Source organism: Anaerobacillus alkalilacustris (assembly GCF_001866005.1).
GTDB lineage: Bacteria > Bacillota > Bacilli > Bacillales > Anaerobacillaceae > Anaerobacillus > Anaerobacillus alkalilacustris.
On sequence record NZ_MLQR01000033.1, the window covers coordinates 1 to 57,671 of the forward strand.

45 protein-coding genes (1 of these 45 running past the window's edge) are annotated in these 57,671 nt (G+C 34.7%); 7 read left to right on the top strand and 38 right to left on the bottom strand.

What is annotated here, in order from left to right; genetic code table 11:
• Nucleotides 1-111: 111 nt before the first annotated feature.
• From tnpA to xylA, 3 genes are all read right to left on the bottom strand, one after another.
• Nucleotides 112-543 (bottom strand): IS200/IS605 family transposase, encoded by a 432-nt coding sequence (gene tnpA, locus BKP37_RS14290; protein WP_071310300.1) that lies wholly within the window; start codon nucleotides 541-543, stop codon nucleotides 112-114.
• A 196-nt stretch (nucleotides 544-739) separates the two neighbouring features.
• Nucleotides 740-2,242, bottom strand: a complete 1,503-nt coding sequence (xylB, locus tag BKP37_RS14295) for a xylulokinase (RefSeq protein WP_071310301.1) — start codon at nucleotides 2,240-2,242, stop codon at nucleotides 740-742.
• Nucleotides 2,243-2,336: 94 nt separating this feature from the next.
• A complete protein-coding gene (gene xylA, locus BKP37_RS14300) occupies nucleotides 2,337-3,668 on the bottom strand; it encodes a xylose isomerase (protein WP_071310302.1) in 1,332 nt (443 codons plus the stop codon).
• Between the two features lie 381 nt (nucleotides 3,669-4,049).
• On the opposite strand from xylA, the gene BKP37_RS14305 reads away from it, so the two are divergent.
• On the top strand, nucleotides 4,050-5,219 hold the full coding sequence (locus BKP37_RS14305) for an ROK family transcriptional regulator (protein ID WP_071310303.1): 1,170 nt from the start codon (nucleotides 4,050-4,052) through the stop codon (nucleotides 5,217-5,219).
• A gap of 960 nt (nucleotides 5,220-6,179) precedes the next feature.
• Here the strand turns inward: BKP37_RS14305 and BKP37_RS14310 are convergent.
• The 31 genes from BKP37_RS14310 to allB all read right to left on the bottom strand — a co-directional run bounded on the left by BKP37_RS14310 (nucleotide 6,180) and on the right by allB (nucleotide 45,804).
• The gene (locus tag BKP37_RS14310; RefSeq protein WP_071310304.1) at nucleotides 6,180-7,079 is read right to left on the bottom strand and encodes a patatin-like phospholipase family protein; all 900 of its coding nucleotides are present in this window, start codon (nucleotides 7,077-7,079) and stop codon (nucleotides 6,180-6,182) included.
• A gap of 141 nt (nucleotides 7,080-7,220) precedes the next feature.
• Nucleotides 7,221-9,410, bottom strand: a complete 2,190-nt coding sequence (locus BKP37_RS14315; RefSeq protein ID WP_071310305.1) for an alpha-galactosidase — start codon at nucleotides 9,408-9,410, stop codon at nucleotides 7,221-7,223.
• 17 nt (nucleotides 9,411-9,427) lie between these two features.
• Nucleotides 9,428-10,249 (bottom strand): carbohydrate ABC transporter permease, encoded by an 822-nt coding sequence (locus tag BKP37_RS14320; protein ID WP_071310306.1) that lies wholly within the window; start codon nucleotides 10,247-10,249, stop codon nucleotides 9,428-9,430.
• Nucleotides 10,249-11,118 (bottom strand): carbohydrate ABC transporter permease, encoded by an 870-nt coding sequence (locus tag BKP37_RS14325; protein WP_071310307.1) that lies wholly within the window; start codon nucleotides 11,116-11,118, stop codon nucleotides 10,249-10,251. The genes BKP37_RS14320 and BKP37_RS14325 overlap by 1 nt, the downstream gene beginning before the upstream one ends.
• Before the next feature lie 187 nt (nucleotides 11,119-11,305).
• A complete protein-coding gene (locus BKP37_RS14330; RefSeq protein ID WP_071310308.1) occupies nucleotides 11,306-12,553 on the bottom strand; it encodes an ABC transporter substrate-binding protein in 1,248 nt (415 codons plus the stop codon).
• 111 nt (nucleotides 12,554-12,664) lie between these two features.
• A complete protein-coding gene (locus BKP37_RS14335; RefSeq protein WP_071310309.1) occupies nucleotides 12,665-13,708 on the bottom strand; it encodes a LacI family DNA-binding transcriptional regulator in 1,044 nt (347 codons plus the stop codon).
• 367 nt (nucleotides 13,709-14,075) lie between these two features.
• Nucleotides 14,076-15,110: a LacI family DNA-binding transcriptional regulator gene (locus BKP37_RS14340; protein WP_071310310.1), complete on the bottom strand. Its 1,035-nt coding sequence runs from the start codon at nucleotides 15,108-15,110 to the stop codon at nucleotides 14,076-14,078.
• Between the two features lie 196 nt (nucleotides 15,111-15,306).
• Nucleotides 15,307-16,098: an endonuclease/exonuclease/phosphatase family protein gene (locus BKP37_RS14345; RefSeq protein WP_071310311.1), complete on the bottom strand. Its 792-nt coding sequence runs from the start codon at nucleotides 16,096-16,098 to the stop codon at nucleotides 15,307-15,309.
• A gap of 5 nt (nucleotides 16,099-16,103) precedes the next feature.
• Nucleotides 16,104-17,744: a PTS transporter subunit IIBC gene (locus BKP37_RS14350; RefSeq protein ID WP_071310312.1), complete on the bottom strand. Its 1,641-nt coding sequence runs from the start codon at nucleotides 17,742-17,744 to the stop codon at nucleotides 16,104-16,106.
• A gap of 208 nt (nucleotides 17,745-17,952) precedes the next feature.
• Nucleotides 17,953-19,614 (bottom strand): glycoside hydrolase family 13 protein, encoded by a 1,662-nt coding sequence (locus BKP37_RS14355; RefSeq protein WP_071310313.1) that lies wholly within the window; start codon nucleotides 19,612-19,614, stop codon nucleotides 17,953-17,955.
• Nucleotides 19,615-19,903: 289 nt separating this feature from the next.
• Nucleotides 19,904-21,091, bottom strand: coding sequence for a hypothetical protein (locus tag BKP37_RS14360; protein ID WP_139193141.1), 1,188 nt, complete (start codon nucleotides 21,089-21,091; stop codon nucleotides 19,904-19,906).
• Between the two features lie 395 nt (nucleotides 21,092-21,486).
• Complete coding sequence (gene fsa, locus BKP37_RS14365; RefSeq protein WP_071310315.1) at nucleotides 21,487-22,152, bottom strand: fructose-6-phosphate aldolase; 666 nt, start codon at nucleotides 22,150-22,152, stop codon at nucleotides 21,487-21,489.
• A gap of 686 nt (nucleotides 22,153-22,838) precedes the next feature.
• Nucleotides 22,839-23,738 carry an ROK family protein gene (locus BKP37_RS14370; RefSeq protein WP_071310316.1) on the bottom strand — a complete coding sequence of 300 codons (900 nt, stop codon included), beginning with the start codon at nucleotides 23,736-23,738 and terminating at the stop codon, nucleotides 22,839-22,841.
• Nucleotides 23,739-24,317: 579 nt separating this feature from the next.
• Nucleotides 24,318-25,478: a mannitol-1-phosphate 5-dehydrogenase gene (locus BKP37_RS14375; RefSeq protein ID WP_071310317.1), complete on the bottom strand. Its 1,161-nt coding sequence runs from the start codon at nucleotides 25,476-25,478 to the stop codon at nucleotides 24,318-24,320.
• Nucleotides 25,479-25,916 carry a PTS mannitol transporter subunit IIA gene (locus BKP37_RS14380; protein WP_071310318.1) on the bottom strand — a complete coding sequence of 146 codons (438 nt, stop codon included), beginning with the start codon at nucleotides 25,914-25,916 and terminating at the stop codon, nucleotides 25,479-25,481.
• Nucleotides 25,917-25,918: 2 nt separating this feature from the next.
• A complete protein-coding gene (locus tag BKP37_RS14385; protein WP_342707799.1) occupies nucleotides 25,919-28,087 on the bottom strand; it encodes a BglG family transcription antiterminator in 2,169 nt (722 codons plus the stop codon).
• A 180-nt stretch (nucleotides 28,088-28,267) separates the two neighbouring features.
• Nucleotides 28,268-29,692 carry a PTS mannitol transporter subunit IIBC gene (locus BKP37_RS14390; protein ID WP_071310320.1) on the bottom strand — a complete coding sequence of 475 codons (1,425 nt, stop codon included), beginning with the start codon at nucleotides 29,690-29,692 and terminating at the stop codon, nucleotides 28,268-28,270.
• Nucleotides 29,693-29,927: 235 nt separating this feature from the next.
• Entirely contained in the window at nucleotides 29,928-30,458 is a 531-nt protein-coding gene (locus BKP37_RS14395; RefSeq protein WP_071310321.1) for a chromate transporter, read from the bottom strand.
• Nucleotides 30,455-31,033, bottom strand: a complete 579-nt coding sequence (locus tag BKP37_RS14400; protein WP_071310322.1) for a chromate transporter — start codon at nucleotides 31,031-31,033, stop codon at nucleotides 30,455-30,457. The genes BKP37_RS14395 and BKP37_RS14400 overlap by 4 nt, the downstream gene beginning before the upstream one ends.
• Nucleotides 31,034-31,136: 103 nt before the next feature.
• On the bottom strand, nucleotides 31,137-32,789 hold the full coding sequence (ggt, locus tag BKP37_RS14405; RefSeq protein WP_071310323.1) for a gamma-glutamyltransferase: 1,653 nt from the start codon (nucleotides 32,787-32,789) through the stop codon (nucleotides 31,137-31,139).
• 67 nt (nucleotides 32,790-32,856) lie between these two features.
• Entirely contained in the window at nucleotides 32,857-33,723 is an 867-nt protein-coding gene (locus tag BKP37_RS14410) for a fumarylacetoacetate hydrolase family protein (protein WP_071310324.1), read from the bottom strand.
• Nucleotides 33,724-33,734: 11 nt separating this feature from the next.
• A complete protein-coding gene (locus BKP37_RS14415) occupies nucleotides 33,735-34,922 on the bottom strand; it encodes an amidase (protein WP_071310325.1) in 1,188 nt (395 codons plus the stop codon).
• Between the two features lie 49 nt (nucleotides 34,923-34,971).
• Nucleotides 34,972-36,222 carry a pyridoxal-phosphate-dependent aminotransferase family protein gene (locus tag BKP37_RS14420; protein ID WP_071310326.1) on the bottom strand — a complete coding sequence of 417 codons (1,251 nt, stop codon included), beginning with the start codon at nucleotides 36,220-36,222 and terminating at the stop codon, nucleotides 34,972-34,974.
• Between the two features lie 16 nt (nucleotides 36,223-36,238).
• On the bottom strand, nucleotides 36,239-37,483 hold the full coding sequence (locus BKP37_RS14425) for a Zn-dependent hydrolase (RefSeq protein WP_084034742.1): 1,245 nt from the start codon (nucleotides 37,481-37,483) through the stop codon (nucleotides 36,239-36,241).
• A 465-nt stretch (nucleotides 37,484-37,948) separates the two neighbouring features.
• Complete coding sequence (locus tag BKP37_RS14430; protein ID WP_139193142.1) at nucleotides 37,949-39,037, bottom strand: ABC transporter substrate-binding protein; 1,089 nt, start codon at nucleotides 39,035-39,037, stop codon at nucleotides 37,949-37,951.
• 19 nt (nucleotides 39,038-39,056) lie between these two features.
• Nucleotides 39,057-39,932, bottom strand: coding sequence for an ABC transporter permease (locus tag BKP37_RS14435; protein ID WP_071310327.1), 876 nt, complete (start codon nucleotides 39,930-39,932; stop codon nucleotides 39,057-39,059).
• Complete coding sequence (locus BKP37_RS14440) at nucleotides 39,910-40,662, bottom strand: ABC transporter ATP-binding protein (RefSeq protein WP_071310328.1); 753 nt, start codon at nucleotides 40,660-40,662, stop codon at nucleotides 39,910-39,912. Before BKP37_RS14440 ends, BKP37_RS14435 begins: the two co-directional genes overlap by 23 nt.
• Before the next feature lie 625 nt (nucleotides 40,663-41,287).
• The gene (locus BKP37_RS14445) at nucleotides 41,288-42,559 is read right to left on the bottom strand and encodes a TRAP transporter large permease (protein ID WP_071310329.1); all 1,272 of its coding nucleotides are present in this window, start codon (nucleotides 42,557-42,559) and stop codon (nucleotides 41,288-41,290) included.
• 1 nt (nucleotide 42,560) lies between these two features.
• On the bottom strand, nucleotides 42,561-43,073 hold the full coding sequence (locus BKP37_RS14450) for a TRAP transporter small permease (protein ID WP_245712534.1): 513 nt from the start codon (nucleotides 43,071-43,073) through the stop codon (nucleotides 42,561-42,563).
• Between the two features lie 64 nt (nucleotides 43,074-43,137).
• A complete protein-coding gene (locus tag BKP37_RS14455) occupies nucleotides 43,138-44,196 on the bottom strand; it encodes a TRAP transporter substrate-binding protein (protein ID WP_071310331.1) in 1,059 nt (352 codons plus the stop codon).
• 243 nt (nucleotides 44,197-44,439) lie between these two features.
• Nucleotides 44,440-45,804, bottom strand: coding sequence for an allantoinase AllB (gene allB / locus BKP37_RS14460; RefSeq protein ID WP_071310332.1), 1,365 nt, complete (start codon nucleotides 45,802-45,804; stop codon nucleotides 44,440-44,442).
• A gap of 182 nt (nucleotides 45,805-45,986) precedes the next feature.
• Between allB and BKP37_RS14465 the strand changes: the two genes are divergently transcribed.
• From BKP37_RS14465 to BKP37_RS14490, 6 genes are all read left to right on the top strand, one after another.
• Nucleotides 45,987-47,636 (top strand): PucR family transcriptional regulator, encoded by a 1,650-nt coding sequence (locus BKP37_RS14465; RefSeq protein ID WP_071310333.1) that lies wholly within the window; start codon nucleotides 45,987-45,989, stop codon nucleotides 47,634-47,636.
• Between the two features lie 345 nt (nucleotides 47,637-47,981).
• On the top strand, nucleotides 47,982-48,473 hold the full coding sequence (locus tag BKP37_RS14470) for a hypothetical protein (protein WP_071310334.1): 492 nt from the start codon (nucleotides 47,982-47,984) through the stop codon (nucleotides 48,471-48,473).
• Nucleotides 48,474-48,530: 57 nt separating this feature from the next.
• Nucleotides 48,531-49,205 (top strand): BMQ_0737 family morphogenetic spore coat protein, encoded by a 675-nt coding sequence (locus BKP37_RS14475; RefSeq protein WP_071310335.1) that lies wholly within the window; start codon nucleotides 48,531-48,533, stop codon nucleotides 49,203-49,205.
• Nucleotides 49,206-49,392: 187 nt separating this feature from the next.
• Complete coding sequence (locus BKP37_RS14480) at nucleotides 49,393-50,259, top strand: DUF3794 domain-containing protein (protein ID WP_071310336.1); 867 nt, start codon at nucleotides 49,393-49,395, stop codon at nucleotides 50,257-50,259.
• 267 nt (nucleotides 50,260-50,526) lie between these two features.
• Entirely contained in the window at nucleotides 50,527-52,149 is a 1,623-nt protein-coding gene (locus tag BKP37_RS14485; protein WP_139193143.1) for a PAS domain S-box protein, read from the top strand.
• 163 nt (nucleotides 52,150-52,312) lie between these two features.
• Complete coding sequence (locus BKP37_RS14490) at nucleotides 52,313-52,612, top strand: hypothetical protein (protein WP_245712535.1); 300 nt, start codon at nucleotides 52,313-52,315, stop codon at nucleotides 52,610-52,612.
• 122 nt (nucleotides 52,613-52,734) lie between these two features.
• Here BKP37_RS14490 and BKP37_RS14495 read toward each other — a convergent pair whose 3' ends face one another.
• From BKP37_RS14495 to BKP37_RS14510, 4 genes are all read right to left on the bottom strand, one after another.
• Nucleotides 52,735-54,240, bottom strand: coding sequence for a glycoside hydrolase family 32 protein (locus BKP37_RS14495; RefSeq protein WP_071310338.1), 1,506 nt, complete (start codon nucleotides 54,238-54,240; stop codon nucleotides 52,735-52,737).
• A 192-nt stretch (nucleotides 54,241-54,432) separates the two neighbouring features.
• Nucleotides 54,433-55,884 carry a sucrose-specific PTS transporter subunit IIBC gene (locus BKP37_RS14500; protein WP_071310339.1) on the bottom strand — a complete coding sequence of 484 codons (1,452 nt, stop codon included), beginning with the start codon at nucleotides 55,882-55,884 and terminating at the stop codon, nucleotides 54,433-54,435.
• Nucleotides 55,885-56,062: 178 nt separating this feature from the next.
• Complete coding sequence (locus tag BKP37_RS14505) at nucleotides 56,063-57,058, bottom strand: LacI family DNA-binding transcriptional regulator (RefSeq protein ID WP_071310340.1); 996 nt, start codon at nucleotides 57,056-57,058, stop codon at nucleotides 56,063-56,065.
• Between the two features lie 78 nt (nucleotides 57,059-57,136).
• Nucleotides 57,137-57,671, bottom strand: partial view of a MurR/RpiR family transcriptional regulator gene (locus BKP37_RS14510; protein ID WP_071310341.1) — the 3' portion only. The gene runs 188 nt beyond the window's last position; the window shows 535 of its 723 coding nt (coding positions 189-723); the start codon falls outside the window, past its right edge; the stop codon is at nucleotides 57,137-57,139.

Sequence of the window (57,671 nt, forward strand, 5' to 3'; positions counted from 1 at the left end):
CCGCTAAAGCAGGTGGATTTGGACATAAAATGTCGACGACTAAAGTCGTTTCTTAAGACTGAAGTCCTCTCAAAGTCCAACATGCTTAAGCAAACTAAAATTTGACTAAACTCATTCTTCAATCCTAAATATGTCGTTCTTTTCTTCATTAAACTGGTTTGCAATATAATTTCTAATTGTTTCTTCATCCACATTTCCTACTGTGGCACAAAAATAACCTCTTGCCCATAAATGTTGTCCCCAATATTTCTTTTTCAGTTCAGGAAATTGATCCTGGAGTAGCCTAGAGGATCTTCCTTTTAGGTACTGCATAATTTTACTTGGGGCAAGACTTGGTGGACATGATAACAATAAGTGGATGTGATCTTTTCCAACACTTCCTTGTAAAATGGTGATGCCTCTCGCTTCGCATCCTTGCCTGATTAGCTCTCGTGTTCTTATGGCAATCGGACCATATAATACTTTATATCTGTATTTTGTTACCCAGATTACATGATATTTGATATCATAAACTGCATGACTATTCTTTTTATAGCCGTCCATACTTTTCACCTCACAACTTAAGTATGGACATCGAAGTGTAAGGCTAAAAGCGTATACCGTCTAAAGACGGTGGAGTTAGACCACGCATTTGGAAATTAAAGGTAGGTGGCTATGCCCCTTAAATACAAATCAGTTTGATTAACACGCACATACTAGTTTCATCCTTACTAACAATATTTTCATTTGTAAAAGCAAATTAACTTTTACGGAAGCTCTTTAAGCCCTCATTTATTTCTTTTGTTTGTTTATAAACCTCTTTATACCATTTATAAAGTTCTTGATACCTTTCAACGTTTTCTAAAATCGGCTCATAAACTTTTTCTTCTGCCGTAAAGTTACTAGCACATTCTTGTAATGAACCGAACCAACCAGCTCCGTAAGCCGCTAACATTGAAGCACCTACTGCTGGGCCTTGCTCGCTAGATAGCTTCACAATTTTGGCATTAAAAACATCTGCTTGTATTTGTAGCCAAGTCTCATTCTTTGCACCACCACCGATAGAAATGATTGTATCGATTGTCTTGCCACTCTCTCTAAAAATTTCGATCGATTCATTTAATGAAAACGTAATTCCTTCAATTACTGCTCTTGCAAAATCAATGCGTTTATGAGATGCGTCCATCCCAATAAAGCTTGCGCGAATCGTTGCATCAGCGTATGGTGTTCTCTCTCCCACTAAATATGGTGTGAAAAGAAGCCCATTTGCCCCGATTGACACTTCACCAAGTCCCTCTAAAAGAGAATCAAACGCTTCATTTGGGGCAAATGTATCTTTAAACCAACTTAAACTATAACCTGCCGCTAACGTTACTCCCATCGTGTAAAATGCATTTTCTTGCCCATGGTTAAAGTAATGGACTTTGCCAGCAAAATCACGATCTTTTGTTTCTTCATAAGAAAGAACGACACCTGAAGTTCCGATACTACAAAGGGTTTTCCCTTCTGATAAAATAGAAGACCCAATTGCACCGCAAGCATTGTCGGCTCCACCAGCAAATACTTTTGTTGTAGTCGCTAATCCTGTTTCAAGAGCAAAGCTTTCAGTAATTTCTCCAACAAAATTATGGGATTCAACGAGAGGTGGGCATAATCTTTCATTAATTCCTAGTAATTCACATATTTCTTTACTCCATTGTTTCTCTGCTACATTTAAAAGAAGTGTACCAGCTGCATCAGAGAACTCACTATGAATTTCATTAGTCATTTTGTAACGTAAATAATCTTTCGGTAACATAAATACAGCAGATTTTTCAAAAATTTCAGGTTCATACTGTTTGATCCATAAAAGCTTTGGCAAAGTAAAGCCTTCTAACGCTGGATTTTTTGTTACATGTAATAGTCGCTCTTCACCAACAATTTCATAAATTTGCTGGCACTGTTCAGTCGTTCTTGTATCATTCCATAAAATTGCATTTCGTAACACTTTATGATTTTCATCCAATAAAACTAGACCGTGCATTTGACCAGAAAAACTAATTCCTTCAATATCCGCTATATTTCCTTCAAAATGATCGACTAACTCCCTTAAGGCTATGGTTGTTTTTTCTACCCACTCGTTAGGATCTTGTTCACTATAGCCAGATCTTTCTTGAATTAATGGATAAGACTTTGAAACCTCATGACAAACCTTTCCTTCTTGATTCATTAATAATACTTTTACGCTACTAGTACCTAGGTCAACACCAATAACATACTTCATCAACGATCACCCTTTATGCATTTTCATCTAAAAAATATGCTGGAAAACACTTATCATCCAGCATATTTTAAAACATTAATTTTTCAATTACTAATTAAGCGTTAACTGTTGCATATGCTTCAAGAATATATTTGTTTAAAATTGCTTTTAAATACTCTTGTCTTCCAGACTTATTCTTAATTTCCCCAAGGCTTAATGCATATTTTTCTAACTTATGGAAATTAGCTCTACCTTCAACGATCTCAAGACCAATTCCTTCAGTGAAAGAGCTATAGCGATCAGCAACAAAGTCTTCTAAAACATTATCTTCAAGTAAACGTTGCGCAACTTTCGTACCAATAGCAAGCGCATCCATTCCAGCAATATGAGCGTGGAATAAATCTTCTGGATCAAATGAACCTCTTCGTACTTTCGCATCAAAGTTTAATCCACCAGTTCCAAGCCCATCATTTTTAATAATTTCATACATCGCTAATGTAGTAGAGTAAAGATCTGTCGGGAATTCATCTGTATCCCAACCAAGCAGCGTGTCACCTTGGTTTGCGTCAACTGAACCTAACATACCGTTAATACGTGCAACATGTAATTCGTGCTCAAACGTATGGCCAGCAAGTGTTGCATGGTTTGCTTCAATATTAAATTTGAAAGTATCTTTTAAACCATATTGTTGTAGGAATGCTAAACCTGTAGCAACATCAAAGTCGTATTGGTGTTTTGTTGGCTCTTTTGGTTTAGGTTCAATTAAGAATTGTGCATCAAATCCAATTTCTTTTGCATAGTCTTTTGCCATATGGAAGAAACGTGCAAGATTATCTAACTCAAGCTTCATGTTTGTGTTTAATAACGTTTCATAACCTTCACGACCACCCCAGAACACGTAGTTTTCTGCACCTAGTTCTTTACCTACTTCTAAACCTTTCTTTACTTTCGCTGCAGCATAAGCAAATACATCTGCGTTTGGAGCTGTTGCTGCACCGTGCAGCCATCGTGGGTGAGAGAACATATTTGCAGTATTCCATAATAATTTCGTTTTGCTAGTTTTCATGTAATCTTTAATCATCGGAACAATAATATCTAAATTTTTGAATGTTTCACTTAATGAATCAGACTCAGGAGCAACATCAAAGTCATGGAAGCAGAAATAGGGAATGTCTAACTTTTCAAAAAACTCAAATGAAGCTTCGACACGAGCTTTCGCTAAATCTATACCGGATAAATGGTTGTATGAGCGTACCATTGTTCCTTGACCAAATGGATCTGTACCTTCTCCAGTTAAAGTGTGCCAGTACGAAACTGCAAATCGCATGAAATCTTCCATTCTCTTACCATTGATCATTTCTTCTGGATTATAATATTTAAATGCAAAAGGGTTAGTTGAATTAGGCCCTTCGAATTTTACTTTGTTTACGTTTTCAAAATAACTCATTTTATATACCTCCAATTATTTATTTCTATTACATTCATCTTTATAATAACTGTTAATCACGACAAACTCTTTTGACTTTATCAATGCATTCATAGCAAAAAACCACGGATATTCAAGTTATTTCATCAATCGAACTAACTAATCGAAATAATTCTCACATAGACTTCTATTTGTCTTATGAGTAAGTCTACTATTAAACTGTCCCCCTTCACCTCTCTTTCATATATTAAATACTTCTCGATAATCACATTTTATTACATTCAACTTAGTTTGTCTATCGAATAAACTAAGTTTTGTTTTTTTATCTATTTATGATATAACTAGTTATATAGTTTATATGATCATTTTTTACTAAATGGATGATGTGGGGAGAATTAAAAAATGTCTTGGAATCAACAATTAGTTAAAGTTAACAATAAATCACTTATTTTAAATACGATAAAGGATCAAGGACCATTGTCACGAGCCGACCTATCCCAACGATTAGGATTAACCAAAGGTACGGTCTCTTCATTAGTCAGCGAATTATTACACGAACATTTATGTTATGAGACTGGCCCAGGGGAATCAAGTGGCGGGCGTCGACCTGTGATGGTTTCATTTAACCAAACTTCCGGATATTCTATTGGCATCGATTTAGGTGTCAATTATATCTTGGGGATTATCACAGATTTGAACGGTACTATTATTGACAAAACAACTACGCATTTTCAAAAAACTACTTATTCGAATACAGTATTAGCTATCAAAAATATTATTAGAAATTTATTCTTAAACACCCCAGATAGTCACTATGGTGTAGTAGGAATCGGGATCGGAATACCTGGTATTATTAATAATCAAGGGAGAATTTTGCTGACACCTAACTTAGATTGGGAGTACGGTAACCTTCTAGAGGAAATTCAACAAGAGTTTCAGTTACCTGTTATTATTGAGAATGAGGCAAATGCAGGGGCATACGGTGAAAAATTCTTTGGTGCAGGTCGAAATTATGAAAACCTAATTTATGTTAGTGCAGGAATCGGGATTGGAGTAGGTATGATTTTTAATAATAAGCTATACAAAGGTACGAATGGTTTCTCAGGAGAAATGGGACATATGATTATTCAAACAGATGGGAGAGAATGTAGTTGCGGAAGCAATGGTTGCTGGGAGCTCTATGCATCTGAAAAGGCTCTACTTGAAGAAGCTAACCATATTCTTAAAGATGAACAGCCATTCAACTTAGAAGCACTTATTGAACTTGCAAGATCGAATAAAGAAATAGCTAGCCTATTTAAACAAGTTGGTTATTATTTAGGAGTGGGAATCAACAATATCATTAACACGTTTAATCCAGAACAAATCATTATTGGAAATCGCCTAGCAATGGCTAAAGATTTGTTAGACGAACCAATGAAAAAAGTAATTAAAAATAACACCTTAAAACAACATCAAGAAAATTTAAAAATCACTTTTTCAAATTTAACAATTTATTCAGCAGCTCTAGGTGTTTCAGCATATGCTACTGAAAATTTTTTAAAGTCAGATTTAGCTAGATATAAGGATTAGTTGAACCTGAGAAAACAAAAAACTAATTATAAACAGTGCGATTGCTAAACATAACGGAGTTCAGTTTACAGGTGCAAAACTTGTTTTGACTCTAATTTTACACTCAAAATTTTAGAGAACTCGTTCTAGCTTCGCTAGAACATCGGAAATTCTGATGGAGTCTCAACTCCACCTATGGAAGTTCCCACCTACGCTACGCTTAGAGGTGGGGGTCTATACCCTTAAGTACAAAACAATTTGATCAATATATAAGAAAAGCGTAAGGCGCCTTGATCACGGGCTTTGCTCCTGTGCCACTCCGTTTGCTCAAGAGCAATTGTTTTTCGTGCGACGAGTAACCGCAGGAGCAAAGCTGCATGAAGCTATTCAGAGACGTTATTCATGTAGTTATTGAAGTCAGTAGCTTTACTGAAGTGACCGAGCTCGTAGGCTGCTTGCGCTAGACAGTTTCCAAGTTAGAAATTTATAAATTCTGATACTGTAAGAAAAGGATGGCATTTGCCATCCTTTGGACATTTATAGAGTTTCATAGTTATTGCTTTTCTAACGGACTCAGTAGACCTTATTTTACCGATTTGAGCAAATTTTTGGAGCTATCGGACATGAGGTACGTTATTTCATGAAAATCTGCTATGTTTGGTGCTAAATTTAGTAGATAACGAACCTGGTGTCCGTTACCCATTTTAAAATACCCCTTTGTTCACAAATAACGGCTCTCTAGTCCGATAGAGTTAATATTAAGCAACATCGCCTATTACACTAAAGCTCTTCGTTTGTTGAATAAGTTGCATATCTATGTTTTCGTCCATTACATTAGTCATAAAAGATAAAATTTTCGGTTTGTTCATCGGAAACACTGGTTGCCATTCGCTTTTGCCGGTTTTCTTTCTCTTTATGCGCGATAACACCTCTCTTATGCGCGTTTCTCTTTTTCTACGTAATACAACCAAAACAGCGTCTTTACTTACTACGATAATCCTTAATATACTGTTGAAAGTCCCATTCTTTCAAAAACTCCTGCGCCGACTTCCTTCCCAATTCTACTAAGTGAAGTTTTTGTTTTTTTGAAATTCGAAAATCTGTTGCACCAACTTCAATTTTTGAAATAAAAACGGTTCTAACCGCACCATCCTTCTCAATATACTGTTTATCATGAGCCTCAAGCATCGTACGGATGATTGCTAAAGCTTTTGTCACCGGTCCTCTAATTTTGGTCTTTTCATTCAATAATTTAGGCCCAGACAATCGATAACCAATCGTTGGCCAACGTGGTATTCCTTCTACATCAAAAATCCAAATTGGATAATTGCTAAGAAGCCCACCATCAACAATCGTATAACCTTTTATTTGATCTGGTACAAAAAAGAACGGGATTGAACTACTCATCTTTACAGCTTTGGAAATCGGAAAAGTGTCTGGATCTATTCCATAAAACGGGAGATCGTCAGGTAAGATCGTCATTCTGTTCCTAGAAATATCCGCAATGACAATTTTCAGCTTACCTTCAGGCAAATCACCAAATGTTGTTTTTCCTTTCTTTTTTAACACTTGTTCCATCCATTTTTCCAAAACCGTTAACTTATATATCCCATTTTTGAATGTTAAACTTATCATTGGACCAACTAGTGGGATTTTACTAAGCCATGTTTTTTGTTCAATCTCTTCGAATGGAAAATCGATCATTAAGTCTTTTATTTCTGAAGAACTATACCCCACTGCTAGTAAAGCTGCTACGATTGAGCCAGCTGAAGTTCCTGCAAGCCGTTCCCATTTGTAACCCGCTTCTTCAAATACAGAAATTGCACCTATATGAGCTAGACCTTTAATCCCACCACCTTCAAAGACACCGTCAACTTTCATGAGGCCATCTCCCTTCTACTTTATTTTACATTTTATTAAGTAAAGAGGATGTACTATACCTGACAGTTAGGTAGTATGGTAAAAATATACCGAAATAGAGCCAACATTGCTAATCTACAATGTTGGCTCTATAATTAACTGTTATTCAGCATACAATCTCCACATGACGCTTTGGAAATCACCTTGTCTATAAGGAATGTTTATACCTACATTCATTAATTCATCACCAAAGTATGACTCTCCAAGTTCAACGACTGTATATTTTTTGTTTGGATCTAACCCTTTAAGCTTCACCGTTATAAACGGCATGTTTGCTTCGTCTAATACTTTGAAATGTGCAAATACAGCTTTGTTTTTATCGTCGGAAACAAATGTCCAAGCTGTTTCGTTCCCTTCAAACGGACTAGTAATTCGATAAAAATCACCATATTGGATAACCGGACGAATTTCTTTATAGAGATTCACTTGATCTTTCACGATTTCTTGTTCTTCTTCTGTAAGCTTTGTTAGATCAAGTTCATATCCTAAGTTTCCTGACATCGCTACATGCCCTCGGATATCCAACGATGTAATACGTTGCACTTGATGGTTAGGAACAGCAGATACATGGGAAGCCATTGAACTGATCGGGTACACCAAACTTGTTCCGTATTGAATTTTCAAACGAGAAATGGCATCGGTATTATCACTCGTCCATGTTTGCGGCATATAATACAACATTCCTGGATCAAAACGACCACCACCACCTGAACAACTTTCAAATAATATATGTGGGAATTTCGTTATTAGCTCTTCCATTACTTGATACACACCAAGCATAAAACGGTGAGCTACTTCTCTTTGTCTTTCTGGTGGTAAAGCTGCTGATCCTGCCTCAGTCATATGGCGATTCATATCCCACTTCACATATGTGATTGGCGCATTTGAAAGAATTTCTGTCATCATCGCAACAATTTCATCACAAACTTCTTTTCTTGAGAAGTCTAAGATTAACTGATTTCTTCCTTCTGAAAGTTTTCGGTTTGGTACATGGATGCACCAATCAGGGTGTTTTTTGAACAGTTCACTTTTTTCAGAAACCATTTCTGGTTCAAACCATAGACCAAACTCCATATTTGTCTTTGTAATATCTGATGCAAGTGATTCTAATCCATTTGGAAGCTTGTTTTTATCGACAAACCAATCCCCTAGTGACGTATGATCATCGTCACGTTTACCGAACCATCCATCATCTAAAACAAATAGTTCCATTCCAAGGTCCTTACCTTTTTTAGCAATGTCTTTAATTTTTTCTTCATTAAAATCAAAATAAGTTGCTTCCCAATTATTAATTAAGATTGGACGTTCTTTTTCTTTAAATTCACCACGACATAAACACTCACGGTATAGCTTATGGAAGGTTCTAGACATATCCCCTAATCCATTTGAAGAATATACCATGACAACTTCTGGTGCTTGGAACGATTGACCTGGCTCTAGAAGCCATGAAAAATCAAATGGGTTAATTCCTACAGTTACACGAGAAGTAAAGATTTGATCTACTTCTACAGATGCTAGGAAATTTCCGCTGTATACAAAGTTAAATCCATATGCATCACCATAATCTTCATTTGTTTCTTTTCGAACTAATGCCATAAACGGATTTTGTTGGTGACTACTCGTTCCTCGACGGCTTTCAATCGATTGAACCCCATTTCGAAGTCTTGTTCTTTCAATATGTCTTTCTCTTACATGAGCTCCGTAGAGAGTTATTAAATCATACTCGGAGTCTTGAAAATCGACATTCATACTAGAAACTTTTAAAAGCTTTAAATCTTGATCGCCACCATTTTCAAGACGTACAGAGCGTGTGATAACATCATAATTATGAAAAGTAGTATAGGCTAAGACAACTTTTAAGCCAATTAATTGATCTTCTAGAACAATTTCTAACGTGTCAGCCTCATCATCACTAGCAACATAAGTTGCTGGTAGGCCCTCTAATTTCGGTTTTCCTTTTATGATATTGTGTGATACGTAACGAAGATCTGTTACTGTGCTACCATTTTTCAATTGAATTTGATAAGCAGGTGAACGAAAATCAGTATTTCCGTAACCTGGATACTCTTGTGGAAGGGTATCTAGAGAAAATGTTCTGTCAGTAGCTGGTGCAGGATTTGCTGAGAAACCACGATCTAAAAATCTAACTTTATTTGCATGGTTATATTCTTTAATTTTTTTACCCCAATATTGATGAACTAAATAACCTTCGCCTAATACTTTCATAATATAACTAGTATTTTTTGCTGTTAAATGAAATGTTTTTGTTTGTGTATCGAAATTTATAGCCATAATATCCTCCACTTTTATTATTTAATTGCTCCTTTTGTCACTCCACTAATGATCCATTTTTGTGCAAATAGATAAACGATAATCATCGGTAATAACGCTAATAAATAAGACGCGAACGCAAGGTTGTAATTTGTACCAAACTGTGATTGGAATACGTATTGAACTAGCGGTAATGTGTGGTGACTTCTATCACTTAAAATAACTAATGGTAATAGGAAATCATTCCAAGCCCATAATGCTGTAAAAATTCCAACTGTTGCATTCATTGGTGCGAGTAGCGGGAAAATAATTCTCCAAAATACTCCCCATCTACTACATCCATCTACTATGGCTGCTTCCTCGAGTTCTTTCGGGATAGCTTTAATGTATCCGACATATAAGAACACGTTAAATGCCAACCCATATACGATATAAAGAAAAATTAAACCTGTTGGATTCGTTAAATTTATGGCACTCATTTGTTTTACAATCGGTAACATGATGATTGGAAACGGTACGAACAACGCACTAACAAAGTAGTAATACAAAAACTTGAACGTTTTTTTATGTTGATTTCTCGCAATGGCATAAGCAACCATTGAATTTGTAAGAAGTGTAAAAACAACGGCGAAAAATGTAATATAGAAACTATTTTTAAAGGCATTGAAGAAATTGGTCATTTCAATTGCAGTTGTAAAATTTGTAAAATTTAACTGACTAGGCAATGCTAAGATTGATTGAGCTGTTTCTTGTGGTGTTTTAAATGCATTTACGACTGTAATATATATCGGAAAAAGAATTAAAATGGTGCCTAGGATTAAGAGAGTTGTAACTTTCCAATTGATTCCATTGCGATTCATTACATCTCAACCTCCCTTTTCTGTAATTGACGAATTTGAAATACTGAAAATCCTACGATTACGATAAAGTAAATAACTGCATTTGCTGACTGATAAGCAAATTCTCCACCTGTAAATCCACTACGATAAATTAAAATTGAAATTGATTCTGTTGCTCTCCCTGGTCCACCACCAGTAAGACCCATAATGTGATCAAATACCATTAAAAAGTTTTTCATCGCTAAAACCATGTTTATTGTAAAAAATGGTGCGATTAACGGGAACGTAATTTTCCAAAATTCCTGCCATTTGTTTGCGCCATCTAAATTAGAAGCTTCATATAAATCATCTGAAATCGTACTAAGTCCAGCTAAGTATAAAATTGTATTAAAGGCTACTGCTTGCCATACGGCTACAATAACTACCCCAACCCAAGCTAAATCTGGGTTACCTAATATACTTGTTGCTAAGAAAGTAATTCCTAAATTTTGTGCAATCGTTGGTACAAAAATTGACAAAATGTAATTAAAGATAAATCCGACAATTAAGATACTTAAAATATTGGGCATGAAGTATACTGCACGTAACGTACTTTTAAACTTAATTTTTGCATTTAACCCTAATGCAATTAAAAGACTAAAAATATTAACTAAGATGGTTGAAACAATGGCAAACTTAATTGTAAAGAAATAAGCATCCAACGCTCTCCCATCTTTAAATACATGAATATAGTTTCTAAGTCCAATAAAATCCCAGTCGCCATATCCTCTCCAGTTTGTAAAACTGTAAAATACACCTTGTAAAACAGGGAAAGTATGAAAGGCAAAAAAGAGAATTAATGCTGGTAAAACCATGAGTAAATAAACCATTGAGGATTTTTTATTATTCATACTGTAGCCTCTCCTTTAGTTTTAAAAAATTCTTAATAAACTTTCATTCTTATTGACTTTAGTTTCACTTCTACTTTAAGGCCATAACGTTCATGTTCATTCTTTCATGTACAAGTTAGGAATTCTTAAAGTAGAAGTAAAACATTTTATTAATAAGGGGGAATGTTCTTCCCCCTCTACATTTAAATTATTGACGTGCTTTTACTTTGTCGTATTCGTTATCTAAGGTTTGTAAGAAGCTATCGACATCTTTCTTAATTAATAACTCCTGAATTAAGTTATCAAATCCCATACCTGGGAAGTAGTAGTGGTCAGCGAAGCTAGTTATTCTACCTTCTTCAAAGTTAGGACGTAAATCAATTACTGTCGGATCTTCTTGAATAACACCTTCTACAGCTGAAAATAGCTTTTGTTGATCAATATAGAATTGCATATTTTCTTCTTTTAAAAGGAAATCAATAAACTTCTTTGCTTCTTCAGGGTGTTTTGCATCTGCAGACATTGTTAATAAGATATCTACACCTGAAACTAAACGATTTGCATCTGGATCATTGGTTGCTGGTAGAGCAAATGCACCAACCTCAATATCAGGGTTAGCATCTTTAATTTGACCAATTGCCCAAATTCCTTGCATGTACATAACTGATTCACCATTAGCAAAAGCGGCATTTCCTAAACCATAGTTTGAACCAAAAACATCGTTATCTGTATAGTCTAATAGCATTAACATTTTTTCCGAAACTTCGCGATAACGTTCTGAAAATGTAGTCTCACCAGCAGCTAGTTTATCAAAGAAATCGTCTCCATGAAGGTTTGATGCTAAAGCATTCCATGGTGGAAGTACTGTCCAAGCTTCACCATATGTTGAAAAGAATGGAGTTTCTCCAGCCGCTTCGATTTTTTCAGCAATTTCCATCAATTCATCCCATGTAGTCGGGATTTCTAAACCAAGCTCCTCAAATTTTGTTTTATTGTATAAAACTGTGTTTGCATTTGCAGAATGTGGTAATCCATGAATTTGATCAGAGCCAGTAATTCTACCGATCATTTCAAAATAAGAAGGAATGATTCTATCTACATTTTCATTTCCAGTAAAATCATACAGTACTCCTGCCCTAGCTAACTCTCCATAAGTTACGTTCCCATTAATACTCATAATTTCTGGAAGATCATTTTGAGTTAAACGAGACATTAATACTGTATCCGACTCAGGAACATTATTTTGTGTTATTTTAATATTCGGATTTTCTTCTTCGAATTTCTTAATTAATGTATCAAATGTCCCTACAGCTTCTTGTTTAAATTGAAAGAATTCTAAATTCACTGTTCCATCAGCGCTTTTCTCACTTCCAGTTTCTGTATCTCCAGCACCACATCCGACTAAAAGAGCTGCCACAATCGATAAAGACATAATTGACGTAAATAATTTTTTCATTAGGTATTTCCCCCTTTTTGTTAATCGCTTTCATTTTAAAAAAATAAAATATGATTACTTCACGCCGTTTGAATTAAGTTACACCACCACCTTTCAGTATTAATTTCCTTGTTAAGTCTTTCCACCACACGATTCCCTTATGATCAGCTTTGTAGGCACTTCGACTTTTAGTGGTACTTCTCTCCCTTTTATTCGTTCTAATAGCAAGTTCACCGCTGTCCGCCCCATTTGTTCACTGTAAATTTTGAACGTTGTAAGAGGTGGACTGACGAATTCAGCCATTTCAATATCATCAATACTGACAATTGCAACATCTTTTGGAACATGAATATTCGCTTCATGTAACGCTCGTATCGCACCGATGGCCATTGGGTCACTGGCAACAAAAAATGCTGTAGGCATGTCTCCTTTTACTATTGCTTTTTTCATGAATTGATAGCCATTCAAGGTTGACCAATCTCCTACATATAAATCTTTTGAATTGAAAACCCCTTCCTTTTTCATCATAGTTTCATAGGTCTTCCTTCTAATTTCTTCATTACTTACAACCTTTGTTAGTTCGAAATCATCCTTAAATCTTTGCTTGTATTCAATCCCACCTATAAAACCTATTTTTTTATGTCCTAACTTGAATAAGTACTCCATCACTTTACTCGAACACTCTTCAAGATCACATATAATAGAGTCATAGTTTTCTGAATTCGGATTACTATTTACAAAAACAACATTTTGATTATGTTTGTAAATTTTCTCTAACTCAACTATATCTACATCACCTACAACGATTAACCCCTCTAACTCTTCTAATGAATATTCATTAGAGCTTCCCCCTCTTACACGAATTGTTTTTACTATTTCCAATTCCAATTCCATACATTGTTTTTCTATCCCTTGACGGATAGATAGAAAGTAAGAGTCCTCGTACTCCTCTTCTTGACTACACCACATAACAACTCCAATGTTCACGTTTTCATTAATGTCATTATTTGGAGTATGCGGCCTTCTTTTAGAAGAATAATTAAGCTTATTAGCAACACTTAATATTCTATCCCTCGTTTTTTCCATTACCGTCAATGTTTCATCACTGTTTAAAACTCTGGAAACTGTTGAAATGGAGACATTCGCTTCCTTCGCTATATCCTTAATCGTAGCCAATTTTTTCCACCCAATCTTTCGATAACAAAACAAGTAAAGTTTTACCTTGTATTTTACTTGTTCCCACGTGATAATTATAAGATAACAGAATAAGAATTCTATTTCAACACTTTTTTTTACTAATAGATAAAGTTTTTGAAAACGCCAATAACACTAGAAAAACACTACGTATCAAAACATTTAAAGGAAAAGGTACAAATATACACAAACAAAAATACAAGTAAAATTTTTACCGATATTTTTGTTTATAAAAAGTTTGATTTAGCCGACATTAGTAAAAATACAAAAAAACAAGCTATAATAATAGCCTGTTTTTTTGTAGATTTTGCTTATTCTTAATTCGTCCATGATAATACTTATACACCTGTTATTGGTTACCGCCACACGAATCTCTTACAATTAACTTTGTAGGAACAACAACTTTAAGAGGAATAGTTCTACCTTCTATTCTTTCCTGAAGTAAGTTAACTGCTGTCCGTCCCATTTGTTCACTATAAATTTTCACTGTCGTCAGTGGGGGACTAACAAAACCTGCTATATCTATATCATCGATACTGACAATCGCTACATCTTCTGGTACTTTTATTTTTGACTCATGCAGCGCTCTTATCGCACCAATAGCCATTGGATCACTAGCAACAAAAAAAGCTGTAGGTATATCTCCCTTTTCAATTGCGCTTTTCATTGTTTGATAACCACTTGCGGTTGTCCAATTATCTATGTAAATATTTTTTACATCAAGTAACCCTTTCTCTTTCATTATTTCTTCATACGTTTTTCTTCTGATTTCTTCACTACTTTCTCTCTTATCAAGCATTTTTTCATCGTTAAACTTTTGCTTGTATTCAACTCCACCTATGAAGCCGATCTTTTTATGACCAAGTTGAAACAAGTAGTTCAAGATCTTTTCTGAGCACTTTTTGAGATCGATTGTAACAGAATCGTATGTCGTAGGGTCTGGATCATTATTTACAAAAACAATATTGGTATTCTGATTATATACTTTCTTTAACTCTTCTACATCTATATTACCAACTACAATTATTCCATCTAATTTATCAACAAGATAGTCTTTGGAACTGTTTCGAACACGTATGATTTTTGATAATTCAATTCTCTTTTCCGCACACTGTTTTTCTATTCCTTGCCGAATTGATAAAAAGTACGGATCGTTATATTCATCTTCTTGAGTTGCCCACATGACAACGCCAATGTTAATGCTTTCAGATCGTGGTGGATTTTGATACTTTCTTTTAGGAGTATAGTTAAGCTTTTTGGCGATAGCTAAAATCCTTTTTCTTGTTTCTTCCATTACTGTTAAAGTTTCATCATTATTCAAAACTCTAGAAACAGTTGAAATGGATACATTCGCTTCTTTTGCAATATCTTTTATCGTAGCCAATTTCGTCACCACCTTTCTTAATTTTAGCGAATTTACTCACAAACAGATTAATAATTAACATGACATATTACATATATTATGATAGTAAAAACTAAGGTTGTAAACAACTCTTCTCTCAAAACCAAAACAACACCACTCATAAAACGAGGGGTGTTGTTTTTTAAAATATATTTTCCATTTCTTAACCGTTACAAACTCACAAGCACATCTTGACTTCTACTCCATAATGATCAGATATAATCGGCTTATTTATATTATTAAAAATGACATTTGATTTTTCAACATTACATTGAAAATTTGAAAAAATATAGTCAATTCTTAAGTCATGTTTGTTCTTATCCCAACCAGCAATTTTTCCGATCACCGTTTTCCCGCTATCTTTTTCTTTAGCTAAGTCAAAAGTGTCGTAGTATCCATTAGCCAACATATAGTCATAACCTTCATCTTTAACAGCGGCATCGCTATTAAAATCACCCATCAGGAAAATTTTTTCTGATTTTATTACATGTGAACATAATAAATCTAACTGTTTTTTTAGCGGCTCTTCTTCATCGCCCCACCATCCAAGATGACATGAATAAAAAGAAATCGGTTCATTATTGTAGGTAATCTTCGCCCCAACAATTTTTCTTGTTTTATGATATTTGATATTTCCCGACTGGGACACAAAGAATGAATATTCCTTCTCAATTTTGTGTTTAGTTAAAATCGCTAGTCCTTCTTCATATACTTCATATGCGAAATGAGAAAAGTCCCAAAAATAATTATATTCCTCTACACCAAGCTTTTTTAATTCATCTAGTAATATGATCATGTAATTATCTTTTTTGACATTGCGATCTAATTGCTCTTCGTCGACTGACTGACTAACTTCTTGTAATGCGATCACATCATAGGAATTTTCTTTTATGGTTTTTGCTAAAGTCTTAATTTTTTCTAACTGATCTTCCTCTTGCCACGCATGGCAATTTAATGTTAATAATTTCATTTCATTTAAGCCCCTATTCGGTCTTGAATATCTGATTTTAGAACATCTGCTTTCGGTCCATAAATAGCTTGAACTCCCTTATCTTTAACGATTAATCCTAAAGCTCCATTCTTTTTCCACTCTTGTTCTGAAGCCACTTCAGCTGTATCCTTTACAGTTACACGTAGACGAGTCATACACGCATCAACGTCAACAATATTATCTCGTCCCCCTAATAAAGCAATTATTGAATTAGCTAAAGAATGATCATTTTCATTTGAAGCAGTATGACTACTTTGATCATTTCCATCATCAATATAATTACCTAAACGACCAGGTGTCGCGTATTTAAATTTCTTAATCATAAAATTAGCAACTAAGAAATTTAATCCGAAAAAGGCGATACAAGCCGCAAAAAAGAACACGAAATCTAACCATAACCCTGCTTTCATAATCATCGGTGTTCTTGTTAGTAATTCAATCATCCCCATAGAGTGAAGACGAATATCAATAAGATCGACAATAGCGAAAGCAAATCCAGTCATAATTGCATACACAACATAAAGAACTGGCGCAACAAACATAAACATAAATTCAATTGGTTCTGTAACACCAGTTAAAAATACTGCTAAACCTGCTGAAAAGAACATTGATTTATATTTTGTGCGTTTGTCAGGATCAACATTGCGGTACATCGCAAATGCAACACCAATTAAAGCTGCAGTAGATAGAATCATTTGTCCTACTTTAAAACGCGCAGGAGTTACTTCATTTAAAAGTTGATTATACCCCGCCAAATCTCCTACTGAACGTAGATTATTCAAATCAGAAATCCAGGCGAACCATAAAGGGTCTTGACCTGCAACTGTCTGCCCAGCATTAGCTCCAGATAATATCGTATAAGTACCTCCAAGTGGTGTAAAGTTCATCGGAATTGTTAACATATGATGTAAACCAAACGGAAGTAATAATCGTTCTACCGCACCAAAAATGAATGGTGCAAAAAACGGAGCTGTTTCTCTAGACGTTGCTACCCAACGTCCAAATGCATTTAAGTTCCCTTGAATGACTGGCCAAATAATTGACAATACTATAGCGGTTACAATCGACCATAAGATTACGACGAATGGAACAAAACGTTTACCGTTAAAGAACGCTAAAGCTTGTGGTAGTTTATCATATTTATAGTATTTATTAAATAGAGTTGCTCCCAAGAATCCGGAAATTATTCCAATAAATACCCCCATATTTAAGGCTGGCGCCCCTAATACATCCGTGAAGAAATCTTGTACAATAAGTTCACTACCAAAGAGCGAAGTAGCAGTGGCTTCAGAGTCTCTTAACATACTATTATTAACACCAAAAATGGTACCAGTAACACGGTTGATGACGATAAAAGCTACTAGTGCAGCAAAAGCTCCACCAGCTCGCTCTTTTGCCCAAGATCCACCAATCGCTACAGCGAATAGAATATGCATGTTACTAATAATTGCCCAACCAATCCCTTCAATTACCGCAGCACTGGTTTGAACGAGACCTAAATCAACTTCAAACATAGCAATCATTTTACCAAGAGAAATCATAATCCCAGCGGCCGGCATAACAGCCACCACCACTATTAGTGCTTTACCAAATTTTTGCCAAAAATCAAACGATGTGATTTTCATTTTTTCATCTCCCTTTATTTTTGTTTAGTTTGAGCAAGCGTTTGCACTAGGTAACAAGAAAAACATTAGCTCCATAGTTCACGGAATGTCAAATGTCACTGGAATTTATTTACATCAGCTGTTATATCGCTTCCAAAAAGGAGTGATAAATTGAAGTGACCGAACTCGTGGGCGCTAGAGCTAGACAGCTTCCAAGTAGGAAATATAACTATATTAATTTGTATACTCTAGCTTCATATGGTTTTAATAACATCTTATCGGATACAACTTGTACCTTATAATTGCTAATATATAATTCTTTTGATTTCTTATTTAAATCTGTAGGTAAGGTAATACTTGTTTCTTCACCAAATAAATTAGTGATAATTAAAAATTGTTCATTTTCTAGGGTTCTAGTATAAGCATAGACTTGTTCATGTTCTTCTAAAATCAAATCATAACTTCCATAAATCAAAGCTTCTTCCTGTTTTCTTAGTTTTATAAGGTTTTTATAATAATGATAAATTGAATAACTATCTTTTATCGCTTGTTCAACATTAATTTTAGTATAATTAGGATTTATTTTTAACCAAGGCTTACCTTCTGTAAAACCAGCATTTTCTTTATCGTTCCATTGCATTGGTGTTCTAGAATTATCACGACCATTTTTCCAAATAACTTCCATGATTTCTTGGTGTGATTTACCAGCTTCTCTCTCATTCTTATAGAGATTTTTAATAGCTACATCATTGTAATCTTCAATTGAAGAAAATTTTACATTTGTCATTCCGATTTCTTGTCCTTGATAAATGAACGGGGTCCCTTGCATAAGAAAGTACATCGTTGCCAGTGCTTTTGCTGATTTCTCTCGGTATTTATCACTATTTCCCCAAGTAGAAACCGAACGAGGTTGATCATGATTTTCCAAGAATAAAGCATTCCACCCTTTACCATCAAGTTCCTTTTGCCATTTAGTTAGGGTTTCTTTTAGACCAGCTAGGTCTATACCTGTATCCGTACCTTTCCCCCATAAGTCTAAATGTTCAAATTGGAAAACCATATTAAAATATCCTCTATCCTCACTAACCCATTCCTCTGCATGTTCTGCTTTGACTCCATTTGCTTCTCCGACAGTCATAATATCATATTTATCAAAAGTTTCTTTCTTTAACTCTTTTAGAAAAACCTCAATCCCTTCTTGATTCATATGACCGTCTAATGATGGAACATACTTTAGTTTCTTTGGGTTGGGCAGATCTGGAAATCCAGCAACTTTTTTAATGTGAGAAATGGCATCAACACGGAAACCATCAATCCCTTTATCTAACCACCAATTTATCATTTCATATAAGTCTTTTCGAACGGTTGGATTTTCCCAATTTAGATCTGGTTGTTTTCTTGAAAATACATGCATGAAATATTCTTCAGTATTCTCGTCATATTCCCAAGCAGAGCCGCCAAATATTGATTCCCAGTTATTTGGTTCATTATCTTTTTCACCAGGGTGCCAAATATAGTAATCTCTATATGAGTTTTCCTTTGAAGAACGCGACTCAATAAACCAAGGGTGTTCATCTGATGTATGATTAATAACAAGGTCCATAATCAACTTCATATCTCGATTATGTACTTCAGCGAGAAGCTCATCGAAATCAGCCATTGTTCCAAAATCAGCCATAATTCCTTTATAGTCACTAATATCGTAACCGTTATCATCGTTAGGCGAACTATAAATAGGACAAATCCATATAACATCAATTCCTAGTTCTTTTATATAATCAAGTTTCGAAATTACACCTTGAATATCACCGATTCCATCTCCATTAGAATCCATAAAACTTCGTGGGTAAATTTGATATGCAATCGCTTCTTTCCACCATGTTTTTTTCATGCTTCTTCCTCCAGTTATTTTTTCTATTTACTAACTTTAGTTCTTACAATCAAAATAATGGGACTATTTCTTTTCAAGTATAAAATACCACACCACTCAGAAAAGAGCAACCGTTTGCACTGGTTTTTTTTCATTAAATTTACAATTTAATTAACGTATTGTTTTATAAATTAAACGTAAATCAACGTGTATTTATAAAAATAGACTATAGAAAACTATATCAAGTTCTCGACTGAAGTGATCGAATTTGTAGTCACTGTAACTAGTCCGCTTTCATTTCCTAGTCTAGCTAACGTATGATCATGATTATAAATATACCAATCACAGAAACAACTGATAAATGTAAACCGTTCGCATGAAATCCTACTTCAAATCCTGACTTCCCTACAAATCTACTAACCATTAAGTTTAATCCTGAAAAAGGACTTAACACTGTAGAAGTAGCCCAAGAAAGAATAAGTAGCATCGCTAGCGCTAAAGTGCTGATTCCAATTTCTTCGGGATTTAATTGCATTGCTAAAGCTGTAATAACAGCAATTTGATGTAATCCCACATAAGTAAAAATCAAGATAATTGCCATTACAGCTATTGAAAATAATAATAGTGATGTGCCAGCAATGTTTGTTAATAAATAACTCACATCATTTGCAAAACTTGTTCCTTGGATCGCATGACCTAAAAGTCCTGCGCTCGTAAATAACATAATCTCATTATTCATCATTGGAATAGATACTTCTTTATATGTTTGCCAATGGGGACAAAGACGAGCCCACCCATTATTAAATAATCCCCAAATCAACGGAATGATTAATGAAATTAAACTTACTATAACAATCATTGACCATTTCGTTACATATTCTATTGTCAAAGAAGTAGAAATTAAGATTAACACAAACAAAGCTAACTTAATAAGTTTGTTTCTTTGGTTACTTTCAAGATCAATTTCTGGCAATGCATTTTGATTAAGAGGATGCTGCCGCTCCCAAACTGCAAACAATAAATTTCCTACCAATAAAGAGAGAAACGATAGCCCCAAACCATACAATATATATTTACCTACTGGCATTTCTAAATAATATAGAACTAATGAAACAGAAGCAAAGTATGGTGACCACATGATTGCAGTAGAAAATCCAATTAAATAGCTCTTGGCCGACATTGCTGAAGGGATTTTTAGGTCTGCCAAAAATTCATTAACTAGTCTTACGGAACCTAAGCTTAAGATAGGACTTAATATAAACAAAGAAGTTGTTATGCCAGCAAACATTCTTTTCGGATGATGAAGCAAATTTCGTAAAAGTGAATTAACCGCTTCGAAATAGCCTTCTAGTTTTAGTGGGATAGAGATAAGTGGTGATAACGTGACCAGGCATACTAGAGGTAAAATTAATAATATTCCTTGGCTCACTCCCTGTATCCCCGCCCCCTTATTAAATTCAAGAAAAATTCCTAATGTCATCATAAATAAACTGATCACCCGGAGAAAACCTCTTACTCTTATTACACTAAATAAAAAGGCACTTATAGCTAAGCCAGCCACAATATAATCCAACCAAGCAAACCTTAGAAAGTACTGTATTAAAAATAATAAGCACATAATTAAAATTATGTAACTTCGCATTCCACCTTGTCACTTCCTTTTTTAAATCAAGAAATCGTAAGACACAAGAAAATTGACACAGCTTTACAATAACTGTGTCAATTGAGTGTACTCGATTATGATTAAATCCTGTATTATTTTCGTATAAAGTGAATTTCATAAATACAAAACTGAGCCACAAAAAAATATGACTAGTTATGAACGATTTAGCGTAACTAGGTATAGCATCTTATTGGTTAGAATAATAAATTATGAAATTCTTTATTCTATTTTTAGTTTTTCGTTTTTTCCCAGTCTGCTGCAAATTTCTCAATTCCTTGATCTGTTAACGGATGTTTCGATAATTGCTCAATAACAGCATATGGAATTGTCGCAATATGAGCTCCAGCCATAGCAACGCGAGTGACATGGTCTGGGTGTCGTACAGAAGCAGCAATAATTTGGGAATCTAGTTGATGAACACGGAATAGTTCAGCTATTTTAGTTACTAATTGTACACCATCTTCAGATATGTCATCAAGTCTTCCTAAAAACGGCGAAACATATGTAGCACCTGCACGCGCAGCTAAAAGCGCTTGGTTTACAGTAAAGATAAGTGTAACATTTGTCTTTACACCTTTTTTTGAGAGATATCGACATGCTGCTAATCCCTCAATCGTCATAGGAAGTTTAATCGTAATTTTTTCATCTCCGCCGTTTATTTTCAAAAGTTCCTCTGCTTCTGCAATCATTTCTTCAGCAGTCACAGCATCTGGAGATACTTCTGCAGATACAGATTCAACTTCAGGAACCGATTGACAAATTTCTTCAATACGGTCTTCAAACTTAACCCCTTCTTTCGCAACAAGTGAAGGGTTCGTTGTTACCCCTGATAATACACCGATTTTGTTAGCTTTGATTATGTCTTCAAGGTTTGCAGTATCGATAAAAAATTTCATGAAATTATCCTCCATATCTTCTTTTATTTCACACTTTGATAAAACGTCAACCCAGAAAAGTACACATCTACATAATTTTAAGCGCTTCCAACAGATTGGTATCATAATAGATTTTGAAAAATTAGAAATGGGTTAAATTTACAATAATATAAAAATAAAGACGTTGTCAATAAGGATAATTTCCAAAATTTATTACACTGCACATTTTGACTATAGAAAAAGTACTGCATAGTCATTGTTATAAAATCACTTTTTATCCAAAAAATGTTTTTACTTTTATAAAACTTATCATAATAATCGATTAATTATTTGCTTCGTAACACCTTTAGCGTTTTCCATTTCTGACCAAATTCTATCCTTTCATTCTAGAACGATAAAAAAATCCTCCTTTTCATAAGTGAAAAAAGAGGATTTAGATTTCTATTTTTTTAAACAATTATCGTTGTTGTAAGCTTTCTATAAATTGATCGATCATGTCTGCTAATTCTGAAAATATTTTTTTCATAACCAGCCACCTTCTTTCCTTTAATTATAGCTTAATTATGCTAGGATTGAAGGATAATTCCAAACTTAGAAAAAAACAAAGAAAACGAAAACAATGATGATGAAAGCGAAAAACATCACCACTTTTTTATGATTTCTCAGTTTTTTATACTCTTTAAACCAATATATTTAACCTAGTTTTTTCAATCATTTACATTAACCTTTTCCTGAATAAAGTGATAAAGAGCTCCTATCATTCCAGCGTCATTTCTTCTATGTTTACATGCTTCAATTGGGACTTTTACTTCATTCCAAAATTCGAGTTGACCAAGTTGATCACTAATGTCCCCTACAAGGCTTTCTCTCGCACTTACGCCTCCACCAATCAATATTTTTTGAGGGTTTAAAGTTGCTGCTAAATTATAAATCCCAAAGCTGATGCTTTCTAACCATTTGTTGATAAGTTCTTGGACATCACCTTCTTCAATTGCTTTAGAAAACACAACTTCACCAGCAACCTTTTCATCTTTATCTATCTTTTTTAACTGTTTATACGCTTGAACAAGTGAAGAAGTCGAGGCATTAAAGTGCATGATGTCATTTTTCATTCCACCACGAGTGATCATAAAACCAAATTCGCCACCTCTAAAACTATGACCATGGAGAATTTGTCCATTGACGAAAATACCACCACCAATACCTGTACCGATCGTTACAACAATAAAGTCTGAACAATCTTGTGCATGGCCATTCCACTTCTCTGCTAACGCCGCACAATTTCCATCGTTTTCTATTTCGACATGGTAAGGAATTTTGTCTTCGAGCAATTTTTTTAAATTTTGGCCATCTAGAGCAATAATTGAACCGGCCTTCTCCGAATAACCAGTACTAGGGTTAATATATCCAGGTAAACTAACTGCAACCCCACTAATTTCATTAGTAGTAGCATACTTGATAATAGTTTGAATCATATCTGACACAAACGTATCTAATTCGCTACAGTTTGTATAATAACTACCTTTAGATAAAATCGTCCCTTCCTCAGTTAATAAGCCGTGTTTTACTTTTGTTCCGCCAACATCAAGGGATATATATTTTTTCATTCACGTCTCTCTCCTTTAGTAAAAATTATACACTTATACTTTTTCGAAATACTTGTTCTAAAGCTATTTTAAATTCCATCTTTTTTATGAACTTTATAATTTATTATTCTAGCCACTATGGTACTATATCTAGTTCCATTAAAACTTTTTTGCAACTGGATATAGTACGAGTGACTCGTTTTGGTAATTATGAAAGTCACTCTATTAAATAACAAAATTAATAAAACGTTTTCGAAATCAATTCTCTTTAATAGTAATCTTTTTATTATTATCATTATTGTATCATTTAGCGAATATTTGTATTTTTTTAAGATTAGCAAGTGAATTTCTATTTTTAGAGGTATTAATTTGAATAGTCAACAAATGTCCTTTATAAATTACTATCTTACATTAACATTTGTAAGGCTTGTAGTTAATTCTAAATCAAATGTTTTTCTTATAAAAGCACCTCCGTTAAATTGTTAGTTATCATTTCACTTGAAAGTTCCTAATTTACCGCATCTATTATCTAAACAAACATCAGCTTTAAAACGAAAACAACCTCCACACGTTTGTAGGAGGTTGTTTTTGCTCTGCTTATTAATACTTATTATCTTTTAGCGTATAATATTGTTTGACGATAAGGCTTACCAAAGGACTGTCTTTTCGTAACTTTGTATATTTTTCAATCGCTGCTTCTATTCCTTCTTGTTTTATTGTTGCTTGTAATTCCATAGCTTCCTCATCATCTGCATGATCGTATAATAGGGTTGCAGCTATACCTTTAGCTAGAAAGATAGGATCTTCTCCTACTATTTCAATGAATTGCTTAGCAGGGCTTAAAAATCTGTCATTTGGTCCAAGTTTTCTAAGTGGAGAACGTCCAACTCTTGTTACTTCGTCAATAATAAACGGGTTTGAAAACCGTTCCATAATTTTTTTTATATAGTTTGAATGAACCTCACGATCAAATTGATATTTTTTTATTAATAATTCACCAGTTTCATTGATTGTATTTTCAACAAGGTCCCTAATAGCTGCTATTTTCATAGTTTCAATGATTGTATCTATACCAGAATAATAGCCTAAATAAGCAGCAGTCGTATGGCCAGTATTCATTGTAAATAATTTTCGTTCAATATAAGGGTTTAATCCCTTAACATACGTAATACCAGTTATTTCTGGTCTTTCACCTATCATCTGTGTTTCATCTACAACCCACTCAAAGAAAGGTTCAACCATAACCATTAATTTATCTTCATTTGATTGGTTTGGTACAATTCTGTCGACAGCAGCATTTGGAAAAGCAAAATTTTGTTTAAATGCTTCTTTTTCTTCTTCACTAATCTTTTCATACACTTTTTCTTCTAGAAACGTACTACCACCAACCATATTTTCACAAGCAATAATATTTAATGATTTACGGTTTTTCGTTAACCTTTTTTTTAGCCCTTCGGCAATAAGACCTGAAATCAATGGAAGTATGCTTGGACCAACAGCAGTCGTCACTAAATCAGCATGTACAATTGCCTCAATGACCTTCTCTGGATCCAATTGGCTATTGATGGCTTCAACATCCTTAACGATAAGTTCCTCCCTAGACTTTTCAGCTAAAACAATTCGATATTCTTTTCTATCATTTATTAAATCAACAATTTCTTTATTTACATCAACGAAGCATGTTTTGTAACCAGATTGATATAATAAACTCCCAATAAAGCCTCTACCGATATTCCCCGCTCCAAAATGTAATGCTAACATTTAGTTCACCTCTTCAAAAATTGATAAGATCTCTTCTTTTGAGTCTGAATTAATAATTTTGATTACATTTTCTTCTTCAGAACATACAATTGCGATTTGTGAAAGGATCTCGAGATGTTCATTATCTTTTCCGGCTAAGCCAATTAATAGCTTTACGATATTTCCATTTCCGAAATCTACACCATTTGGTACTTGGACAATAGCAATACCAGTTTCTTTTACTGACTTCTTAGCTTCATCTGTACCATGAGGTATAGCCACGTAATTCCCCATATAGGTTGATGATAATTCCTCACGTAAAAACATTTGATCGATATAATCTGAATTAACATAACCGTTTTTCTCCAAAATGCTTCCAACTAATTGAATTGCCTCTTTTTTATTAGCTACTTCTACGTTTAATAAAATATTTTCTTTAGGTAAAATTGATAATGTCATGGTTAAACACTCCTGTTTTCGTTAATTTTTTCATATATAAATTGTTCGAATTTTGATGTTAAATGTGCAGAAAGTAAGTTCTTATTCTTTGATTGAAAAATTTCCACACTCTTTTCATCTTCAATGATTAAAGCACTTATATAACTCAACACCTCTAACACTTGCTGCGTAGAATTTAACGGTGAAAGTAATAGCAATATATTGTCTACGTCAATCTGACTTTGATCCATCCCTTTTAAACTCATCAGATTACTAAGATTTATAATTTTAAACGACGGCTTTAACACATGAACACTCCGCGTATGAAACAAAGCCATGCTCGTATCAGGGATCCCTAATCCACCTATCTGCTCCCTCTCGAGTAAAGCGCTTACAACTCTTGGAGCTTCACTAATTACATCTAGTTTATTTAAGTGTTGACAAACAGTCGTTAACACTTCTTGTATGGGTAAATCTTGATTTATTTCTACTATTTCAAAGCTCTCTAATAGTGTCACAATTACATCAGAGTATTCTTTTATATTCTGCAGTTTTTGTAACGTCTTTTTTGTGTCATAGAGGGACACATCTTTAAAAACATTAGTATTATCATTTGTTACTAGTTGACTTCCTTGCTCAGTTATCCTTGATTTAATCAATTCTATTTCAGACTCTGTTAATATAGGGCTGACGAGAATATAATCTTTTGGTAAATCTGGTGAATCAATCGTAGAAATAACCAAATCATATTCACGTAAATCATAGTTTCTAATGTCAAACAACGATATATTTTGTAAGTCCTTCAGATTAGGTATTTCTTGTTGAATTCTATTTGCTAACATTTTAGAGGTACCAATTCCACTAGAACAAATGATTAGTGCTTTTACATTTTCTTTTGTTTTCCTGCTGATTAATGCTGATCCGAAGTGAAGAACTAAATAGCCAACTTCTTCATCTGGAATAGTTAAATGTGGAAAAACCTTTTCTGTCCCCTCTTTTACAAGGTTAAACAAATCTGAATAGTCGGATTTTATTTTTTCTAATAGCGGATTACTGATCCCCATATGTTGTTTAATCCGATAAAGGGCAGGCCTTAAGTGAGCAACTAAACCTTGAAAAAGTGAATGATTATTTGATAAATCCATATCTAGATATTTTTCAACGTAGTCGATAAGGCTTTTTGCTTTTATTGCAATGTTAAAACTAGTATCTTCTAATAAGAATTCCTTATCGTGTCTAAGCTTTGCTCCTCTTAAGTGCATAGTAATATATCCTGTTTCCGCTTCAGGAATATCTATTTCATATACTTTTTGCAATTTTTCTATGATCTTTTCGGCGATACTATACTCAACTGTGTCTTTCAATCTTCCTAAATAACCTTGATCAATTTGAATGTTTTCTCCTTGCATAATTCGCTCGATAGCTAATGAAAGGTGAACAACCAATCCAATATAGGCACTATCAGCAATAGAATATGGTAATTCGTTATTTATTTCTTCAAGCACCTTTTCCACGATTAATAACTTTTTCTTTTCAACTAATCCTAATAACCTTTCTGAAGCAGAAGTTACTTGATGGGTTGATTTTTTTTGTATGTTTTCTCTAACAAGTGATAATAATTCAAATTCATTAACATTTTGCGAAATGATACTACTCATTGCTCTTCTCTTTGATGATTCACTTCCGAAAATTTCAACACCATAGCCTCTTTTTCGTATCAAGGATAGATCAAATCTATTCAGTCGCTCTTCTACCTTTGTCAAATCGTTACTTACTGTAGCAATCGTTACGTTTAAATCATTTGCTAAGGAAATCAGTTTGATTGGTTCGGTTGCTTCTAGTAAGGTACAAAATATGACCGTTTGGCGTTCTTCAGGAGTATATTCATTATGGGATAAATTAAAGAGAAACAATTGTAGCTCCTCAATACTTTCCGTGCTACCATTCACTTGTATCCCTGACCCAGATTTTTTTAATAAGGTTAAGTCATATTCCTTTAAAATATCTTCGACTCCCTTTAAATCTCTATGAATTGTGCGAACACTTACATCAATTCGGTCAGCAATTTCCTTAACAGTAATACCTTCAACTCTCGTAAGTAAAGTTTCAAGTATTTGTCTTTCTCTAGCAGAAATATACATAGCCATCACTCCATTTTCTTGAACCATATGCTCTACTATTTTTTGTGACAAAATTAAACTTTATTCTTACAAGTTAATAATAAACCGTTTACAACCACTATCACAACAAAATGAAAACCTGTTTTCGTCTAAATCATTGTTGACATTTTTTAAATAGTTTTTGTTTTTCACTATACAAAAGAGGACGAAAAAAATAGAAAAGAGCTGTAGAAACTCTTTCCTATTTTTCATTTATTTCAGATTCTCAACTAGTTCATCATATTTTGGACTATTTAAGAAATTTTCCACTGAAATATGTTGAGCATTTGGTAACTTCGCCTTAGCTCGATCTGTTAAATCTTGATGAGTAACAACAAGATCAGCATCTGCAGGTAGATTATTAATTGACGTATTTGAAACTGTAATATCTAGTCCGGCTTTTTTGAATTTATTTTTGAGAACTGAAGCTCCCATTGCACTTGAACCCATTCCTGCATCACATGCAAAGATAACCTTACGAACATTCTCTTTATTAATTTCTTTTGTCTCTTCTTTCACTAAAGAAGCAGCGGTTTCACTTTTTTTCCCTTTCATTCCTTGCATTTTTTCAGCTGCATTAGCTAAATCGTTTGTCTCTTCATTTTGTTTGCTTGCCTTTAAGATTAATGAAGATATTACAAATGAAACTGCTGTTGCAACAACAACACCTGATAAAACAGCAAAGTAATCTCCTCTAGGCGTCATTGCCACTAAAGCGAAAATACTACCAGGTGATGGAGCCGCTACTAATCCAGCACTAAAAAGGTTAAACGTGAAGACTCCACTTGCCCCACCTGCAATTGCTGCAATAAGTAACGCAGGCTTCATTAAAATATACGGGAAGTAAATTTCATGAATCCCACCGAAGAAATGAATGATTGCTGCTCCAGGTGAAGATTGTTTTGCCATTCCTTTACCAAATACCATATACGCTAACAAGATTCCAAGTCCAGGACCTGGATTTGTTTCAAGTAAAAATAGAATAGATTTACCAGTTTGTGCTGCTTGTTCGATTCCAATCGGACTTAAAATACCATGATTAATTGCATTATTTAAGAATAAGACCTTTGCTGGTTCTATGAAAATACTTGCTACTGGTAATAATCCAGCTCCAATAATTCCTTCAACCCCAGCAGCTAGAAATTGATTTAAACCTAGTACTACTGGACCAATCGCTTTAAAAGCTACTAACGTTAATACCCCTGCAAGAATACCTGCAGAAAAGTTATTTACTAACATCTCAAAGCCTTGTCTAACTTTACCGTCAATCTTTTGGTCGAATTTTTTAATTAAGTACCCACCAAGAGGTCCCATAATCATTGCCCCTAAAAACATCGGGATATCCGCACCAACAATAACCCCCATAGTTGCTGTTGCACCAACTACACCACCACGTACATCATAAATCATTTTACCCCCTGTGAACCCTATTAATAGAGGTAGTAAATATATGATCATTGGCCCAACTAGTTCAGCTAGACTTTCATTTGGCAACCAACCAGTAGGTATAAATAATGCTGTTATAAGACCCCATGCAATAAATGCCCCAATATTTGGCATAATCATTCCACTTAAGTAACTTCCAAAACGCTGAACTTTAACTCTAAAACCTTTATTTGAACTTGTATTATTCATCATTAAGTTCCCCTTTCAAAATGTGTGTTTCTTACACTTTTTATAATAAAGCGTTTACAACTATTATTCCATTTAAAGAAAAGTGCATTTTGGCAAGTGTATTGTTGTCATTTTTAACAATCCAAAAACTGTATTTGTTACTAGTATGGGGTACTGAACTTATTTTTAGGCAACGTTCCAACAATCTTTTAGAATAGAAAAAACACACAAGAATTTATACTCCTTGTGTGTCAATGATTCAACTTAAAAAAATGGCTCCAAATCCTATTGCTAATAAAATAACGAGAGCTGGATGAACCTTCCATTTCTCTAGTAATAGAAAGCTGACAAGCATTAGAATAATTGTTTGCCAAATACCTACACCAACGTTTGAGCTTTCTATAAATCTAAAGGCAAGAACTCCTAATAGAATGGCAATTGTTGGTCGAATCAGCATTGTCATTCGTTTTACTTTCGGAGATTCTTTAAACTTATATAATATTCCAAGTAAGACAATCATCAGTAATAACGATGGTGCAACTGTTGCAAACACTCCAACAAATGCTCCGAACACACCACCTATTTCATAGCCGATATATCCTGACATTTTCGTAGCGATTGGACCTGGCAATGCATTTCCTAAAGCTAGCACCTCACTAAATTCTTCAACTGTCATCCATTGATAGCGATTCACTACTTCATATTGGATAAGCGGGATCGAGGAGGGGCCGCCACCATACCCTACAATACCTGGAATAAAGAAAGCTAAAAATATATGAAGATATATCATTGCACGTTACTCCTTTCCTTTTGCCCATGGTCTTTTGTAGGTGCGTTAGGCTTAAGTAGTGCATAGGATAATAAAAGTGCGATAACGATTCCAGGATGGATATTTAAAAATTCAATGAGCGACAAACTTGCAACAAGTAATAGAATACTTATTCCCCATCCAAGTCCTTCTTTTGACTTTTGAAAAAATTGCCACGCCAAAACCGCTAGCATAACGGCAACAACTGGAATGACTCCTTTTGTTATCCCCGCCACCCACGGTTCATCTTTAAATTTCGATAAAGACGTTAATAGGACGATCATTAAAATAATTGTTGGAACAATAGATGCAATAATAGCGGTTAACATTCCTGTTAAACCAGCAACACGATACCCTATATAGCCTGCCATTTTTGTGTTTATCGGACCTGGAAGAGTGTTCCCGATAGCAAGTACATCACTAAATTCGTCATCACTCATCCATTTGAACGTTTCTACAACTTCTTTATGGACGAGCGGGATCGAAGAAGGACCACCCCCATAACCTAACATCCCTGATCTAAAAAATGCGATAAAAATATTTACGAGAGTTTTCATGAAAAAATCCCACTTTCATGAGTAATTTTGACCTAAACTTATTACAATTATTTCTTCATAAGTTTATATTAACAACGATAATTTTTAAAACAAGATTACTATATTAGTGACCAATTGCAATCCCATCTCCACGCGGATCCGCTCCACCATATTTCACCTTGTTTCCATCATCAATAAGTATAACACCAGCGTGACCCATGATGTCTGTAAATTCATCGACAGCTTCTATGCAATGACCTTTCTTTTGTAGTTCATTTCTAACTTCCTTTGATATTCTAGATTCAATTTTTAAACGATTAGAATTTGCCCCCCAAGTTCGTCCATATAACCATCTTGGCGCTTCAATTGCTGCTTGAACACTGTAATTGTAATCAATAATTCTCGTAACAAGTGCTGCCTGTGTTTGTGGTTGCCCTTCCCCTCCCATAGTTCCATATACTAGATAAGGAGATTTCCCACGAAATAACATCGCTGGATTAAGAGTATGGAAGGTTCGTTTATTTGGCTGCAAACAATTAACATCATTTGGATTAAGTGAGAAGAAACTACCACGGTTTTGTAACAATACTCCAGTTCCTTTAGGGATAATACCAGATCCGAAATCATGATAAATACTTTGAATTAACGATACTGCATTTCCATATTGATCGACTACACCGAGCCATACTGTATCCCCTTTTGGCTCTAACTGCTTTTCCATACTAAGCGTTTCAGCTAAGTTAATTTTAGCAGCTAATTGCTTGCCTCTTTTTTCAGATATTAGTTCGTCAACAGGTATGTGAGAAAAGTCAGGATCTGTTAACCATTGGTCGCGATCACCAAAAGCGAGCTTTGTTGCTTCAACGATTAAATGAATGTATTCCGGTGAACCTTCCTCAATACAAGTTAGATCAAAATGTTTTAAAATGTTTAAAATCGATAATGATGCCAACCCTTGTGTATTAGGTGGAAGATTATACGCTGTATATCCACGATAGTTAACAGATATTGGTTTAACCCAATCAGAACTATGCTTTCTAAAGTCTCCTTCAGTCAGTAAACCACCATTTAATCGTAGATCATCTACAATTTGTTTTCCAATCGAACCTTGGTAAAATGCACGACTTCCTTCTTTGGCAATTGTCTCTAGTGTAACCGCCAAGTCGTGTTGCATCATTAACTCACCAGCTTGATAGAGTAAGCCATTTTCTTTTAAGAAAATGTTTTGAAACTCATCGAATCTCTGTAAATTTCTAAATTCATCACTTTTTTGAGTGTTTATCTTGGTCCAATAAGCTTGGCTAGGCGTTACCGGAAACCCTTTCTTTGCATAACTAATTGCTGGTTGTAAAAGCTCTGACCAAGGTATATCTCCACCTAAATATTTTTTTGAATATTGATACGCTTGATCCCAACCTGCTACAGACCCTGGAACGGTGTTTGCTGAAAGATAGCCTCTAGCTGGAATAGTTTCGTAATTTTGTTTTTGATAGAAATCAATTGTTGCAAACTCTCCAGCACGCCCGCTACCATTTAACCCTTTTAACTCTTGCTTTTTAGCATTATAGACGAGCCAGAAATTATCTCCACCAATACCATTCATATGTGGATAAACGACAGAGATGGATGCAGCTGCTGCAATAGCCGCTTCTATTGCATTTCCACCGTTTTGTAGTATATTCATCCCTGCTTGAGTCGCTAAATAATGGGGGCTCGTGACCATTCCATTAGGTGCCATCGTTGTTGGTCTATAGGAAAATTGTTTATAGTTTCTCATTTTGATCTCCCCCCCCGCTCTTTTTTAAAATTTAAGAAGAGTCCCCTGACAAATTAGTGGTTTTCCATTAAGAATATCTTACTACTCGATTTTTCAAAGCATCTAACCCATCAATATGACACTCAACTATGTCACCATCCCTAATCACTGTAGAACCTGGAGTTCCAGTCATAATAATGTCTCCTGGTAATAAGGTCATTACTTTTGAATGAAACGAAATAAGGAATGCTGGTGGAAACTTCATATATGACATACTTTTTTCGTGAATTGTTTCTCCATTTAATACGGTTGCTACATTTAAATTAGCTAAATCTCGTACCTCATCCTTCGTTAAAAACTGTGGGCCAAAGCTAAAAAACGTATCAAAGCTTTTGGCTCTCGCTAAAAAGCGTGGATTTTTTGCGTGAATATCACTAGCGGTCATATCCAATGCTGTTGTATAGCCAGCTATGACATCCTCAACTTCATCCTCTGAAATATTTTTGCAACGCTTACCGATAATGATAGCTAACTCTCCTTCTGCTGTTGTACGTTCCGACTGTTTTGGAAGTTCAATATAATCATTTGACCCAATTAACGTCGTATCTGGTTTTAAAAAGCTAACAGGTTCTTCGTCAACATTATCTATCTTTAATTCCGATAAATCTGTTACATAGTTCATACCAATTCCCCAGATTTTTCTTGGGTTCCTATATAAAGGAGCATACTCTACATCAGTTTGTAATGTCATCGGGTATGTTTCCATTTTTTCTTTTCCACCATTTTTGTACCATTCATTTAATTCGTTTAATTGACCTTTTTCAATGATACTAAATAGGTTTAAATCAAAAGATAGACCCTCCAATTCATTTATCGTTTCTAGTAAAACTATTCCTTTTGTCGAGAAAACTGCGACTAGTTCTTGATCATTATGTTTAATAGTAGCTAGTTTCATCACGTATCTCCTCAGCTATTTTTTATTTGTTCCTGTTGAAATAACGCTTTATGTTCCTCAATCCATTCAATTAACCGTAAATCTTGATGTGGTCCTGCAATAATCGACAAACCAATTGGACTTCCATCTATATTTCGCATCGGAATTGTCACTTGTGGTAACCCTGCTAACCCCGCAATACAAGACAATTGCAATGTTTGTTGACGACGTAATTCGATTTGCTCACCAGATAAATTTAATAATGGTGCTTTCCCTGGAGTCGTCGGTAAAATGAACAAACCATCTTCCCCTAGTAACGCTATCAAATGGTTTTTCATTCGTTCTCTTAATAGTAATTCTTGGTTATTATCACTTAGCGTACTTGCCCATTCAAACCGACTGCCAATATCAGGACCGAATAGAGGATTTTCTTTTCGAATCCATTCACCATGTGTGTTCCAAATCTCTATTCCTTGTAAAATACGAAATACATTCATCCATTCTAGTAAACCTTCTTCTGAAATTTCCATCCAGGAACTTTCTCCGGACAATCTCTCAAATCGTGAAAAAAGAGGGGAAAATACTTCTTTACTTTCATCATCTATTAAATCCCATGCATCTTTTACAAACATAAACCGTTTAAATTTTTCATTAGATGCTTCTGCCGGTAGTAGAACTCTCCCAACATCAAGAAGTGTTTTCGAGTCTCGCGTCATCCACCCTACAGTATCAAAACTTGATGCTAACGGGATCACGCCTTCTATTGGAACTGCTCCATGTGTAGGGCGTATTCCATAGATCCCACAATACGATGAAGGGATTCGGACTGAACCACCTGTATCCGTTCCTAATGCAAAGTCAACAAGATTACCCGCTACTGCAACCGCTGATCCACTTGAAGAGCCACCTGGGATACATTCTGGAACTTCAGGATTTACCGGTGTTCTATAATGATAGTTTTCACCATTTAAGCTATACATTAATTCATCCGTAATCGTCATTCCGGTTAAACTTGCGCCATTTTCTAATAATCTTTGAATGGATGTTGCCGTTTGGCTTGCCGCTTCATGCGTGCGTAACCAATCTGGATTTCCTACGCTACATACATGCCCTTTCACATGAAAAACGTCTTTAACAGCAAAAGTTTGCCCAGTTAACAATCCTACTTTATAAGCTCCAACAACAAGGTCTTCTCGTATAAATGCATTATAGTGCCTCATCACACACCTCCATGTATCGTTTAACATAATAACGAAACTTTACCGAATATTACTTTACATGAACACGTCCAACGTTTTTATATACTTCTAATGCGGCTTGAACAGCTTCGCCTTTATGAATGTTTGCACCATAATGGAGAAGTACTGCTTCAAGTGCCCCTAATGTTAATAGAATATTTCTTTGTTGGCAGCTATACCCCATCGTTCCAACTCTCCAAATCTTCCCATGCAATGGTCCAAATGAGCTCGCTATCTCAATACCAAAGTCTTCAAGAAGCATCGTTCTTACAGCATCCCCGTTTACTCCTTCTGGAATGTTAATACATGTAACGGTAGGTAGCTTAAAATTTGGATTTCCAAATAACCTTAGTCCCATTGCCTCTATCCCCGCAACTAGTGCTCGCTCATTGATACGGTGTCTTTCAAATCTTTGTTCTAAGCCTTCTTCTAAAATAATTCGCAATCCTTCATATAATCCATATAACATCGACGTAGCTTCTGTATGATGATTGAGTCGTGATGGACTCCAATAATCTTGAAGTTGACTCAAATCAAAATAATTGCTACGAATACGTCTATCAAAATTATTATTGGATAACTGTGTTTGTGTGGCGAGTCCTTTTTCAATTGACTTTCTTTGCATTAAAATTGTTTCAATGCGCTCATTATATGTGATTGGTGCCATTCCAGAAGGTACAGAAAGACATTTTTGCGTTCCTGTAATAAGACCATCGATCATCCACTCATCCGTTCTCACATCAGTCCCTGCAACAGTCGCAACCGCATCAACAATGAGTAATACGTCAAGCTCACGACACGCATGACCAATTTCTTTTAAAGGTTGCATTCGTCCAGTTGATGTATCACCATGAACCATTGCTACAACTTTTGGCTTCACTTTTTTAATTTCATTAATAATGATCTCAGGATCAAATACTTCCCCCCATTCACATACAAGTGAATGAACTCTTGCACCACACCGTTCAGATATTTCAGTAAGTAAGCCACCAAATCTACCAAAGGAAGGGATAAGCACTACATCTCCTTCTTCAATGACACTACATAACATTGCCTCAATTCCCGCTCGTGAAGTTCCATCTATCGGAAACGCCCAATGATTGTTTGTTTGCAAAACCTTTCGTAATAATCCCATCGTATCATTCATTATCGCTGTAAACTGTGGATCAAATTGTCCTAGGATCGAACTAGACATTGCTTTTAAAACTCTCGGATCCACTTCAACTGGTCCTGGTGTCATAATCGTACGTGCTGGAATGTGTAAATGCCCTATATGGTTCATAAGCCTTGCCTCCTTTTTATTGAGCTAAGTTAACTAAAGTGTTGAATAATACTTGTGTTCCAATCGCACAATCTTCTGTGTCCGTCCATTCTTTCGGATGGTGACTAATCCCATCTTTTGAGCGAACAAAGATCATTCCCATTTCCGTTATATTGGCCATTATTAACGAGTCGTGTCCAGCCCCACATTGTAATTTCATTGTTGGTTGATCTAGTTGATGACAAGCCTCTTCAATAGCTTCCATCACTTTGGGTGAGCACACTTTCGGATCTACAGACTTTTTCACATCGACTTTAGCGCTAACTCCTCTTTTATTCGAAACTTGATGAATCGCTTCCCTTACTTTGTAAACCATATCGATTCGTTTTGTTTTATCAATATGACGTAGGTCAATTGAAAATTTGGAAATCCCAGGAATAATATTCACCCCACCTGGCTCAATTCTTAACTTCCCTACCGTTCCAACTCCACCATATTGAGTCGCTATTTTTTCCACATCTAACATCACTTCTGCCATCGCTAACCCTGAATCGTATCTCATGTTCATCGGAGTTGCACCAGCATGATCTGCATGACCTTCAAAGGTTACTTCCATCCATACAGGTCCTTGGATACTTGTTACAATTCCAATGGCGAGGTTGTTTCCTTCTAGCACTTTCCCTTGTTCGATATGCATTTCTATAAAAGCTTTGATTGCTTCTTTGTTGCGGATTGCTTCTTTATATCTTTCAGGTTGAAATCCAGCTTGGCAAAATGCCTCTTCATATGAAACTCCTTCATCATCTCTTAATTGAAGAATCGTTTCATCTAACTCTCCGGCCATCGCCTTACTTCCGATATACCCTGTACCAAATCGCGTTCCTTCTTCATCGGTAAACGAGACTACTTCAATTGTGTTCTGTAATTTTATTCCGGATTCTTTTATTGATCGTACTGCTTCAATGGCTCCTAAGACACCGAGAGCACCATCAAACCTTCCACCTTGATAAACCGTATCAATATGAGAACCAGTCATAACGATCGGTTTCGTTTGATCTACACCTTTTAAAGATCCAATGATGTTTCCTACTACATCAACCTTTACGCTAAGCCCTGCTTCTTTCATGAGTTCAATTACATATTTTCTGGCAGCTAAATCTTCCTTTTGAAGAGACAATCTAGTTATTCCTTCTTCACTAATGTTTTCTGACGCACCGAATGTAGCTAGTTTCTGTAGTGAACTCCACAGTCGCTGTTGATTAATTTGATAAGTGGCAATCAAGACAATCCCTCCCAATAGTTTTCTAGTTTTTCCTAGTATAATAAACAGCCTTCGCACAGTCATTATTTAAGATAACTAAATTCTATAGTGGAATTTATTCAAATTAAACAAAGATTAGTGTAGAGCGAAATTGAAATTCTTCATAGTAACTAGCTGTACAAGTACCATATATGTAAAGTAACCTTACATATAATTCGAAATAAATTCACTTAAATAACAATAATTCATCCAAAAGTTGATTTAAGGCTTTTCCAATTAATTAAATTAAGAAAAGCGCAAGGCGCCCGCCTATCGGCGACAAACACTGGAAGACCTGCTCGTAGCGGTCGGGTTTTTGACCGTAAGAGAAGGTCTGAAGTGACCGAGCTCGTAGGCTGCTTGCGCTAGACAGTTTCTAAGTTAGAAATTTATAAATTCTGATTAAATAAAAAAATAAGTCCCCCATCTTTCAGGGACTTAAGCATTTTAATTCTCATTTAGGACTTCGTTTAACAAACTAAAGTCTGTATAACTATCGAAATCTGGTAGGTTCGTAATGTTGTTCATTTCTAATAAAAACTCAGCAATTTCGTTTGAACCATCAATCATCGCCTGTGGAACTTCCATTGAATACACATTTCGTCCCATCATTTCCTTTACTTCCTCAAGCGTTAAATGTGGCATTTCTTCTTGTAATATCACTGCAGCATCATCACTGTTGACATTAATATAGTCAGTTGCACGATTTAATGCACGAAGAAGAGCTTTTACTGTATTTGGATTTTGCTCTAAGTAATTACGATTTACTTGGAATGTTGAATAAAAACGCATCCAATCAACGCTTCCGTCTTTTTCTGGTAAGTGAGCCTCTGTTCCACTAAAAAGTAAAGTTCCGCCAATTTCAATAGCTTTTGTAATCCATGGTTCCCAAGCAGCCATAATGTCAATGTCACCGCGTTCAAGTGCAGCAATTTGGTCAGCAGGAGCAATATTAACAAACTGTACTTTTGAAACGTCTACTCCCATTTCTTTTGCCATGTTTTGAAAAGCAATCATGATTCCAGCACCGTTAACCATTCCAACTTTTTTTCCCTCAATATCTTTGGCACTAGTAATCTCAAGTCCTGGACGCGCAACCACTGCTTGGGTTCCTGCAATGTTAGCCATCGGTGCAACAATAACTGTTGGAATATTATTAGAAGAAACTGTAATGTTCGTAATCGTTGTTTCAAAGCTTAACTGAGCATCACCACTAGCAATCAGTGGTCCAATATCTGGTCCAGATTGAACAAGCCTGCTATTAACATTTAATCCTTCTTCGGCAAAGTACCCTAGTTTATCAGCAATGATTTGTTGTCCAGAAACTTGGGGACCAATTACTCCCCATAATGTTACATCTGTTTGCTCAATTTCTTCGTTTGCTTGTGGGTCAATTGTTTCAGAAGCAACTGCAAGATCCGTCGTTTCTTCTTTCTTTGCTACTTCCTCTTGACCACATGCACTTAGGACAAAGAGACTTAATAAACCAACTAGTAATGCTGTGTACCACTTGCGATTCAATTTGCTCCAATTCATGTTCACCATCTCCAATTTGTTATTTTTTATAAACCGCATCTGTAAACTGTGTTCCTTGTTTCCAGCGGAAGATACGTCGTTCAGTCATTGTAAGAATTCCTGCAAAAATCGAATAAAGTAACCCAATTAAAGCACATGCAAGAAACATATTTGCCATCATGAAAAAGTTACGCGAGTCAATAATCATATAACCTAACCCAGCATCTGCTCCAATCATTTCGGATACAACCATTGCCGAAAATGCAACAGCTAAACTTACACGCATACCAACAAAAATAGCCGGTAACGTTGAAGGTAATATTATTTTTTTAAATACCATTGCTTGTGATGCCCCTAGTGATAATGCTGATCGTATTAGTAAAGGATTTACATTCCGGATACCATCAACCGTATAAGCTAGCATAGGTAAAGCTGTAGAATAAGTAATTAACGTTAATTTTGATACTTCTCCAACTCCTAGCCAAATGATAAAAATAGGAAGGAACGCAAATGGCGGAATAGGTCCAATCATATTCACTAACGGATCGAGAGTATTTTCAATCCATTTGTAGCGTACTATTAAAAATCCAGCAGTAACAGCTAAGATAACTCCAAGAAAAAAACCAACTGCTAAACGAGAAGTACTAGACCAAATATGTTTCCAAAGCACTCCTTGCTCGATCATCCGTAAACCAGATTGCAAGATATCAGTTGGAGTGGGAAGGTAGACAGGATTAAACCAGATAAAATGAGCATTCATCATCCCAAAAATTTGCCAGATGACAAAGAAACTAACGATTGTTACTCCCCTTTGGAACGAGTCATTTTTTAATACTAAAAATAAATTCTTTTTTTCCTTAGTAGGAGTTGCTTTTGTATAAGCAGACGTTACTTTAACTGATTTGACTGTACTCATTTTGCTTCTCCTCCATTAAAATAGTTTCTAACTCTTCTGTTAATCTTGTAAACTCAGGATCACGTTGATCACGTGGCCGATCCATATTCACTTTATAATCAGCTGCAACCTGACCTTCTTTCATCACAAGTATTCGATCCCCAAGATGTATCGCTTCTGAGATACTATGGGTAACAAAAATAACGATTGGTTTTAACTCTGACCAAATTCTTGTCAATTCTCGTCTCATCGTCTCTCTTGTTAAAATATCCAATGCTCCAAATGGCTCATCCATTAATAACACCTCAGGTTCATTTGCTAAAGCCCGAGCAATTCCTACACGCTGTTTCATGCCACCTGACAATTGAGATGGATAATGATCAGCAAACTCTACTAAACCAACTAACTTTAAGTAGTAGTCTACTTTTTCATTTACTTTTGTTTTGTTTTCTTTTTGAATGGTGGGCCCAAAAGCAATATTTTCTCTTACTGTAAACCAAGGAAATAAGGCGTGTTCTTGAAATACAACTCCCCGTTCTTTTGCTGGACCTTTCACACGATTTTCGTTTACATAGATTTCACCTTCATCTGGAGTTAAAAATCCAGCAATCATATTAAGTAAAGTAGATTTCCCACAACCACTATGACCAAGGATGCATACAAATTCCTCTTCTTTGATGTTAAAGTCAATTTGCTTTAAAACCTCTTTTGAATAAAAAAACTTACGAACACCACTTACTTGTAAACTCATTCAAGTTGCCCCCTTTAATAATTCATTTCAAGTATTCAGTTTTTTGCTGACCTCAATCCATCTGTTTCGGTGCAACTCATAGTCCTATCTTAAAGCGACTAGAGAAGGTCGTCATGGGTCACTATCTACAAAACCAAATTTCCTATTTGGTCACTTCATCTAACGTAATTAATTTCTAAACTAATATTTGTAGTGTTATGGTCCCTTTTTTGGTCAAAAACAACCTTTCCTCGGCCAATCGTGGCAACGATTTTTTCTGTTGTTTCTACTTTTTCATAAGGAGAATACATGTCGAAATAAAATGTCAGGTTTGATAACTATATATTTTTCATCCCGCTTAAAAATTGTCAGATCTACAGCATTTCCATCCTTAATTGATCTTTTGTTTCGAAGTCCGAAGCGTTTGCCTAAATTATTGATAGGTTAAAGCAGTATCCTAAATTGATAAAAGTGTTAATTTATCAATAAAAAATGGAGCACCAATACTGATTTGGCACTCCAAAAAAAGCTATTTTTCCAATTTTCTCTACACTAAGTACTTATGATGAATTCACAGGCACTTAAATACAATAAAGCTTAACTATCAAACTCTAAATATCTTTCTATGAGACTATTGGTAATCTTTTTACCCAAATAAACTAGGTAACCACAAAGACAAAAATGGGATATATGCAACAAGAAAAACAACCACTGCACCTACTAGAAAGAAAGGTACAACATCTTTCGTTGCTTTTTCAATACTGATATCAGCTAGATGACATGAAATAAATAAATTTGACCCGATCGGTGGTGTAAACAGACCTAGAGCTAACGCACATAACATAACAATGGCGAAATGCATTGGATCAATTCCAATTCCTGTTGCGATAGGAAAAAAGATTGGTATAAATAGGAATAAATTTGGCACTAATTCCATCACCATTCCAGCTGCAAATAAAATGATAATCATGATAAATAACAAGAGCCAATCAGCTAACCCTAAAGATAGTAGCAGATCGGAAATTAGCTTAGGAATCCCCTCTCTTATTAATACGTAAGTAAAAATCATTGAACTACAAATCATAAACATAACGATTGTTGTTCCATACACGGTGTCTCTAATTGCTCCAATTATGTTTTTTACATTTAATTTCTTATAAATTAGACTACCTACAATCAAGGCATAAAAAACCGCTAAAGCAGCAGCTTCAGTAGCTGTTGCGATCCCAAAAACAATAGCACCGATTAAAAAAATCGGCAAAATAATCGCCCATGATGCATGCTTTAAGCTTTCTAGTAATTCTTTAAATGAAGATTTATTTTCCCGAGGATAACCCCTTTTTATCGAGATAAAAATCGTATATAACAAGTAACTAAGTCCAATTAGTATCCCTGGCATGACACCAGCTAAAAACATCTGACCTACTGATAAATTGGTTAACCAAGCAATAATGATCATCGTTGTACTTGGTGGGATAATAATTCCTACAACTGAACTAGATGCATTAATAGCTGCTGCAAATGATGAGGAGTATTTTTTTCGCTTCATTTCAGGGATTAATACACTTCCCGTCGAAGCAGCATCAGCTACTGAAGAACCAGATACCCCTGCCATACCCATACTTGTAACAACTGAAACACAACCTAAACCACCTGGAAGTCGCCTAACCATTACATCTGCTAAATTAATGATACGATGAGCAATCGTTCCTTGTACCATTAAATGGCCTGCTAAAATAAAGAACGGGATTGCCAAAAATGCAAATGATTGAGTATTTGAAAAAAAGCGCTGTGCAAGCATTGACAAAGGAATACCTTCTATGAGTATATATAACAATGATGCTGCTCCCATCGCAAAGGCAATCGGAACACCAAATAGTACTAATAAGACAAAACTAACAATCATCATCCAAACCATGTTAAACCCCCTTTCCAGTTTCTTTTAAACTATTTTTAACTAGTAAAATTAATTGATAAATTAAAACAACTGACATTCCAATAAAAGCAAAAACGCCTGATAAATATAGCCAATTCATTGAAATTTGGAGAACTGGAAACTTCTGTGCAGATACTGAGTTTGCTAACTCGATACTTGATAAAAACATATAAAAAGAGAAAAATAGCATGACAATTTTTCCAATAATAATTAATAATTTTTGATACTTACTCCTTAATAATCCTCGGAAATGTGTAATTGATAAATGCCCATCATTTTTTGTGACAATAATTGCACCCATAAATATTACCCACGGAAAAAGTATCGCTGTTAACTCGCCCGAAAAGGCGAATGGGAAGTTAAAGAAATATCTACTTAAGACCTCTAAAAATACAATAACTGTCATGAAAGTCATAAGTAGTATTGTGAGTGCATCAACTACTTGAATGAATTTATTCATAATAACATTGATAAAACTTTTCCGTGGATAATCCATCATTATTTCCTCCTTATGTTTAGTAGGTAGAGTACGATAACTCCCTCACACTCTACCTGCTAAATTAATTTTTCGCCTTACGGTACTCTTCTAAAAATTTGTAAGTTTCTTCTACCGCTTCAGCTGGTATCGTTTTTGCAATACTATCAATTTTCGGTTCAAGTACATCTCTAAATGCTTGAATATCAGGTTGTGTAATTTCGATAAATTCATCTTTTAGAACTTCTAGCATTTCTGTATCCTTCTTTTGTATATGAGCACGAGAAAGATCTCTCGCTTCATAAGCAGCTTCTTGAATAATCTCTTGTAACTCTTCATCTAAGCTATTCCATAAATCGTCATTCATAATAAAGTTTACGTGCCAGTAAAAATGATTGGTTAACGCCAAATAGTCTTGAACTTCATGGAAATTCGTTTCATATATAGCTGATGGTGGATTAAATTGACCATCAACAACACCTTGAGACAATGCCATATAAACTTCCGTGAAAGGCATCGTTGAAACAGCACTTCCTAACTCTCTAAAACTTTCAATCCAAATAGCTTCATTCGGACTTCTCATTCTCAATCCTTTTAAATCATCTGGGTGATAAATAGGCTTATTATTCGTAGTAATTTGTGCAAAGCCAAGCTCTGTATGTGCTAATACTTTGAACCCTCTCTCGGATGCTAATTCTTTCCATCTATCTCCTACAGGACCATCTAATACTGCATATGCTTCATCATAATCATCTACAATAAACGGTAATGATAATGTATTGTACTCCGGAACAATGTTAGCAAACAAACCTCCAGCTAACTGTAGTTCAAGTGCACCAACTTGTACCATATTGATCATCTCTTGCTCTGTACCTAATGATTCCCCTAGGTGGATTTCAATTTGTAAGCGACCATCAGTTTTTTCCTCTACAATTTCTTTAAACTTTTTTGCAGTTACATCTCTAACAGACCCTTCAGTTGTATTAATTCCTAGACTCCATTTATATACTTCGGGTTTAGAACTACCACTTTGCGCTTCAGAACTTATATCTGTTTCTGTACCAACACTATTACTACAAGCGGTTAGAATTGCCCCTAAAACAAATAGAATACTATAGAACAAACTACGATACTTTATGTTCATTTTAATTCCTCCCTTTTCTATTCTTTCTTCATTGATTTGCTTACTATTTTTTAACTCTAGTAATACTCATGAATTTAAGAAAACAAAATCAATCAACACTCCCCTCTATCAGGTTAGGTCCAAACTTTTTTACATTTATTTATTACTAGCCATGTGCAACTTATAGTCATATCTTAAAGCGAATGGGATCAATCGTCATTAGTCACTGTCCACAAAACCCTATTATCTTTTTGGGTGTTTCATCTAAATGTAATTAATCTCTAAACCGATTTTTTTACCTTCATGTTCTTTTCTTTGGTCATAAACAATATTTCCTCGGACAATCGTAGTCACGATTTTCCCTGTTGTTTCTCTGTTTTCATATGGAGAATACTTATTTCGAAACAAAATGTCAGATTTAGTTACCATATATTTTTCATAAGGATTGAAAATTGTTAAATCTGCATCTTTTCCAACTTTAATAGATCCTTTATTCTTAAGTCCGAATCTCTTTCCTATGTTTTCAGTCATCAGTGGTAAAACCACCTCAAGTGGGACGTCTCGATTGATTGCTTTTCCTAGAAAAAAAGAAAAAGCAAACTGTACACCTTGAATTCCTCCCCATGCCTTCCAAATGTTTTCTTCCCCTACTTCCTTCATAGAATAAAGACATGGAGAGTGATCAGAACCAATCGTATCTACCCACCCTTTTTCAATACATCCCCACAACTTTTCTATCGTTTCTAAATCTCGTAATGGCGGAGCACATTTTAAAATCGGACCTTTCTGCAAAAAGTCTTGATCACTAAAAAGTAAATAATGCGGACAAACTTCAACTGTGACATCATAACCTTGCTCTTTATATTGAAATATCAATTCGATCGCTTCTGAAGAACTTACGTGAACGAAATGTACAGAAGCTTTCGTTTGTTCGATTAAACTAAGTGCATGTTTAATCGCCGCAAATTCAGCTTTAAGTGGTCTACTTTCTAAAAAAGCTTGCCGATCTACTCTGTTGTTTTCTATTAGCGCCGTCGTATACATTTGAATTTGTTCATTTTCCTCTGCATGAAGAGCTAAGACAGTTCCTAGTTTCTTTGATATAAGCATAGCTTCTTTCAATTGCTCTTTCGATAAACAAGCAAAATCACTAATCCCACTTTCTGATAGAAATGCTTTAAAACCTACAATGCCGTTATCTCTCATCAACTTTAATTCTTCTTTATTTCTAACATTGTCAGCAGTAATACCGGCCCATAAACCAAAATCAATCGTAGATCTTGTCTGGAGATGCTTCTTCTTTTCATCTAAAATCTTCGTGTTAACAACGGATGGACTACTATTTAACGGCATATCAAGAATAGTTGTCATTCCACCAGCTGCTGCTGCTTCGCTTCCTGTCTCAAAGCCCTCCCACTCTTCTCTTCCAGGATCATTAAAATGAACATGAGAATCTATAAAGCCCGGAAACACATAGCAGCCAGTAGCATCAACAACCTTTATACAGTTCCCTAATTCTTGTTGTTCGCTTGGTAATATTTTTTCTATTAATCCATCTTTCACAAAAACATCGACGTTTTTAAAAGTTTGATCAATAAATACTTTTCCATTCTTAATGACTAATTGCATTTCCCTAATTCCTCCTCATATCAATTACTTAATCTCCATTTTGTATGATTCAACCAATCGAATGACAAATTATGTAAGGTTTTATCACACAAAACTTTCTGATTATTACGTTTTTTTGTACAGTATAAATAACAATAAATTATCGAACGAAATATTATCAGTAAGAAAGGAGTAGATTGAGGATGAAATTAGTAGAGGTTTTGGCTCTCCCAACATTTAAAGAGGCTAAAGTCGTTGCCGGACATCATAATTTAGCTAACGTTGTCCAATCTGTAAATCTTATGGATGCACCTGATATTATTCATTATTTAAATCAAGGGCAGTTACTACTCACTACTGCCTATTCAATTAAAAACAACCCAGTTGCACTAATTGAATTAGTGCAACAAATGTCTGAACAAGGTTGTGCAGCTCTTGGATTAAAAACGAAAAGATATATTGAAGAAATTCCAGAAGAAGTGATTACGGAAGCAAATGAACGAAACTTCCCAATCATTGAGCTACCGTTACATTATTCACTTGGAGAAATGTTAACTGAGGCTTTAAGCGGGATCCTAAAAGAAAGAACCGAGGAATTAAATTACGCACTCAGTATTCATCGAGAATTTACAGACATTGTAATTTCCGGCGGCGGGTTAACGAATGTGATTAATAGCCTATCTTCTATTCTTGATGTCCCTGTGATCTTATTAAATACACGACTAGAGATTATGGCGTCTTCAAAAGACATTGATCGAGAGGCTTTTTTCTCCGTATATAAATACATTCATGATATTACGAATCAAGAACAAATCAACCAATATAAAGTTCTGACACTTCCCTTAAACGATACAACTAGTGAATATAAACAATTTTCTCTTTATCCAATTCATACAACCAATCAACAAAAGGGATATGTCGTTATACTAGGAACTTCACTAAAGCAGCAGTATTCTTCTTTACTTGCTGTGGAACAAGCAGCTAATGTGATTTCATTTGAATTCATGAGGTTACACGCCATTGAGCAGCAATCAAGAAGGTTGAAGAATGAATTTTTCTCTGACTTAGTGGATGGGATTATTGCAACGGAAGAAGAAATAATCAATAGAGGGAAAATATATACCATCGATAAATCATTACAATATATTTGTATTACCTGTAAATTAGATCAACTTAATCAAATTGAATTAGAAAAACACTCATTAAAAGCAGAGAAAAAGATTCATAGCCAAAGAGACCTCATCTATGATTTACTTGACACCGTATTAATCAAGCAGCTTGAAAATAGCATTTTATTCACGAAAGGAGATATATTTGCTATATTAGTAGGTTTTGAATTTTATAATGAAACAATTGAACAAGAAGTATTGGAGATGGTTAGGCAAACACAACTAGATATGATCCAGACATCGAACATTTCTTTGTCGTTTGGAATTAGTAATTTTGCGGAAAATATAAAGGACATCCCTGTCACGTATAAGGAAGCCGTTGAAGCTCTTCGCCTAGGCTACCGCGAAAATGAAGAAGCCTTTATTAAAACTTATCGAACGAAGGAACTTACAGAATTATTAAAGTCGATTCCATCGCAAAAATTAAAGGAGTTCTATAAATCAACCTTAAAGGAACTAGCCTATCCAGAAGATAAAGAAAAACAAGATCTAGTACAAACACTCTCCTGCTTTCTCAATAATAACTGTCAAATTTCTGAAACAGCCAAAAGTATGTATATTCACCGAAATACCGTGATCTACCGAATTAAGAAGTGTGAAGACATACTAGGAAGAGATTTAAAAAGTGCAGATGAAACGTTGAGGTTAAGGATTTCGTTTTTATTAAAGTCGATTTTATTGTAATTAAAAGACTAATAACTAAAAGCCTGTGATCAAAATTTGATTACAAGCTTTTATTCGGTTTACTGAATATTCACTTAATCCAAACACCAAAATAAGCCTACCATGAACCTTTCTACATTCTCATTAAATATTATAGTATTTTTAGGCGAATTAGTATGGAAAGCTAGACCATTCGCCCTATCAAAATAAATAGGTGAACATAAGATAAACAGTAGATATATAAGCGATTTTAAACATTCATTGAAATTGCTAAAAAAAATATACTAATGTTCGCTAGACTTTGAGATATCCAATATAAATATATACGTAGTTTGTAATCTTATGTGAGGGAGAGTGATAAGCGTAATGTGTATAAACAGGAAAGATCAGAAAATCATCTTAAACCCTGTTCCATTAAAGTTTGAATGTTTCTCGCCATTCGTTAAAAAGGAACTTTCTTGTACGGTTATTTCTGAACATTCGACCCAGTTAGTACCACCAGCAAAAATAGGATCTACAACTGTTGAAAAAAAGATAAGTGCAGCCATTGAAAAGGTTTGTGATAAAGTCATTATTATTTGTGGACTGGTCACAAAAAAGATTACGTATACAGCTGTTCAAAACCATGTTGAAGTAGCTGGGCATTCCATTATCGATGAAATTCCTTTTCAATGTATAATCGAAAGTGATGACATAAAAAAAGGAGATAAATTCAAAATTGTTGAAAAAAAACTTCTTTGTGATATTAATAGAGAATTAAATTTTAAAAAAGATCATGCAGGTGAATTATCGTTAGTCTACCGCTTTGCTGAGAAAGATATCATTAAAATTTGCGTAAAAAAAACAAAAAAAGATTAGTAACTTCCACTAAATTAATAACACATAGGCAGAAACCATTTTAGGAGGAAAAATACTATGAGAAAGGAAAAACTTTGTATCAGAACACCCCAAATATATGATTGGGTTAGAAGAAAGGTTGAATTGCCAACCATTCGTTTTACTGAACTTGATCATCGTGATGATTGTGGTTGCAACAAAGGAGAAAATGACCCTTGTAAAATAATTACCAATTCTAAAAGTTTCCTTGTAAAATGCTTTTTATCTGATGCTAACGGAGATGAATTAAATCCAACAGATAAACATGCTTTTAACTGCTTCGCTTATCCAATCGGACAGAATATTTCAACTACTCTTCCTTCTGGTCAAGTAATTGATCTACAAAAAGTAAAAGTAACAATTAGCGGCTTTATTGTCATTGAAATAATAAATTCGTTTGGCTTCACCATCTGCATCTCTATTCCAATCCCATTTTCAACGACACAAATATTTACATTATGTTTACCTGAAGGTACGTTCCCTATTTGTGAGATTACTTCATTTAAATGTACAACCGATTTAGTTTGTTCGAAAAAGAAATTTGATCATATTGATGTTTGTATCAAATTGTATATAGATATTCAATCTATTACAAATATCAAACTGCAAATAGATGGTGTTAGTTGTACAGCACGTTCAGATATCGAAATTGATCTAGACGATTGTCCTAGTGACCTTCCACCTTCTCCATGCCCCAAATTGTCCCCTTCATAATTCTACTTCAAACAATTAGTCCCTTTGGTAGACATCCATAGGGACTAATTTGTTTAATTCTATGGCTAAATAGTAGAAAATAGACAAACATACTAATTTATAAGTCTAAGCAGAGTTTTCTCATGAACATACGATAAATAGAAGATGTAGATACATCTTATCAAAAAAGTTTAAGGAGGAAACACCCATGTCAGATTGCTTCCCTGAAAAATGTATAGCTAACCCTCAATCTTGTTGTCAAGTTATGGTAGAGAATATTACGCAGCTTGTACCACCTGCGCTTAAAGATGATGATCATCCAGTCACTCATACAAAAATCCTTCGTGTAGATATTGAAAAAGTTTGTCCTGAAAAGGTTGTGATTTGTGGCGTTGTTCATAAAACGATTACCTACACAGCAGTAATGTCTGATGGAACATTAGTAAAAAACTTTGAAAAAAAAGATGAAATTCCTTTCCAGTGTTTTATCGATCGCGAGGATGCTAACGAAGATGACCCGTTTGAAATTGTTGGTGCTGAAGTGCTTTGTGATGTATTTGCTTGCCCTGATAATATAGGAACTAATTATGGACACAAAGTATTTTGGAAGTTTAAAGAAAAGGAAATATTGAAAATATGTATCCGTAAACGCCCTGGAAATGATGGAGACGGTTGTACGAGAACGATTGGTTTTTATAAAAACCACGAAGATGTAACAACTGCGTTAATCACTCAAGCTAGTGGGACTATTTTTCTAGGTGACGTAGGAGGTGCTAAAACAAAAGAAGTAACTACTTTTTTAGAAGCGCTAAACTTCTTCAATTTCCAAGGTGATGCATCAAATGGAATTAATCGTCTCTACGCTCAACTTTTAGCCGCTAAACTAAACATCGTAAGTGGCGCAAGTGATGACGCAGTTGAAGACGTAATTGATGACGCAGATCAATTTTTAGCAAACCATGATGAAACAGACTGGGCTGCTCTTACTACGGCACAGAAACAACAAGTAAACTCTTGGAAAGATCTATTAGACTTCTATAATAACGGCATTATCGGTCCTGGCCATTGTAGTTAATTTTTAGAGAATAAAAACTATTTCTATTCATTAGCAGATTACGAAGGGATTCCCCCTTCGTAATCTGCTTGATTTAACTTGGAAATATCGACCAATTATTTTTACAATATGTTACAATTAGTAATAGAAATAATGTGTTGATGCAGATTGAATAGTGCTTATATAACTATTACAAAATGCTCCGTAATATTTTTACACATCTAATTTAGAAAGGAACGATATTCTTTGGTGATTATTATTATTGACCTTGACGGGGCGATTCTCTATATGTCAACTAATATTCAATTTCAAAAATCAAAATCACATCATTCACAATGTAAAACACGTTTAATTAACTATGTACATAAAGATGACCACGAAAACTTTCAAAGAATTCTTCTTCAAGTCATTCAAACAAAGACAACCTATACTCTCACAGTTCGCTTACTAGATACATATAGAAAACCAATCTTTTTCACTGCCACACTAATTCCCAATATCGACCAAGAAAACAAGCTCATTAGTGTAACTATTGAAGCTACATCATTGTCAGAAAAAAGTGAACTTATTCAAACTGGCATTTCAGATTGGCCACTTTTTAACCATGTAGATGAAGCTATTTTCATATTATCACCTGAAGGTACCATCATTAATGTTAACCAAGCAGGAGAAATGTTATTCGGTTATAAACAAGAAGAATTGATAGGGAAAAACCCTATTTCATTTATTCCAGTTAATGAAATTCCGTTTTATTCTGATAAATTAAAGCAAGTAAAGCAAGGTATTTCACAAGATTTTGAAACAATATTTTCTCATAAAACAAAAAAACTTGTTCATATACACATGATTTTAATTCCTGTTATCGTTAACAATCAACTTCTAAAAATCTATAGCATTTCAAAAAATATCACTCAAATAATAACAATGAAACAGCAACTACAATCGTTAAACATTAAATACAACAATTTATTAAATAGTTCTCCATATGGGATATTTCAAGTAAATACATTTGGGCAATTTACAGAAATTAACCCAGCTGGACGTGAAATGACTGGTTTTACAAAAGAAGAACTTCTTAACAAAAATTTTTTGGACTTATTACATCCAAAGGACAAAACATGGGTTCACAGACAATTCCTTGAAATGATACAGCAAAAGTCTGACATGAAAACCGAAAAAATAGTGATGCTTCATAAAAATGATCATCCAATCATCGGAAATATTACAAGTATACCGATCATTATTAATCATAAAGTGGAAAGCATTTTTGGAATATTCAAAAATACAACAACAGAAGATATACTGATTGAAAATTTAACTTCAGAGGAAGAACATTTTTCTCAACTTTTTAACGAAGTGCCTTTTCCTATATTCATATCAAAAATAACTCCTACTAATGAAAAAGGTAAGTTCCAAGAGGTAAATAAAAAGGCATGTGAGATACTAAAATATAGGAAATCTGAATTACTCAAAAAGTCCTATAAAGATATAATACCAAAAGAATATATCCCATTACGGAAAAAAAGTCTTATGAATCTACAAGAAGGTAAGGTTACGATTTTAAAATCAATTCATGTAGACAAGGTAGGGAACAAAATTCCTGTTGAATTAAGAACTTGTATTTCTACATATCGCAATCAAAAAGTTTTTATGACTTTTGCAACCTATAACTTTGAGAATAACGTAAATGTTGATTATGTAAGTGATGATCCCGGGAAAAATTTACGTGTACTAATGGCCCAAATGGACATTAATTCATCAGAATTAGCTGAACTAACAGGCTTAACTGTTGCTACAATTTCTAACTTAAGAACCGGTAAGGTGAAAAAACCAAATATTGAAACAGCGCGACTTATTTCTGACGTCTTAGGTACAAAAATACACATTATTTGGCCAATCCTTAACTATTAAAATAAACATTTTAATTGTTTCAAATATACGTCTCTCCTGTTAAAAAATTGATAAATATTACCGTAGGAATAATACATTCATATCATCAGTATTCCATATCCTGAGCGTTGGAATACTGATCTTTCAGCACTTATTTCTAACTAAATATGGGAGAGTGAACATCATGGGAAAGGCATCTAAGAAAAAAGGTTACCGTGGGGAAGCAGAGTTTGCTAAATTAACAAATGGAAAAAGAGTCCCTCTTTCTGGCAGCGTAAATGAATTTAAAAATGATGTTATCTTACCAAATGGATGGTCTGTTGAAGTAAAAAGACACAAAAATGGTTTGAAAACACTTTATGATTGGATTGAAAAAAAAGAAAGTGTTCAAAAACCTGATTTAGTAGCATTTCGCGCGGATTTCAAGCCTTGGATTATATGTATGACATTAGAAAAATTTCAACAATTATTAAATAAGAAATAGACTATTGTATTTATATATTTTCTTAACCCAAAAAAGAGGGCGCTGCTATTTGCGCCCTAAAGAGTATGCCACATTTGGATATGATCCTTACATCAATACTACATTCTTCAACAAGAAAAATGTTACAATTTATCAGCAGAATTTTTTTCTATGGTGCACTTATCTAAATTCCACTTCGTTGCTTTTAATTTCACAGCACCACCTTTAGCATAAAATTGAATGCCTCGGCTGTCTTTTGAAGGGAAAATTCTTCCTGTAAATACTTCTTCTCCATCATTAATAAATAATTCGATCGAGGAAGTATCTACAAAAATACGAAATGTCAATGTACTAGATCCAATGGTGCATTTTCTCTCTGTTCCAAATGTTTCACCGACCGGCTCTCCTGATAAGGATCGATCAAAGATGACCTGTTTTGTCCTTGAATCATATTTTATCGATGTTTTTTCATTTTCACTGACTCGAAGTTCGATACCAAACTCTTCAGCAGTAGAGTTGGTAAACTCTGCGTTTAATTCATAACTTTCCCCATAAAAACCTTTAAATCTTCTTGTTTCATCATCAATCTCAGTATCTATTTCCACTTTTTCTTTACGAAGTTTTTCAAGTTCTTTAATAGGTTTTTGTATTAGTTTCCCTTCGTGAATTGATAATTCTCTTGGAAGTGTTAAGCAGTGTGCCCATTCATTTTTATCCGTTGGGTAGTCAATCTCAGGTAAGCCCATCCATCCAACTAATATTCGACGACCTTTTGGATCGAGCATCGTTTGTGGTGCATAAAAATCAAACCCACGATCCAACTCTATAAAATCCCCGTGCTTTAATGTTTTTTGTTTAAGATCTAATTTTTCACCCAGTACGTAACCAGATTGATAAATATTTTGATACATAACCCCATCAGGTTCTAATCCTTGTGGCGAAAAAATTAATACTCCTTGATCTTGAAGTTCAAAGTAATCAGGGCACTCCCACATGAATCCAAAATTCTCTAGACTTGTTTGAACCTCCCCCTCAAACTTCCACTCTAAAAGATTGGGAGAACTATATAATAATATACATCCTGTTTCATCTACACGCTGCGCTCCCATTACAGCATAAAACGTATCATTTTCCTTCCACACTTTCGGATCACGAAAATGATCGGTATATCCATATGGAATTTCAGAAATAACAGGTTTCTCCATTTTTGTAATCTTGCAATTCTGATCCATGATCGCTATACATTGATAAGGGTGTCTTTTCCAGTTTTCATCACGAGTGTTACCAGTATAAAAGAAATATAAATTTCCATTATGCTCGATCGCACTACCAGAGTACGCACCATGACTATCAAAGTAATCATTCGGCCTTATGGCTATTCCAACATTTTCCCAATTTACAAGATCTTTCGATTTTTTATGGTACCAATATTTCAAACCATGTACTGGCCCGAGTGGAAACCATTGATAGAACAAATGGTATTCACCATTGTAAAAAGAAAATCCATTTGGATCATTAAGAAGTCCAATCTCCGGTTGAATATGAAACGTTTGTCTCCATGGACAATTTTTAACTTTTACCATTAAGTTACTGATCTCCTCTATTTCTACTTCCTCTATTCGACGGTATCTTTTTTCTACAGTCCACATGTTTATCAAAAACTCCTCTCCATAATATCGTGAATTTCATTTTTCCAAAAACCGATCCGCAAAGATCTAAATTTAGTTACGAACGATTCAGCGTAACTAAATATTTTATTCTCGTGGCGGGGATAATGTTGAAATTCAAACTAATTAAACACATAAAGGAGAATCATACGATTCTCCTCCTACTTGCTAAACTTAAGCAATATTTTTTTGATTTTCAACGATATCAGTCTTTTTCATTTCTTTTTTCGCTAAAACCCATGTGATACTAAATGCAATAGCAAATGAAATTGCCATACCGATGATGAAGTAAACTAATACATCTGGAATAATCGCAATAACACCTGGTAAACCTGCTGCCCCTAAAGCAACTGCTTTTACTTTAAAGATCGTTACAAATGCTGATGCAATTGCTGCTCCAATAATCGCACCGATAAACGGATATCGAAGCTTCAAGTTTACTCCAAACATTGCTGGTTCCGTAATTCCTAACAGTGCTGAAATACCTGATGCAGAGGCAATACTTTTCATTTTTTTGTCTTTAGTAGTAGATAATACAGCTAAAGTTGCTGCACCTTGGGCTACGTTAGACATAGCTGCGATTACAAAGATAAAGGTTCCACCTGTTCTTGCAATATCTGCTAATAATTGTGTTTCTACCGCAATAAAACTGTGATGCATACCTGTAATAACAATTGGTGCATAAGCTAGCCCTAATACAGCTGCTCCAAGAAATCCTGTAGTATCATATAACCAAATTAATCCATCAGATAATAAGTGACCTGCGTTACGAGTAATTGGTCCTACAAATGTAAATGTTAAGATTCCTGTAATAAAAATTGTAAATAATGGTGTTAAAAGATTATCTAATGCTGAAGGAATAACTCTTCTTAAATACGTTTCTACTTTTGCTAAAATAAATGACGCTGCTAATACTGGTAACACCGAACCTTGATATCCTACTTTTTCAATTTCGTAACCAAAAATATTCCAAACAGGAATTTCCCCACTAACTACAGCACCACCATATCCCCAGCCATTTAATAAGTCTGGATGAACCATGATCATCGCAAGCGCTGCACCTAAATAAGCATTACCACCGAAGCGTTGAGTTGCGGAAAATCCAATTAAAATTGGTAAAAATACAAACGCTGCGTTCGAAAACGTATTAATTAACGCTGCTAAATCCGCAATTCCAGGATTGGCACTTACTAGTGATTCGCCTTTAATAAATAAGTCTTCTGCCGTCAACAAGTTATTAATACCCATCAATAAACCGCCGGCTACGATCGCTGGGATAATCGGTACAAATATATCAGAAAGCATCTTTACAAAACGTTGTAAGGCATTTAATTTCTTCGCACCAGCATTTTTTACGTCCTGTGTAGACATCTCTGAAAGCCCTACCATTTTTGCGAATTCTTTATAAACGTTATTCACAATTCCTGCACCCAAGATTACTTGGTATTGCCCTCCAGTTGAAAATGTTCCTTTTACCGCCTCCATATTGTCTAACTTTTCTTGATCTACTTTTGACTCATCATGTAAAACTAAACGCAACCGTGTAGCGCAATGAGTAGCTGCTGAAACATTTTCCTTACCACCAAGTGCCTCTAATAATTCTTGTGCGGTTTCTTTGTAATTCATGAAAAAACCTCCTAAAAGATAAAATTTTTCGATTTCTTTTTTTGGAACCGGTTCCTTTATAAGGTATAAAAAAGCATGACAATCAAGAACCGGTTCTCTTTTTAAAATAAAAAACAATAAGTTCATAAAATAAGCTTGGAACCGGTTCCTTTTTTGTAGGTCCGATTTCTTAATTTAATTATAGTTGATTTATATTCAACTTGTCAACGCTTTCACGAATAATAATTTTAAATTTAGACAAAGTTTTTTTTGAAATTTTTTCTCCATTCACTAACTTTACGATACTATTTGCCGCCATTCTCCCTGCATCCTGATAAAAAAATTTAGCCGTCGTCAAGCCTGGATTCATCATTTCAGTCACTTCATACCCTCCAAAACCAGTGATTGACAGATCTTTTGGAATTGTTAACCCGTTCATGTAAGCCGCCTTAAGAGCTCCGATTGCAATATTATCCGTTGCACATACAATCATTGACGGTTGGTATTCTTTAATGATGGAAGGCACCTTTATTAAAGCTTCAGCAATTTTAAAGCTTGTTTCAAAATATTTCACTTCACAACCTTTTATTTCTTGCATAGCCTTTTTAAAACCTTCTTTTCGTTTTACTCCAACAGCAATATCTTTTTCACTTACACCTAAATATGCTATCTTTCGATGGCCTTGCTCAAGAACATATTTCCCTAATTCATAAGCTGCTTCATAATCATTATGAACGATACTATACAACTGTTGATGTTCTTGACCAACCACTATAACTGGTATCTGGATCGTCTTAATTATTTCTATGTGTCTTTCAGTAATCTCAGTTGCAAGTAAAATAATCCCCGCAACCTTTTGCTTTGTTAATGTTAGAATACTTTCGATTTCACGTTCTAAATCTAGACTCGTATTCGAAACAAACATTTGATAGTTACATTCTCTAAGAAACTCGTCAATACCAATTAACGTTCTAGCTGTTGCATAAGAATCTAGACGCGGTACAATAATTCCAATGATATTAGTTTTTTTCGCTTTAAGGCTTTGAGCGAAAGTGTTAGGCATATATCCGGTTTCTTCCATTACTTTTTCAATCTTTTTTTTCGTTTTATCACTGATCGAACCACCGTTTAAATATCTGGAAACCGTACTTTTAGCTACTCCAGCTATTTTAGCGATATCTGCAATTGTATTCATGCTCTCAACTCCGAATTCATCTTTTCTTTCACATCTTGTTTTAGAAATTTTTAGTCACCCTGAGGAGATCTTAACTCCTTATCTAAGATTATACGTTTCACGGGCTAATATTTCTAGAATATATACGACTGGGATCTGCGTCGTAATATTCGAACCTTCAAATCGTTCTTCTGTAACATAGTAGGGGATATTTAGATGAGAAATTTTCGCAATCGTTGAATGTTTACTATTTGTTATACTAATAACCTTACTTCCTTCTTGGTTTAATTGATGAATATGATTAACCGTATAAGGATTTTCTCCTGATACAGATAAAGCAATTGTAACACTATTATGTAATATATTTGAATGAATTGGAAAATGAGGATCTTTAATATACATCGAAAACTTCCCTAAACTCGAAAAATACCTCGCACCATATTCAGCTAAAATTCCCGAACTACCTATTCCAATAAAAATGACCGTATCTGCTTTTGCTACTAAAGCAGCCGCTTGTTTAATAATTTCAGATAAATTCCCTGATAACGTACGTTCAAAAAATTCTGTAATCGATTGTTCGCCGGTCTTAATCACTGATTTTTCATTATTTTCTACATACAGTTTCAGCTTTACT

Coding starts and splice junctions, on each gene's coding strand:
- BKP37_RS14505 (WP_071310340.1), bottom strand. CDS start 57,058: ATGAATACAATTGCAGATATCGCTAAAATAGCTGGAGTAGCTAAAAGT.
- BKP37_RS14400 (WP_071310322.1), bottom strand. CDS start 31,033: ATGAAAACTCTCGTAAATATTTTTATCGCATTTTTTAGATCAGGGATG.
- BKP37_RS14345 (WP_071310311.1), bottom strand. CDS start 16,098: ATGAAATTATTAACATTAAATTGCCATGCGTGGCAAGAGGAAGATCAG.
- BKP37_RS14480 (WP_071310336.1), top strand. CDS start 49,393: ATGTCAGATTGCTTCCCTGAAAAATGTATAGCTAACCCTCAATCTTGT.
- fsa (WP_071310315.1), bottom strand. CDS start 22,152: ATGAAATTTTTTATCGATACTGCAAACCTTGAAGACATAATCAAAGCT.
- BKP37_RS14310 (WP_071310304.1), bottom strand. CDS start 7,079: ATGAAAGTTGACGGTGTCTTTGAAGGTGGTGGGATTAAAGGTCTAGCT.
- xylA (WP_071310302.1), bottom strand. CDS start 3,668: ATGAGTTATTTTGAAAACGTAAACAAAGTAAAATTCGAAGGGCCTAAT.
- BKP37_RS14435 (WP_071310327.1), bottom strand. CDS start 39,932: ATGAGTACAGTCAAATCAGTTAAAGTAACGTCTGCTTATACAAAAGCA.
- allB (WP_071310332.1), bottom strand. CDS start 45,804: ATGCAATTAGTCATTAAGAATGGAAAAGTATTTATTGATCAAACTTTT.
- BKP37_RS14325 (WP_071310307.1), bottom strand. CDS start 11,118: ATGAATAATAAAAAATCCTCAATGGTTTATTTACTCATGGTTTTACCA.
- ggt (WP_071310323.1), bottom strand. CDS start 32,789: ATGAGAAACTATAAACAATTTTCCTATAGACCAACAACGATGGCACCT.
- BKP37_RS14380 (WP_071310318.1), bottom strand. CDS start 25,916: ATGACATTATCAATTTTACCTAAAGAAAATATTTTATTAAACGTAGAA.
- BKP37_RS14320 (WP_071310306.1), bottom strand. CDS start 10,249: ATGAATCGCAATGGAATCAATTGGAAAGTTACAACTCTCTTAATCCTA.
- BKP37_RS14440 (WP_071310328.1), bottom strand. CDS start 40,662: ATGAGTTTACAAGTAAGTGGTGTTCGTAAGTTTTTTTATTCAAAAGAG.
- xylB (WP_071310301.1), bottom strand. CDS start 2,242: ATGAAGTATGTTATTGGTGTTGACCTAGGTACTAGTAGCGTAAAAGTA.
- BKP37_RS14395 (WP_071310321.1), bottom strand. CDS start 30,458: ATGATATATCTTCATATATTTTTAGCTTTCTTTATTCCAGGTATTGTA.
- BKP37_RS14490 (WP_245712535.1), top strand. CDS start 52,313: ATGGGAAAGGCATCTAAGAAAAAAGGTTACCGTGGGGAAGCAGAGTTT.
- BKP37_RS14475 (WP_071310335.1), top strand. CDS start 48,531: ATGAGAAAGGAAAAACTTTGTATCAGAACACCCCAAATATATGATTGG.
- tnpA (WP_071310300.1), bottom strand. CDS start 543: ATGGACGGCTATAAAAAGAATAGTCATGCAGTTTATGATATCAAATAT.
- BKP37_RS14305 (WP_071310303.1), top strand. CDS start 4,050: ATGTCTTGGAATCAACAATTAGTTAAAGTTAACAATAAATCACTTATT.
- BKP37_RS14355 (WP_071310313.1), bottom strand. CDS start 19,614: ATGAAAAAAACATGGTGGAAAGAAGCGATTGCATATCAAATTTACCCA.
- BKP37_RS14350 (WP_071310312.1), bottom strand. CDS start 17,744: ATGAAAATCACATCGTTTGATTTTTGGCAAAAATTTGGTAAAGCACTA.
- BKP37_RS14470 (WP_071310334.1), top strand. CDS start 47,982: ATGTGTATAAACAGGAAAGATCAGAAAATCATCTTAAACCCTGTTCCA.
- BKP37_RS14390 (WP_071310320.1), bottom strand. CDS start 29,692: ATGATGAATAATACAAGTTCAAATAAAGGTTTTAGAGTTAAAGTTCAG.
- BKP37_RS14315 (WP_071310305.1), bottom strand. CDS start 9,410: ATGGCTATAAATTTCGATACACAAACAAAAACATTTCATTTAACAGCA.
- BKP37_RS14375 (WP_071310317.1), bottom strand. CDS start 25,478: ATGTTAGCATTACATTTTGGAGCGGGGAATATCGGTAGAGGCTTTATT.
- BKP37_RS14485 (WP_139193143.1), top strand. CDS start 50,527: ATGTCAACTAATATTCAATTTCAAAAATCAAAATCACATCATTCACAA.
- BKP37_RS14455 (WP_071310331.1), bottom strand. CDS start 44,196: ATGAACATAAAGTATCGTAGTTTGTTCTATAGTATTCTATTTGTTTTA.
- BKP37_RS14430 (WP_139193142.1), bottom strand. CDS start 39,037: ATGAATTGGAGCAAATTGAATCGCAAGTGGTACACAGCATTACTAGTT.
- BKP37_RS14445 (WP_071310329.1), bottom strand. CDS start 42,559: ATGGTTTGGATGATGATTGTTAGTTTTGTCTTATTAGTACTATTTGGT.
- BKP37_RS14495 (WP_071310338.1), bottom strand. CDS start 54,240: ATGTGGACTGTAGAAAAAAGATACCGTCGAATAGAGGAAGTAGAAATA.
- BKP37_RS14420 (WP_071310326.1), bottom strand. CDS start 36,222: ATGAACCATATAGGGCATTTACACATTCCAGCACGTACGATTATGACA.
- BKP37_RS14500 (WP_071310339.1), bottom strand. CDS start 55,884: ATGAATTACAAAGAAACCGCACAAGAATTATTAGAGGCACTTGGTGGT.
- BKP37_RS14410 (WP_071310324.1), bottom strand. CDS start 33,723: ATGAAACTAGCTACTATTAAACATAATGATCAAGAACTAGTCGCAGTT.
- BKP37_RS14415 (WP_071310325.1), bottom strand. CDS start 34,922: ATGAGGCACTATAATGCATTTATACGAGAAGACCTTGTTGTTGGAGCT.
- BKP37_RS14450 (WP_245712534.1), bottom strand. CDS start 43,073: ATGGATTATCCACGGAAAAGTTTTATCAATGTTATTATGAATAAATTC.
- BKP37_RS14465 (WP_071310333.1), top strand. CDS start 45,987: ATGAAATTAGTAGAGGTTTTGGCTCTCCCAACATTTAAAGAGGCTAAA.
- BKP37_RS14370 (WP_071310316.1), bottom strand. CDS start 23,738: ATGAAAAAATATATATCCCTTGATGTTGGCGGAACAAAAGTAAAACAC.
- BKP37_RS14330 (WP_071310308.1), bottom strand. CDS start 12,553: ATGAAAAAATTATTTACGTCAATTATGTCTTTATCGATTGTGGCAGCT.